Below are 50837 nucleotides of genomic sequence, written 5' to 3' on the forward strand. Positions count from 1 at the left end.
ACGGCATGCGCGGTCCCCGCCCCGTACTCGGTCCACGTCCTGTTCAGCCCGCGGCGTGTTCAGTCCGCGTCGTGCGATCCGGAGACGGCGCGCCCGTTAACCGCCAGTACCCCGGGCACCTCCATCAGCTCGCCCACCAGCTCCGGCACCGAGCCGGAACCCGACACCGCGAGGGTGAGCTTGGTCAGCTCCGGCCGCGGCTCCCCCACCTGCTCGACATTGGTCTCGGTCACCACGAAACCGCGCTCCGTGCACAGCGACAGCGCGTTGCGCAACACACCCCGCCCCTCCTCGTAGGTGAGCCGCAGATGGCCCGGCACCGCCCCCGGCAGCCGGTCGCTGACCTTGGTGAAGCCCCAGACGGTGAGGAAGTGCATGGCCACCGTCGCAACGGCCAGCAGCGGCAGCCCCGCACCGCAGGCCATTCCGACCGCGGCCGAGACCCATACGATCGCCGCCGTCGTCAGCCCGCGCACCACGTCGCGGCGCAGGAAGATGACGCCACCGCCGAGGAACCCGACGCCGGAGACGACCTGCGCCGCGACCCGGGACGGATCGATGGAGATGTCCTCCATGCCCATCAGATCGGCGAAGCCGTACTTGCTGACCAGCATGAAGAGCGCGGCGCCCAGCCCCACCAGCGCGTGGGTGCGCAGACCCGCGCTCTTGTTCTTGGCCCGCCGCTCCAGGCCGATCAGTGAGGTCAGGAGGAAAGCCAGCGCGAGGTTGGCCACCTGCGGCCAGCCCTGGCCGAGGGAAGAGTAGAACGCGTCGTTCATATCCGAGGTCTAACAGCTTCGGGTGTCATCAGTCGGTAGGCAGCAGGGGACCCAGCGGGCCGAGATCCAGGTTCAGCTCCTCGGGCGTCAGCCCGAACCGTTCCCGCAACAGCTCCATCCGGTCCTCCAGCAGCATGAGCGTCATTCCGATCCGCTCCTCCTGGTCCTCGTCAAGGTCCCCCACCTCCACCCGGCGCAGGGCCTGTCGCTCCACCAGTTGCCGCAGCAGCTCGACGATGGTGAGCACCAGTGCGGCCAGATCGCGCTCCACGGTGTCGGGGTCGAAGTCGAGCCGCCGGGTCGCGGAGGCCGGTGTCCCGCGCGCCCCTGTCCCGGGTGTCCCCGTCTCGGATGCTCGGGTCACAGTGGCTGCCCTCCCTCCCAGGGCGAGGGGACGCGTGCGTTGACGGAGCTGATCAGGGCCCGCAGGTCGATCCGCACCAGGTCCACGTCGGCGATCCCCAAGGTGAGCGACCCGGTGAGGACCGCTCCGGTGCCCAGCAGCCGGTCCAGCAGATCGACCAGGGCGACCTGCCGCCGGGCCAGCGGCTGCTCGGAGTCGACAGCCACCGGCCCGCGCGGCGCGGGCGGCTCAGCAGACGGCGCTGTCATGGACACCCTCCCGCTCATCGGGCGCGTCCGACGCGGCGAACGAGTACGGCGCCCACGGGCCGGTCAGCTCGACCCGGACGGCCGGGTCGTGTGCGCCCAACTGCTCCACACGGCCCACGAACTCCTCCGCCCGCTCGCGGGGCACCAGATAGGCCGCGTTGAGCAGGTTCTGCCCGGACACCTGGGACAGCTGCGGATTCTGCGCGGGATACACCCGTACGTCCTCGGCCTGCGCCGTGAGCGCCGCGTGCAGCGCACGGCCCAGCTCCTCGGCCTCCTGCAGCGCGTTCTCCCGCGAGGTGACCTCCTGCCTGCGCCGGCGCAGGAACTCCCGCCCGCTGGTCGGGGCCGGTGCCGCTGCCGGGGCCGGTTCGGGCGCCCGCTGCGCGTAGACCTTCACGCCCCACTCGACGCGGCCCGCCAGCCTGTCGAGGGTGGCCAGGAACTCCTGGCTGCCCTCCGCCAGTGCGCGCCGGACCCCGTCGTCGTCCCGGTAGACGGTCGCCAGGCGCAGCGGAAGCGGGCAGGTGAGCGCGGTGAGCGCGTCGACCACCGCCTGGTGGGCGCGGGCCGTCCGCTCCAGCCAACCGAGGTCCTCCAGCCGGGCGTGCAGCGCCTCCTGCCCGAATTCCTCCTCGGGGACCTTGCTGACCACCGCCTGCAGTCCCGCGTGGTCGACGACGTACGGGACGGAGCCGCTCACGCCCCGTACGTCGTCGGGCAACGGGGCCTCGAGGGGTGCGGTCACCGCGTAGACGTACCGCAGTTCACCGTTCATGGCGCTCTCCCTCCAGGCGTTCCGGATTCCGCTGTTCCAGTTCGGCGACGCGTCGGCGCAGCCGCTCGTTCTCCTCGGACAGTTCGGTCCGGCGGGCGTTGGAGCTGAGCGCGGGATCGGTCTCCCACCAGTCGATGCCCATCTCCTTGGCCTTGTCGACGGAGGCGACGATCAACCGGAGCTTGATGGTGAGCAGCTCGATGTCGAGCAGGTTGATGCGGATGTCACCCGCGATCACCACGCCCTTGTCGAGAACCCGTTCGAGGATGTCGGCGAGGTTGGCGCTGCTGCCGCTGTCGTAGCGCTCGGGCAGCCTGCTGGGCGTCGTCATGAGCCCTCACCCGCCTCGGCGTACTCCGCTTCCCCGGGCTCCTGCGCCGCTTCCCCGGACTCGTCCGCCGCGCCGAGCAGCACGAGGTGGCGGGCGTAGTGCTTGAGGGCGGACCGGACCCTGCGGTCCTGGGCGCGCCACAGGGCCCCGGACTTCCCGGCGAGCCCCTTGGGGTGGTGCTCGATCAGCAGTACGACCCGGGTGAGGTCCTCGGTCACCGCGTGGAAGGTCGCCACGCCCTCGGCGCGGCCCGTGGCCGACTCCGAGGTCCAGGCCAGGCGCCGCTCGCGGCGCCGCGTGGTCGTGGACTCCTCACCTCCGATGGCATCGAGGAACCGGGGCCACTGCTCGTAGGCATCGTGGACCGGGACCGGCACATCGACGTACTCCAGGACGACGGTGGGCCCGCGGCCGCCACCCTTCTTGCGTTTGACCGCCTTGAGACGTCCGGCACCCACCTCGACGGCGGTGCGCACCGGGCCCTTGCCCGCCACGAGCTTCCGGCCGCTGTCCAGCGCCAGCCGCTGGAACCCGGGGCTGCTTCCCTCGGCCACGGCGTTGAGCCGGCCGGTGGTCCGCCCCAGGGTGCGGCCCACTCCCGTGAGCAGCTTCTCCGCCTCGGCCGCGGCCAACTCGCCCGCCGCCGCCTTGAGCCGGTCCACCGCCTCCGGGTCGACCGCGCCGAGCAGCTTGCCGCCGTTCTTGGTACCGATGTCAGCCACTGCTGCGGCCCTCCTTCGAGCCGCCGGCCTTCGCCGTGCGGGACCGCGGCTTCGCGGTGGCCGACGACTTGGAACCGGACGTCGACCTGGCGGCGGACTTGGACTTCGAGCCGGAGGCCGGCTTCGCGGTGGACTTCGGCCGGCTCCGCTTCGAGGCCGGGGAAGCCGAGGAGCGGGAGGACGACGTGGAGGAGGCCGCGGGCTTCTTCGCCGGTGCCCGGCGCGCCGTCTTGCCCACCGCGCTTCGGGCGGTGCCCTCGGCGGAATCGGTGCTGGCGGCGTCCTCGGTGGCCGCGTCCGCGGCGTCGGCGTCCTCGGTGGTGCGTTCCTTGATGGCATCGTCCGCAGTGGCATCGTCCGCCGAGTCGGCAGCCGGGCCCTTCGCGGGGCCGGCCGCTTCGGCGAGCTGGTCGCGGATGTCGAGCGCGCGCTCGTGCAGCCGGTCGGCCAGCGCGTTGACCTGGCGGTTGACCAGGGCGCCCGTCGCCGCCTCACCGGTACCGCGCAGATCGCTGCGCAGCTGCTCACCCATCTCCTTGAGCTGGGGGTTCTCGGCGAACCGCGCGGTCGCGGAGCGGGCCAGGGCCCGCGGGCCCTGGCCGAACCGCTTGCCCAGCGCGAGCGTGCCGACGCCGAGGGCGAGCTTGGCCTTCCTCGTCCGGCCCAGGACGTAGCCTCCCGCGACGGCGACCGCCATCGCCAGTCTGTCGTTCATGTCCATGGGTTCCTGTCCTCCAACCGCGCGAGGAGCTCGTCCTCGCGGCGGTCGAACTCGTCTTCGTCGATCTCGCCGGCGAGCAACTGCCGCTCCGCCTCCGCGAGCTCGCGCTGGACGGTGGCGGGGTCGCGGTACTGGCGCTCCGCCTCGGCCTGCACCTGCCGCAGCACCCAGGCGGTGCCGCGCACCGGGGCAGCGGGCAGCAGCAGCAGTTCGCTGATCAGCCCCATGTCGGCCTCCCGGCTCCACCGGCCCGTCAGCCGGCCGCCGGTGCGGCCCGGACGCCGGCCGTCGCGTCTGCCGACGCGTCGGTCTTCTCGACGAAGCTGTAGGGCGGCAGCGGACCGTTCACCTTCAGGTCCAGCTGCGGTGCGGAATTCCCCAGCTCCTCGACGGCGGAGAGCAGTTCGTCGGCCGCTTCCCGGTCGACGAGGACGGAGAGGTTCGTCAGCCAGCCCGCGCTCTGCGGGCCCTCGCTCACCTCGGCGGCCAGCGGCTCCACCGCGTGGCGCAGCAGCGCCGCGTCGACGGGCTCCCGGGCCTGCACGGCGCGGGCGACCTTCTCACCGAGCGCCAGCTTCTGCTCGTAGCTGCCGCCGCCCGCCGCGCGGTTGGCCTCGCTCTCCGCGCGCAGTTCGGGCTGCTGCGCCATCACGACGTGCAGCACGGCCTCCTGGTCGTGGCTGGCCTTGATGTTGTACTCGACCTTGCCTTCGAGCGTGTCGAGGCGTTCGAGGAAGTGTTCGGCCCGCTCCACGAGCACCTCGCCGACCGTGCCGTCGTCCTCCGAGAGGCTGCCGAAGCGCATGGGCAGTACCACCCGCTCGGCGTTCACCTCCGCGAGGACCTGCTGGTGGGCGAGGAGCTCCCGGCGCTTGGGCCGCAGGTCCTCGGGTGCGTCGCTGACCAGTGCCACCAGGCCGTCCCGCTGGAGGATCCGCACCGGGCGGGGCGGGTCGCCCACGCCGGTCAGTCCTTCGCGCAGGTGCGGGGCCGGGGACCGGGTGATGCCGTAGACGTAGGTGCTCACTCCCGCTCCTCCTTCTTGCGGGTGGTGGTGCGTCGCCGCGTGCCGCCCTCCTGGGACTCGTCACGCGCCTGCTGGAACGCATCCGAGACGGTCTGCGCCGCGCCGCTGAGCGCGCCCTTGGTCTTTCCCTGGGCCCCGGACTCGGTGACCTGCCCCACCACGTCGGGCAGGCCGGGGCTCTTGTTGCGGCCCGATTCCAGGTCGAGGCGGTTGCAGGCCTCGGCGAACTTCAGATACGTGTCCACACTGGCGACCACGACCCGGACGTCGATCTTGAGGATCTCGATACCGACGAGGGACACCCGCACGAACGCGTCGATCACCAGTCCGCGATCGAGGACGAGTTCCAGTACGTCGTAGAGATTGCCGGTTCCGCCGCCTTGCTGTTGTGCTGGAGCGACAGTCATGAGGCAGAGCCTCCTTCGCTTCTCTGGCGCCGTTCTCAGGCTTGGATTTCACGGTCAACTCCCGTGCTCACACGGAGAGTTCGCAGAACGGGGGCGCCTCGTTCCCGCGGTCGTGCCGCGGCGCCGGACGGGTAGCCCTCGGACCGAGGGTCAAACCCCGCGCTCCGCTTCCCGCCGGTCCGGAAAAGCAACTTGTCGGGCATATGCGACAAAAAGGAAGCCGAAAAAGGCGGCAAAAGGAAAAGAACGATCGGCGGGCTACTCGCCCCCGGCACCGTCCAGCAGCCAGCGGGAGGCCGCGGCGCCCAGCTCGCGCAGCTCCCGGCCGCGGAGCCGCTCCCGCAGCGGTGCGAAGACCTCGCCCTCCTGGCTCGCGGCGTGCTCGCGCACCTGGTCGAGCAGCGCGCTCATCCGGCGCTCGGCGGCGGGTGAGCCCGGCTCGGCGGCCCTGAGCTCCCGGACGGTCACCGCCGTCGCCTCCCAGCGCTGCCGGGCAGCGTCGACGATCTGCTCACCGTCGGGCAGCAGCCGGCGGACGACGGGGTGCAGCGTGTGGCCTTCCGCGAGGGCGTGCCGTTCCAGCCCGGCCAGCAGCTGCTCGGCGAGGGCGGCGCGGCGCTCCGGGTCGCGGGTCGCCTCGTAGGCCGCGACGAGACGCTCGGCCTCGGCGTGATCGTCCGCGAGCAGTTCGAGTACGTCCGGGCGGTGTGCCATCGCCCCTCCTTGGTCCGGTTTCGGACATGGTGACCGCTACGCCCCAGTCACCGTTTCGCCCCTGGGAGTGTGGGGACTCGCCTCCGTAGGTGACTACGGAGGTGATCCCACGTGCAGCAGAACAAGACCAGCACCCGTGACGAGAGCGCCAGGGATTCCGGCCGCCCGGCGGCCAACGCCCCGCGGACGGTGCTCCGCCCGGACGGTCCGATGGGCTACGGGCCGCATGCGCCGGCCGGCGACCGGGACCCGGAGTCGCACATCTTCCGCGGCGAGGACTGACCGGCCGGGCGCCGGCCCCCCACCCGTACCCGGCTCCGTCCGGTTCACTCCGCCGCGCAGCGGGCACCCGCCCGGTCCACCGACGCTCCCCCGGCACGGACGGGGAGGGAGGAGGACCGCGCATGAGTGACAAGCAGTCGGACGTGGAGGCCAAGGGTCCCGGCACCGCACAGGTCCTGCGCTCGGCACGCGAGGCCATCGAGGAGCTGACCGGCCTGGAGGCCGAGACGGTCTCCTCGGTCGTCAGAGGTGACGACGGAAGCTGGACGCTGCACGTCGAAGTCGTCGAGCTGCGCAGGATCCCGGACAGCGTCAGCATGCTCGGCTCGTACGAGATGACGCTGGACGCGGACGGCGAGCTGACCGGCTACCGCAGGCTCCGCCGCTATGAACGCGGCAGGGCGGACCCCCGCTGAGCACCGTCGAAGAAGCTCCATCGCCGAAGAGGCACAGTCAGGTCAGGGCACAGTCAGGTCAGGTCACGTACAGCGTGAGGAGCGTGGCATCGTCCTCCGCCTCGTGGCCCAGCAGCGTGGAGACCAGGCACTCGGTGGCCGCCTGGGCCGTGTCGCTGCGCCCCGCGCACTCCCGCACGGCTGCCAGCAGAGCGGCGACCCCCTCGTCGAGGTCCATGCCACGGCGTTCGATGACCCCGTCCGTGTAGCACAGGAGCAGATCACCGGCCTGCAGCTGGGTGCGGTTGATCGGATAGGCCGCCTCCGGGGTGACGCCCAGCATCAGTCCGTGCTCGGCCTCCACCAGTCGCGCCACGCCGTCCCGCACCAGGACCGGCGCCGGGTGCCCCGCGCTGGCCCAGTGGAAGACCCGGGTGTCGGTGTGCAGGTGCCCCACCACGCAGGTCGCGGTGGTCTCCAGGCCGCCGTAGTAGACGACCTCGCCCAGCGCCGTCGTCAGCTCGGCCGCGTTCTCGTCGGTGTAGGCGAGCCCGGCCAGCGCGGAGCGCTGCTGCACCGCCCGGCTGGCCGCGTCCACCCCGTGCCCCGAGGCGTCGCCGACCGCCAGCAGCACCCGTCCGTCGGGCAGCTCGCGGCACTTGTACCAGTCGCCGCCGACGCCCGAGTCGGAAGGGACATAGGCCGCGCTCACGGACAGCCACGAGGGGGTGAGCACGCCCAGCGGCGGGGTGAGCGCCCTGCGGAAGGTCTCGGAGACGCGGCGCTCGGCCGCCGCCTCCTGCCGCAGCCGCTCGGCCTCGGACAGCGCCCGCCCCAGCTGCTCCTCCTGCCCGGTGATGTCCCGCGCGGCGAACAGCAGCGACTCCGGCACCTCGGCGCCCTCCGGCTGTGCCTCGCCGAACCAGCGGATCCGCCGCCGGCGGCCCTCGACATGGACGGTCAGCTCGTGTTCGGGCACATCGCCGCCGGCCAGCAGGGTGCGCAGATCGGCGACGAACGCCGGCACCTCGGCCGGTTCGATCTTCCGCCCCACGGTGAACAGGTCGGCGGCCACGTCCCTGGCCGAGGTCACCGACCGGGCCGTGCGCTCCAGCTCGGAGTACCCCTCCGGGGTCACATGCTCGGGTGGCGGTGCCGTGAGGCCCAGCAGTTCGCGCAGCCCCTGCGACCAGCGCATCCTGCCGCTGACCAGGTCCCACTCCGCCCAGCCGAGCCGGCCGCCCTCCTGGATGCGGCGGGTGAGCCTAGCCTCGCCGACCGGTTCCCAGTTCGTCAGCAGCAGCCCCTCGTCCGGCAGCAGCGTGACGGTGCCGCGCAGCCGGGCGCGCTGGAGGACGCCGTCGATGACGTCGACGTAGTCGATGGTGTCGCTGGAGACGGGCGTGCCACTGTCCAGCGCGGCGCGGTAGACGTCGTACATCCCGCTGGTGCGGATCCCCGGCCGGGTCTCGGACAGCGGCTTGCCGAGGAAATCGTAGGAGCCGCGCTCCACACCGCTCAGCTCGAAGTGGTTGGCCCCGACGACGATGAAGTCCTGGACGGTGCCGTCCACGGCGTACTGCGGGCGCAGCACCGTCGAGCTGCCCCGCAGCACACCCAGCACGGCGGGCAGCCAGGACGGCAGGCCGGGCAGTACCGCCACGTCGCTGGGCGGCGGGGCTTCGGCGCCGTCGTAGGCGAACGGCCCGGACGTCGGCCGGTCGGCCGGGTCCGGCCGGTGCCCGGAGCGCGGGGAGCAGCCGGGGTGGGCGGGGCCCGCCTCGGCGATCCGGACGCGCGCACGGTGCCGGGCGCACGCGATGGTGCGCAGCGCCACCCGGTTGAGCTCTTGCAGCGCGCTCTGGGACGCGCGTGTGGCGGCGCCGTCCGCGGGGTCCACAGGCGAGGCATCCATATGTCGGTATTGTCCGCCCTGTGGGGCTTCTTTGCCGGGTGACGGGACCGCTCGTGGCACCGAGCGGGTCCCCGGCCGGGCCGCGCTCCCCTAGGCTCGGAAGCATGACGGCAGACGAGGGGTCGGTACGGGTCGACAGCTGGATCTGGTCCGTACGGCTGGCGAAGACCCGCTCCCAGGCGGCGACCGCGGCCCGCGGTGGACACGTCAAGGTCAACGGCGAGCGGGTGAAGGCGGCGCACGCCCTCCGGGTGGGGGACGAGGTACGGGTGCGGCAGGCGGGGCGCGAACGCATCGTGATCGTCAAGCGGCTGATCAAGAAGCGGGTGGGCGCTCCGGTCGCCGTCGAGTGTTACCAGGACAACAGCCCGCCGCCGCCGTCCCCGGTGGAGGTCCCCGTCGTCGCCCGCCGTGAGCGGGGGGCCGGACGCCCCACCAAACGGGACCGCCGCGAGCTGGAGCGCCTCCGCGGAGAGCGCTGAACGACCCCCGCCCGGCGGCGCCCGGCCCGCTCAGCCGCCGCTCTCGCGCAGCCGCTCGGCGATGACGGCGGCCTGGACGCGGCGGCCCACGCCGAGCTTGGCGAGGATGGTGGAGATCCGGTTCTTCACGGTCTTCTCCGCCAGGAACAGCCGCTCACCGATCTGCCGGTTGGTCAGCCCCTCCCCGATCAGCGCGAGCACCTCCCGCTCGCGCGGGGTGAGCCGGGCCAGCTCCGGCGGGGCCGTACGGTGCTCCCGGGCCCGGACGCGCGCCATGACGCGTGCGCTCGCCCCGGGGTCGAGCAGCGAGGTGCCGGCCGCCACCGTGCGGATGGCGCTGACCAGATCGGCGCCCTTGATCTGCTTGAGCACATAGCCCGCCGCGCCCGCCATGACCGCGTCCATCAGCGCCTCGTCGTCGTCGAAGGACGTGAGGATCAAACACACCAGTTCGGGCATCATGGCCCGCAGTTCGCGGCAGACCTCGATGCCCGCGTGGTCGCTGTGCTGCTCGGCACCGCCCAGCCGTACATCCAGCACCGCGACATGCGGGCGTACCGCGGGCACGCGGGTGAGCGCCTCCTCCGCGTCGCCCGCCTCCCCGACGACCTCCAGATCGGATTCCGCTTCCAGCAGGTCGCGCAGCCCTCTGCGTACCACCTCGTGATCGTCGAGCAGGAAGACGCGCACAGGCGCGGCGGGGTGGGCGGCCGTGCCGCCCGGGCTGTCGGAACCCGGCACTGGACCTCCTCGGGACGCCCTCAAGCCTGGGGCATGGGCGGCCGGATGAGTAGGGGCCGTTCGTCCCGCCCGAACCCGCGCCGTCTAGGGTTCCGGTATGACCGAGCGGAGCCGACGGCCGCTGGCGGGTGTGCTCGCGGCGATGGCCGTGTCGTTGACCGGCACCCGCATCTCGGCCATCGCGCTCCCCTGGTTCGTCCTGGTCACCACCGGCAGCACTGCCAGGACCGGGCTGGTGGCGCTGTGCGAGATGGCGCCGTACGTACTGGTCAAGGCGTTCACCGGCCCGCTGGTCGACCGGGTCGGTCCGCGTACCGTCTCATGGGTCACCGATGTGCTCAGTGCCCTCGCGGTGACCGCCGTGGGCCTGCTGCACCTCGTGGACGTGCTCTCGTTCTGGCTGCTGCTCCTGCTCGTCGCGGTGATCGGGGCGGCCCGGGGACCCGGCGACCTGTCGAAAGAGATCATGGTCCCGGAAGCCGCGGCGCGCGCCCGGGTGCCGCTGGAGCGGGCCGCCGGGCTGGCGGGGGTGACCGAGCGGCTCGCCTCGACCGTCGGCCCGGCGGCCGGTGGCGCGGTGGTGGCGCTGCTCGGCGCGCAGACCGCGCTGTTCGCCATCGCGTGCTGCTTCGCCTCGGGTTCGGCCGTGATCGTGGTCCTGCTGCCGCGCCGCCGCGGCAGCACCCGGGACGACCCGGACGGCAGCGCCCGTCCGGCGTCCGAGGGCTACTGGCGCCGGCTCGGCGCGGGCTTCCGCTTCCTGCGCGGTGACCCGCTGCTGCTGACGGTGATCGCCATGGTCGCCGTCACCAATCTGCTGGATGCCGCCTTCGCCACCCTGCTGCTGCCCGTCTGGGCACGGGAGTCCGGCAACGGCCCGGGAGCGATCGGGCTGGCGAACAGCGCGCTGGGGATCGCGGCGGTCGCCGGGAGCCTGGTGGCCGCCGCGATCGGGCACCGGATGCGCCGCCGTCCCGTCTTCTTCGCCGGGTTCCTGCTGGCGGGCGCGCCCCGGTTCTTGATCCTGGCCGTGGACGTACCGCTGTGGGCGGTGCTGGGGGTCTTCGCGCTCGGCGGTTTCGGAGCCGGCTTCCTCAACCCGATACTGGGCGCCCTCAACTTCGAGCGCGTGCCCGGCGAGTTGCGGGGCAGGGTCAACGCGCTGGGGGACTCGCTGGCCTGGTCCGGCATCCCTCTCGGCGGGCTCCTCGCCGGTGCGGCGGTCGCCGCGTTCGGGCTGGTGCCGGTGCTGCTGGCCGGCGGTGCCGCGTACTTCCTCACCACGAACCTGACCGGGCTGCGCCCGGAGTGGCGTGAGATGGACCGGGCGAAGGCGACCCGGCACCCGGGCGGGCACACTCCGCCCGGCGGGAACGCCCCGCCGGGCGAGGGGCGTACGGACACCGCACCGGGCGGTACGAGTGGCGAGGTCGAGCCGGAATCGACCGGCGACCTGGCGTCCGTTCGGCCGTAGACTGCCGTTCCGGGTCGCGCGGGGGCCCGGCTGTCGTGCGGCGTACGGAGGTGCGCATGTCGGAGGCTGCCAGAGCGGGGCAGCACCGTCCGGACCGGGAGCGGGGGCGGGGCAACGACCGGGTGGAGCACCGCGAGGAGCTGCCCCACTTCCGGCTGGACGAGCTGCTGGACGAGCTCCAGACACGGCTGGACGCCGCACGGCTCACCCAGGACCGGATGCACAGCCTTCTGGAAGCAGTGCTCAGCGTCGGGCGCGAACTGGAGCTGTCCCAGGTGCTGCGCCGCATCGTGGAGGCGGCGCTGGCGCTGACCAACGCGGAGTACGGCGCGCTGGGTGTCATCGGGGAAGGGCAGCGGCTGTCGACCTTCCTGCCGGTGGGCGTCTCGCCGGAACAGGCCGCACGCATCGGCCCGCTGCCCTCGGGACACGGGGTGCTCGGCGAACTGATCCGCGACCCGCGGCCGTTACGGCTCACGGATCTGAGCGCGCACCCGGCCAGCCACGGCTTCCCCGCGCACCATCCGCCGATGCGCACCTTCCTGGGCGTACCCGTGCGGGTGCGGGACGAGGTCTTCGGCAACCTTTATCTGGCGCAGAAGCGCGGTGGCGCCGACTTCGACGCCGACGACGAGGCGGTCGTCACCACCCTCGCCGTCGCCGCCGGGATCGCCGTCGACAACGCCAGGCTGTACGCGGAGAGCCGGCGCCGCGAGCAGTGGCTGGAGGCGCTGGGCGAGATCAGCCGGCTGCTGCTGAGCGGCGCGACCTCCGACGAGGTGCTGCGGCTGATCGCGCAGCGGGCGCTGGAGGTGGCGCAGTCGGACACCTCGTGCGTGCTGCTGCCGGACACCGAGGGCGTCGCGGACGCCCTGCGGGTCGTGGTGGCGGTCGGCGACCTCGCCGAGGAGCAGACGGGCGTGGTCGTGCCCTACGACGACACCCTGTCCGGGCTGGCGGCCCGCACCGGGGAGTCGGCGGTGACGGCGGACATCGGCAACGATCCGCGTACGCACGCCTTTCCGGACGGGGAGGTCGAGCACGGTCCCGTCGTCGCCGTACCGCTGCTGGCGCAGCAGGACGCACCCGGCGCGCTGCGGCTGAGCCGGCTCAAGGGGCGTCCGCCGTTCGACGAGACGGAGGTGGAGCTGCTCAAGGACTTCGCCGCGCAGGCCGCCCTGGCGCTGGAGATGGCGCAGCACCGCGCCGAGTCGGAGCAGCTCACCCTGCTGCACGAGCGCGACCGCATCGCCCGCGACCTGCACGATCTGGCCATCCAGCGGCTGTTCGCCACCGGGATGACGCTGCAGAGCGCGGGACGGCTCATCGACCGGCCCGAGGCCGCGGAGCGGGTGAACCGCGCGGTGGACGACCTCGACGAGACCATCAAGATCATCCGTTCCACCATCTTCGCGCTGCGCACCTCCGGTGAGGGTGTCGAGCCGGGCACCAGCCTGCGCCGGACGGTGGCCAAGGCCGTCAGCGACGCGGCCGACCGGCTCGGCTTCCTGCCTTCCCTGCGGATGGAGGGGCCCGTCGACACGGATGTGCCGCCGGAGGCGGCCGAGCAGGTGAGCGCGGTGCTGGCGGAGGCGCTGAGCAACATCGTGCGGCACGCGCGGGCGCACCGGGTGGATGTGGATCTGCAGGTCGGCGCGGCCATCGCCCTGACCGTCACCGACGACGGCGTGGGCGTCGGGGACCGCGACGGCCGCGGCGCGGACCGCGCCGGGAGCACACACACCGGAGGGCTCGCCAATATGCGCTCCCGGGCCGAGCAGCTCGGTGGAACGCTGACCGTGACCCAGGGGCCCGGCACCGACCCGGCGTCAGGGGCGGGCCCGGGCACCCGTATCGCCTGGGCGGTTCCGCTCCGCCGCGAGGGCGGCTGAGCCCGGCAGGCGTCCAGCCGGGCGGCAAAGCACCCCGGCAGGCATGCCGACCGGACGGCGAGGGGACCCGGCACGCATGACGAACCTCGGTCTGCCGGACAGCATCCGCGCATGTCTGTTCGATCTCGACGGTGTGCTCACCAAGACGGCCGTCGTGCACGCCGCCGCCTGGAAGGAGATGTTCGACGCCTATCTGCGCGAGCGGGACGGCCCCGGCTTCCGCCCCTTCGACCCGGTGGCGGAGTACGACGCGTATGTGGACGGGCGCCCGCGCGCCGACGGAGTGCGCACCTTCCTCGCCGCACGCGGTATCCAGCTGCCGGAGGGCACCGCCGAGGACCCGCCCGGCCGGGAGACGGTCAACGGGCTGGGCAACCGCAAGAACGAGCTGCTGCTGGAGAAGATCCGCAAGGACGGCGTCGAGGCGTACGACGGCTCGCTGCGGTATCTGCGCGCGGTACGGGCCGCGGGGCTGCGGACGGCCGTGGTCTCCTCCAGCGCCAACTGCCGCGACATCCTCGTCTCGGTCGGCATCGAGGACCTCTTCGACGTCCGGATCGACGGCGTCGTGGCCAAGGAGCGCCGGCTGCCCGGCAAGCCGCACCCCGACACCTTTCTCGCCGCCGCCGGGGATCTGGGCGTGACCGCGGACGAGTCGGCCGTCTTCGAGGACGCACTGGCCGGGATGGAGGCCGGCCGCGCCGGCGACTTCCGCTACGTCGTGGGGGTCGACCGCACCGGACAGGCCGACGCCCTGCGTGCACACGGCGCCGACACCGTCGTGCGGGACCTGCGGGAGCTGCAGGACCCGCACCGGCCGCAGCAGGACCAGGACCCCACCCGCCGGCGCCGACCGGGGAAGGAACGCCCGTGATCAGCAACTCGTCCTACGCCGTCCAGCCCTGGTCGCTGCGGGAGAGCGCGCTCAACCTCGATGTGCTGCCGCAGAGCGAATCCGTCTTCGCCCTCTCCAACGGGCACATCGGCTGGCGCGGCAACCTCGACGAAGGGGAGCCGCACGGGCTGCCCGGCACCTACCTCAACGGGGTGCACGAGCTGCACCCCCTGCCGTACGCGGAGGCGGGCTACGGCTACCCCGAATCCGGCCAGACCGTCATCAACGTCACCAACGGCAAGATCATGCGGTTGCTGGTGGACGACGAGCCGTTCGACGTCCGCTACGGCAAGCTGCGCTCCCACGAACGGGTGCTGGATCTGCGCACCGGGCTGCTGCGCCGGGTCTGCGAGTGGAGTTCCCCGGCCGGCTGCACCGTACGGGTGACCTCCACCCGGCTGGTCTCCTTCAGCCAGCGCGCCATCGCCGCCGTCGCCTACGAGGTGGAGCCGCTCGACTCCGACGTCCGGATCGTCGTGCAGTCGGAGCTGGTCGCCAACGAACAACTGCCGCAGAAGAGCGGCGAGGACCCGCGGGTCGCCGCCGCGCTCCAGGACGTGCTGCTGCCGGAGGAGAACTTCGCCCAGGACATGCGGCTGCGCCTGGTGCACTGCACCGATCGCAGCGGGCTGCGGGTCGGCGCCGCGGCCGACCACACCGTGCACGGTCCGGCCTCGACCAGCACCGCCTGCGAGAGCGGGGAGAACGTCGCCCGGCTGACCGTCACCGCCGAGCTGCGGCCCGGCGAACCGCTGCGGGTGGAGAAGCTGGTCTCCTACGGCTGGTCCGGCGTCCGCTCGCTGCCCGCCGTACGCGACCAGGTCGACGCCGCCCTGGCCGGTGCCCGCAGCAAGGGCTGGCAAGGGCTGGTGGAGCAGCAGCGGGAGTTTCTGGACCACTTCTGGTCACGCGCCGATGTGGAGGTGGACGGCGACGCGGAGATCCAGCAGGCGGTGCGCTTCGCGCTCTTCCACGTCCTGCAGGCGGGCGCGCGGGCCGAGAAGCGCGCCATCCCCTCCAAGGGCCTGACCGGTTCCGGTTACGACGGGCACTCCTTCTGGGACAGCGAGCAGTTCGTGCTGCCGGTGCTGACCTACACCTCACCCGACTCGGTCGCCGAGGCGCTGCGCTGGCGGCAGGAGACGCTGCCCGCCGCCCGCGCCAGGGCGCGCCAGCTCGGGCTGCGGGGGGCGACCTTCCCCTGGCGGACGATCAACGGCTCGGAGTGTTCCGCCTACTGGCCGGCCGGTACCGCCGCCTTCCACGTCAACGCGGACATCGCGGACGCCGTGACCCGGTATGTCGCGGCCACCGGCGACGTGGAGTTCGAACGGGAGACGGCGGTGGAGATCCTGGTCGAGACCGCCCGGCTGTGGCACTCGCTGGGCCACCACGACCACCACGGCACCTTCCACTTCGACGGGGTCACCGGGCCGGACGAGTACAGCGCCGTCGCGGACGACAACCTCTACACCAACCTGATGGCCCAGCAGAACCTGCGGGCCGCCGCCGAGGCCGTGGAGCGGTACCCCCGGGAGGCGACCGCGCTGGGGGTGGACGACGAGGAGGCGGCCGGCTGGCGCGACGCGGCGGACGCGGTGGCCGTACCGTTCAACGAGACGCTGGGGGTCCACGAGCAGTCGGCCGGCTTCACGGGGCATCAGATGTGGGACTTCGCCGCGACCGGGCCCGACCAGTACCCGCTGATGCTGCACTTCCCCTACTTCGACCTGTACCGCAAGCAGGTCATCAAGCAGGCGGACCTGGTGCTGGCCCTGTACAAGCGCGGCGACGCCTTCGACGCCGAGCAGAAGGCGCGCGCCTTCGACTACTACGAGCAGATGACCGTCCGCGACTCCTCCCTGTCCGCCTGCTGCCAGGCCGTGATGGCCGCCGAGGTGGGCCATCTGCGGCTCGCCTACGACTATGTGGGCGAGGCCGCGCTGATGGACCTGGCGGACCTGGAGAGCAACACCCGGGACGGGCTGCACATCGCCTCGCTGGCGGGCGCCTGGATCGCGCTGGTCGCCGGGTTCGGCGGGATGCGACTGCGCCACGGCGAGCTGGACTTCTCGCCCCTGCTGCCCGAACAGCTGAGCCGGCTGGCCTTCACGGTGCAGACCCTGGGGCGGCGGCTGCGGGTGGAGATCGGCAGGACGACGGCCACCTACACGCTGTTGGAGGGCGAGCCGCTGGAACTGTGCCACTGCGGGGCGCCGTTCACGCTCACGGCCGGGGCGCCGCAGAGCCGCCCGGTACGCCGCCCGCCGCCCCGGCCCGAGCCGTCCCCGCCGCCGGGCCGCCGCCCGGCCCGGCGCCACGGGAGTGCGGGGGCCCCGGAGTAGGGCCCCGTCCTGCCCCTGTCCGCCGTCTGCCGACTGCGGGTCGTTTCCGGCCGCTCGCGCAGTTCCCCGCGCCCCTGCCGGGGCGCGTCCCTCCCTCAGGCGTACCGCTTCAACTCGCGGCGGGCCAGGGAGCGCTGGTGCACCTCGTCGGGTCCGTCGGCCAGCCGCAGCGTCCGCGCCGACGCCCACAGGTGGGCGAGGGGGAAGTCCTGCGAGACCCCTCCGGCGCCGTGCAGCTGCACGGCGTCGTCGATGATCCGCACCACCGCGCGCGGGGTCGCGATCTTGATGGCCTGGATCTCGGTGTGCGCGCCCCGGTTGCCGACGGTGTCCATCAGCCACGCCGTCTTGAGCACCAGCAGCCGCAACTGCTCGACCTGGACCCGTGCGTCGGCGATCCACTCGTGCACCACGCCCTGCCGGGCCAGCGGCTTTCCGAAGGCCGTACGGTCCAGCGCCCGGCGGCACATCAGCTCGATGGCCCGCTCGGCCATCCCGATCAGCCGCATGCAGTGGTGGATACGGCCCGGCCCGAGCCGGGCCTGGGCGATGGCGAATCCGCCGCCCTCCTCACCGACCAGGTTGGCGACCGGTACGCGCACCTCGTGGAAGAGGACCTCGGCGTGGCCGCCGTGGTAGTGGTCCTCGTAGCCGTAGACGGACATCGCGCGGCGCACCTCGACGCCGGGGGTGTCGCGCGGGACCAGCACCATGGACTGCTGACGGCGCACGTCCTCGCCGTCCGGGTCGGTCTTGCCCATCACGATGAAGACCGAGCAGTCCGGATGCATGGCGCCGGAGATGTACCACTTGCGGCCGGTGATGACGTAGCAGTCGCCGTCCCGCCGGATGCGGGTACCGATGTTGGTGGCGTCCGAGGAGGCCACCTCCGGCTCGGTCATCGCGAAGGCCGAGCGGATCTCGCCCGCCAGCAGGGGCCGCAGCCACCGCTCGCGCTGTTCGGGCGAGCCGAACTGGGCCAGCAGCTCCATGTTCCCGGTGTCGGGGGCCGCGCAGTTGAGCGCGGTCGGCGCGAGCTGCGGGCTGCGCCCGGTGATCTCGGCCAGCGGCGCGTACTGGAGGTTGCTGAGCCCGGCGCCGTACTCCTCGTCGGGCAAGAACAGATTCCACAGCCCCAGCTTCCGCGCCGTGGCCTTGAGTTCCTCCTGCACCGGCACCGTGGCCCAGGGCGAGTCCTGGGCCGCGCGCTGCTCCTCGGCGATCTGCTCGGCCGGGTAGACATGCTCGTCCATGAACGCGAGCAGCCGCTCGCGCAGTTCCTCGGTGCGCGCGTCGTATGCGAAGTCCATCTGCTGCTCAGCCCTTCCGCAAAATGGTGAGTCCGTTGTCGATGAAGACCGGTACGAGCTCGCCGATCCGGTCGAAGCCCGCGCCGACGGTCTGGCCGAGCGTGAAGCGGTAGTGGATGCCCTCCAGGATCACGGCGAGCTTGAAGTAGGCGAACGCCGTGTACCAGTTGATCCGGGACACGTCGCGGCCCGACAGCGCGGCATAGCGCTCGATCAGTTCGGCCGCCTCGGGGTGGCCGGGCGCCCCGCTGGTGGTGCTGACCGGCGAGTCGGGCACGTCCTGGCGCTCGCTGTACATCGCCAGCAGCCCCAGGTCGGTCAGCGGATCGCCGAGGGTGGACATCTCCCAGTCGAGCACCGCGGCCACCTTGTCGTCGGCGTCCACCAGCACGTTGTCGAGGCGGAAGTCGCCGTGCACGACGGTGGGCCGCGGCGAGTCGGGCAGCGTCCCGCCGAGCGCCGTGCGCAGCTCGTCGATGCCGGGCAGCTCGCGGCTGCGGGAGGCCTCCAGCTGCTTGTTCCAGCGCCGCAACTGGCGCTCCAGGAAGCCCTCGGGGCGCCCGAAACCGGCCAGCCCCACCGCCTCCGGGTCGACGTCGTGCAGCGCCACCAGCGTCTCGGGCAGCGCCAGTACGACCTCTCGGGTGCGCTCGGCGCCGAGCGGTGCCAGCTGGTCGGCGGTGCGGTACGGGGTGCCGTCGACGTGCTCCATCACATAGAACGGCGCCCCGATCACCTCCGGGTCCTCGCACAGCAGCAGGGTCTTCGGCACCGGTACTGCGGTGCTGCGCAGGGCGCTGATGACGCGGTGCTCGCGGGACATGTCGTGCGCGGTGGCCAGTACGTGCCCCAGCGGGGGGCGCCGCACCACCCATCGGCCGGTCCCGTCCGTGACCCGGTACGTCAGGTTCGAGCGGCCGCCCTGGACGACTTCACCGCTCAGCGGCCCTCGTATCAGCCCCGGACACTCCCGCTCCAGATGCGCGGCAAGCCGGGCGAGATCGAGACCGGGCGGGTTCTGTTCGCTCATCGTGGGCGCTCCTTCGGCATCGGTCGCAACCGATCATGCCGACTAGTCGGTATGGAGTCCACCCCCAGTTTCCGCCGCCCCCGGTTTTCGCCGCGCCCACGGCCGCGCTTCCCTTTCGCCGCCTGTTTCGCCCGCCGCCCCCTCGGTCCGGTATTGACCCGTTGGCATCCGGCTCGGTGTGCGATGCACCGCTTTCCGCCCGAAGTCCCATGACAGGCACACGGGTCGCGCCCTAGCCTCGGGGGCATGCCCATGGGTGACAACGAGCCGCTGTTCGTACGCGACGAGCGTTCCAGGAACGGCTACGTCCTCAACCACCGCAACCCCTCCGGCCTCGCCCTGATCGTCGTCCTCGCGGTCGGCGTACTGATCCTGACCGCCGTCGCGCTCGCCTGACCCGGCCGGTGCGGCTCCTGCCCCCTCTCAGCACACCCCCGCGCGCGTCAGCGCGCTGCGCACCGCGGCGCGGGTCTCGTCCGGCGAGCCCGCGACCGAGACGGTGACCCCTCGCTCGCCCCGGCCCAGCGGCTCCAGCGCCTCGAACTGCGAACGCAGCAGGCTCGGCGGCATGAAGTGGCCGCTGCGCCCGGCCAGCCGTTCGGCGATCAGCTCGTAGGAGCCGTCCAGATGGACGAAGAACAGCTGCTCGGACGCCTGCCGGAGCCGGTCGCGGTAGCGGCGCTTGAGCGCCGAGCAGACCAGCACGGCCCCGCTGCCGGTCCGGCTGCCCAGCCAGTCGGCCATCGCCTCCAGCCACGGCGCCCGGTCCGCGTCGTCCAGCGGTGTCCCGGCCGACATCTTCTCGATGTTCCGCTGGGGGTGGAAGTCGTCCGCGTCGGCGAACGGCAGGTCGAGCACCTGGGCCAGCCACTCGCCGACGGTGCTCTTGCCGGACCCGGACACCCCCATCACGACGACGAGCGGCCCCCGCACACCCTCCTGGCTGTTCACAGCAGCATCATCCCTCCCACACCGACGAGAACCAGTACGCAGACCAGCGTTCCCATGGTTTCGGCCGCCCCCATCGTCCCGGGCCGGGACCGGGCCAGCCCGCCGATCCGCCGATGGGCGGTCAGCAGCAGAGCCACCCAGGCCAGCGCACCGAGGCAGGCGGCCACGACGGCGATGCTCGACGGGTCCTCCAGCGCCACCCGCGCCGTCAGCGCCACGGAGACGGCGCAGGTCAGCGTCGTACGGCGCCAGGCCAACCAGGTCCGCTCCGGCTGTGCGCCCGGATCGCGGGGCGGCTCGGCCGCGCTCGGCGCGCCCGGCGTCGGCCCGCCGGTCACCGGCCCGCCAGGCCGAGCACCACGACGGCGATCACCAGCAGCGCCGCGAACGCCGTGCCGCTCGCCAGCACCACCGGGAAGCGCGAGGCGGGCAGATCCTCACCGCGCCGCATGGCGCGTTCGCAGCGCACCCAGTGGTTGACGGCGCGGAAGGCGCACAGCACCGCGCCGGCCAGCAGCACGATGGCTATACCCGTCCGCACGCCCCAGCGCAGGTCGGTGAGGAACTGGTCGACCGCGATCCCGCCCGCGACCAGGGCCAGCGCGGTGCGGATCCAGGCGAGGAAGGTGCGCTCGTTGGCGAGCGAGAAGCGGTAGTCGGGCGTGGTGCCCTCCTCCCTGAGCCGCTGGGGGGCGAACCACAGCCGAACAGTCACCCGGATCCGGTCAAGCATGAGTCAACCGTACGTGGTGACCTGCTGCTCTTCCCCCCGGGGGACGCCGGCACCGGCCGCACCGGCCCCTTACAGCGCCGTGAGACGGCGGTGGCACTCCAGTCCGTCCGGAACGACGTGACCCGCCGCCGCCCAGCCGGCCAGCCGCCGCTCCAACTCGTCCTCGGGCAGGAAGTCCCACCACTCGACCTCTTCGGGCTGCGGCTTGACGGGCAGCGTGCACACCACCTCGTACACCCGGAGGAACCAGGAGAACTCGGGCGTCTCGAAGAGGAACTTCAGCCGCCGCTCGGGCTGCGGCAGCCCGCTGACCCCCAGCTCCTCCTCGGCCTCCCGCAGCGCCGCGGTGTCGTAGTCCTCGCCCGCACCCACGACACCGCCCACCACCACGTCGTACATCCCGGGGAAGATCAGCTTGGTGGGGGTACGGCGGTGCACGAAGATCCGGCCCGCCGCGTCCCGTACCCGGATGGAGGTGCTGCGGTGCCGCAGTCGCTCCGCGTAGACCTCGCCGCGCAGCCGCTGCCCCACGACCCGGTCCTGGTCGTCCACGATGTCCAGCAGCTCGTCGGCCGAGCGTCCCTGCTGCGTCATACGCCCATCCAAGCAGCACGGCCGGGCCGGACCGCTCCAGGGGGTGTCCGTCGGCGGGCCCGAAGGTTACTCTCCGGTCACCAGACCTCGGTGCAGGTGTACGAAAGGGTGGGAGCATGGCGTACGACGCCGATGTGATCGTGGTCGGAGCCGGGCTCGCGGGCCTCGCCGCGACGGCCGAACTCGCCGACGCCGGGCGCCGCGTCATCCTCCTCGACCAGGAGCCCGAACAGTCCCTCGGCGGCCAGGCCCACTGGTCCTTCGGCGGCCTCTTCTTCGTCGACTCCCCCGAGCAGCGCCGGCTGCGCATCAAGGACAGCCGCGAGCTGGCCTGGCAGGACTGGCTCGGCACGGCCGGATTCGACCGGCCGGAGGACCACTGGCCGCGCCGCTGGGCCGAGGCGTACGTGGACTTCGCCGCCGGCGAGAAGCGGGCCTGGCTGCGCTCCATGGGACTGAAGCTCTTCCCGGTCGTCGGCTGGGCCGAGCGCGGCGGCTACGACGCGGGCGGCCACGGCAACTCGGTGCCCCGCTTCCACATCACCTGGGGCACCGGCCCTGGGCTCGTCGAACCGTTCGAGCGCCGGGTGCGCGCCGGGGTGGCGCGGGGCCTGGTCGAACTGCGCTTCCGACACCGTGTCACCGGGCTGTCGCGTACCGCCGGATCACTGGACACCGTGACCGGTGAGGTGCTGGTGCCCAGCGACGCGCAGCGCGGTACGGCCAGCAGCCGGGAGGTGGCCGACAGCTTCGAACTGCGCGCCCAGGCGGTGATCGTCACCTCCGGCGGCATCGGCGGCAACCACGACCTGGTGCGCGCCAACTGGCCCGAGCGGCTGGGCACTCCGCCCGAGAAGCTGCTGTCCGGGGTGCCGGCGCATGTGGACGGGCTGATGCTGGGCATCACGGAGCGGGCGGGCGGCAGCATCGTCAACCGCGACCGGATGTGGCACTACACCGAGGGCATCGAGAACTGGAACCCCATCTGGGACCGGCACGGCATCCGCATCCTGCCCGGCCCCTCCTCCCTGTGGCTCGACGCAACCGGGCAGCGGCTGCCGGTCCCGCTCTTCCCCGGCTTCGACACCCTGGGCACCCTCGACCACATCATGCGCACCGGTCACGGCTACACCTGGTTCGTACTGAGCCAGAAGATCATCGAGAAGGAGTTCACCCTCTCCGGATCCGAGCAGAACCCCGATCTGACCGGGCGCTCCGTCCGCGATGTCCTCGGCCGGGCACGCGCGGGCGCACCGGGCCCGGTGCAGGCCTTCATGGACAACGGCGTCGACTTCGTGATCGAACGCGACCCCGCCGCACTGGCCCGCCGTATGAACGAACTGACCGGGAACAAGCTGATCGAGGCCGACGCGCTGCGACGGGAGATCGCCGCCAGGGACCGAGAGATCCGCAACCCCTTCACCAAGGACCTGCAGATCACCGCGATCCACGGCGCCCGGCGCTATCTGGGCGACCGGCTCATCCGGGTGGCGCCCCCGCACCGCCTGCTCGACCCGTCCGCCGGCCCGCTGGTCGCCGTCCGCCTCAACATCCTCACCCGTAAGACGCTGGGCGGTCTGGAGACCGACCTGTCCTCCCGCGTGCTGGCGAACGGCGGGGAGTCCTCCCCGGGTTCCGGGCCCGGCTCCGGCAGGGGAGAGCCGGTCCCCGGCCTCTACGCGGCGGGCGAGGCAGCCGGCTTCGGGGGCGGCGGTGTGCACGGCTACCGCTCGCTGGAAGGCACCTTCCTCGGCGGCTGCCTCTTCTCGGGGCGCACGGCGGGACGCGCCGCCGCACGGGCGGTCGGCTGACACCTCGGCCGACCACCCGCGCCGGACCCCCGTCAGGCGACCGTCACCACCACGCGCCCCGTGGTCACCCCGTCGAAGACCCGCTGGACGGCGTCCGCGGCCCCCGCGAGGGGCACCCGGTCGCTCACCAGCGGCTTGACGGTGCCCTCGGCGGCGAGCCGGGTCAGCTCCTCGTGGCAGCGGTCCACGGCGGAGGGGTCCCGCCGCGCGTACAGCCCCCAGTGCAGACCGAGGATCGCGTAGTTCTTCACCAGGGCGTGGTTGAGCCCCGGGGTGGGCACCGCGCCGCTGGCGAAGCCCACCACCACGATGCGCCCCTCGAAGGCGACGCACTTGGCGGACGCGGCGTACGCGTCACCGCCCACCGGGTCGTACACCACGTCGGCGCCCTTGCCGCCGGTGGCCTCCTTCACGGCGGCGATGACATCGTCCTTCCGCCGGTCGATGACGACATCGCAGCCCAGCTCGCGGGCGACCTCGGCCTTCGCCTCCCCGCCGACGACGCCCAGCACCCGCGCCCCGGCGGCCTTGCCCAGCTGGACGGCGGCGCTTCCGACGCCGCCCGCCGCGGCGTGCACCAGCAGCGTCTCGTCCTTCTGCAGGCGGGCGCGCCGGTGGAGGCCGAACCATCCGGTCTGGTAGCCGATGTGCAGCGCGGCGGCCTCCGCGTCGTCCAGCGCCTCGGGGGCCGACCGGGCGCTCTCCTCGCTGATGACGGCCGACTCGCCGAACGCGCCGCAGGGCAGGACGGGTTGTCCCAGCACCCGCTCCCCCGCCCGGGGGCCGCCGACGATCTCCCCGCACAGTTCCACACCGGGGGTGAACGGCAGCGGAGGACGGACCTGGTACTCACCCCGGCACAGCAGCGCGTCCGGGTAGTTGACGTTGCCGGCCCGTACCCGCACCAGCAGCTGGCCGGGGCCGGGCTCGGGCTCGGGTATCTCCTCCAGCCGCATCACATCACGCGGTTCGCCGTTGGTGTGGACGCGCCATGCCTGCACGGGGGGTGTCCTTTCTGCCGAACGTCGTGGTCGAGCTTGTCGTTCTTTCCGCCGGACTCTCGCTGTCAGGGCGGCCCCGTCCCGGCAACGGGCGGCCTCACGGCCTGAGTGCTCGCAGCAGCAGGTCGGCCAGATGGTCGGCGACCTGCTGGGGGCTGAGCCGGCCGCCGGGGCGGTACCAGCTGCTGAGGTGGTGCACGGAGCCGAAGTGGTAGTCCACGACGAGATCGGCGGGCGTGGCATCGCTGAACACCCCAGCACGCCGCCCCTCCTCGATCAGGGCGCGGAACCTCTCGTGGTAGCGGCGCCGCTCCGCGCGCACCTGCTTCTGCTTCTCGGGCGAGAGCTGGTGCATGGAGCGGAAGAAGATCATGGCGTCGTCGAGGTTCTCGATGGTGGTGACGACGACGTCGGCGGCGGCCTGCCGCAGCCGCTCCTCGACCGGCGCCTCGCGCTCGGCGAGCAGGTCGAGGCGTTCTTGCTGCAGCCTCAGCAGACGGCCGTAGATCTCGTGCAGCAGATCGTCCTTGGAGCCGAAGTAGTGGTAGAGAGCGCCCTTGGTGACGCCTGCCGCCTCCACGATCTCCTGCACGGAGGTGCGGTCGTAGCCCTGTTCGGCGAACAGTCGGGTGGCCGCCGCCAGCAGCCGCCGCGGTACGGGGGCGGGGCTGTCGTCGCGGCCCTCGGGACCCGCCGCCCCCGCCTCGCCCCCACGCGCCTGACGTCCCGCACCGGCCCTGGTCGCCATGGCCGCCACCTGCCTCTCGCTCATCGTTCACCGACCGGTGCCCCCGGGGCCGGCTCCGGTCCTCGCTCGTCTACCGGGAACGCAGTTCCCGCCGCAGGATCTTCCCACTGGTGGTCTTGGGCAGCTCGCGCAGGATCTCCACCTCACGGGGGTACTTGTAGGCGGCCAGCCGCTCCTTGCAGTAGGCGCTCAGCTCCTCGGGGGCGGCCTCGGCACCGTCGCGGAGGCTGACGTACGCCTTGACGGTCTCGCCCCGGTACTCGTGCGGGACCCCGACCACGGCCGCCTCGCGGACGGCGGGGTGGGCGTAGAGCACGTCCTCCACCTCGCGGGGCCAGACCTTGAACCCGGAGGCGTTGATCATGTCCTTCTTGCGGTCGACGACGTACAGCCAGCCGTCCTCGTCCATGAACCCGATGTCGCCGGTGCGCAGTTCACCGCCGGGCATGCCCGCGGCCGTCTCCGCGGGCCGCCGCCAGTAGCCGGGGACGACCTGCGGGCCGCGTACGGCGATCTCGCCGTGCTGTTTGAAGGGCACCGGTTCCCCCGCCTCGTCCAGGATGCGCACGACCGTCTCGGGACCGGGCACGCCCACCGCGAGGGTGCCGGACTCCGGGTCGACCGGCGCCTGTTTCCCGGGTGGTACCGAGGCGCACGGGGCCGAGCACTCGGTGAGCCCGTAGCCGTTGCCGATGTAGGGGCCGAAAGCGGCGCGGAACTTCTCCACCAGCGCGGGCGGCAGCGGTGCGCCGCCGGAGGAGATGTGCTGGAAGGAGGCGAAGTGCTCGCGGGTGACGTGCGGGTGCGCGGCCAGCGCCATGAACGCGGTGGAGGGGCCGACGGTGTAGGCGGGCCGGTGCTCCACAAAGGCGTCGAGCACGACTCCGGCCTCGAAGCGGTAGGCCAGCGCGAGAGTGCCCTTGTTGACGATGCAGCCGCACAGCTGCACGACCATCCCGGTGATGTGGAAGAGCGGCGCCAGCGCGAAGACGCAGGAGCCTTCCGGAAGGTCGTGGCCGACACGCTGCCGTTCGGCGTTGTAGGCGAGGTTGGCGTGGGTGTTCATGGCGCCCTTGGGGGCGCCGCTGGTACCGGAGGTGTAGCTGATGAGGGCGATGTCGTCACCGGCCGGTTCGCGCCCGGCGGGCGCCGGCGCGCCGCTGCGCGCCACGGCGAGCAGGTCCTGCGCCCCGGCTGTGGGCGCACACCGCTCGAAGTCGAACACGCGGGCGTCGTCGCGGGTCTGCAGATCGAGCTCACAGGCCGTCAGTACGGTGTGCACGCCGCTGTCGTCCGCGGTGGCGCGCAGCCGGTCCCAGGCGCGGTCGGCGCACACCAGCGCGGCGGCTTCCGCGTCCTGGAGCACGTGCGCGACCTCGCGCTCCTTGTACATCGGGTTGACGGGCACGACGGTGGCGCCGGCCTTCCACGCGCCGAGGAGCGCGAGCACGTAGTGCGGGGTGTTCTGCAGCATGAGGGCGAGCCGGTCGCCCTTGCGCAGGCCTCGCTCGGCGAGGTGCGCCGCGACGGCGTCGGAGAGCGCGTCGGTCTCGGCGTAGCTGAGCCTGCCGTCGAAGTAGCCGAGCGCGGTGCGGTCGGGCACCTCGCGGGCGGCGGCGCGGAAGGCGTGCAGCACCGTCTCGGGGGGCGTGACGGGGGCGCGTTGGGCCTCGGTGAGCTGGGTGAGCCAGGGCTTGTCCTCGTACCGGGTGGCAGTCGCCGGGGTCATGCCGGCTCCCCCTCTCGCGCGTCGGCCGGGTCCTGCCGCGTGCCGTGCTGCGCCCCGTCGCCCGCCTGCCCGTCGCCCGCGCGGCGTTCGACCTTCTGCTGGAGGTGGTTCATGGCGCTCAGCCAGTTGTCGGTGCCGGTGGCGCGTGCGGTGTAGTGGCCCTGGGTGGTGGCGTGCGGCAGCACGAGGAAACGCCCGTCGGCGAGCGCGTCGAACAGCGCGTCCGCGACGGCTTCGGGCGCGATGGCGCCCGGCCGCAGGACGACATCGCCTGCCGTGCCGGTGGCCTCCAGCATGTCGGTGCGCACGCCCTCGGGGCAGATGGCGTGGACGTCCACCCCGCGGTGCCGGTAGGTGACCGACAGCCATTCGGCGAAGGCGAGTGCCGCGTGCTTGGTGACGCTGTAGGGCGCCGAGCCGACCATGGTCAGCAACCCGGCCGCCGAAACGGTGGACACGAAGCGGCCCCTGCCGCGCTGCAGCCAGTCGGGCAGCAGTTCACGTGCGGCGCGTACGTGTGCCATGACGTTGAGGTCCCAGGCCGCGTTCCACCGGGCGTCCGGTGTCTCGGGGCCGCCCTCGGTGCCGAGTCCCGCGTTGGCGCAGAACGTGTCGACGGTGCCGCCCAGCGCCTCCCGGGCGGGCGCCACGGCGGTGGCGGCGTCACCGGGGACGGCGATGCCGCCGATCTCCTCCGCGACCGCGCGGGCCCGGTCCGGATCCAGGTCGTTGACGACGACCCGTGCGCCCTCGGCGGCGAATCTGCGGGCGAGGGCCGCCCCTATGCCACCACCGGCTCCGGTGACGACGACGGCACTGTCGCGCAAGGACTCCATCGGCTGCGCCTCCCACTCTCCGGGCTCGTACTCCTGCGGCCCCGTCGGGGTGCGGGCGGTGGCCCGGCGAAGCGGCGGAAGGGCCGCGCCGGGTCCCGCACCCGCCGAGCAGACTAACCAGTCGGTATGTCGTTACGGAAGGGGTGCCCGAGGATCCCGGGGGCGGCCCCGGAGCCTTGGGAACCCCTCCCGGCGCGGGTGCGGGAACGCCGACGGGGCGAGGCTCGTTCTCCTGCTGTGTGCGGCGCGCGGCGTCGCGTATGCGTGACAGGTGGACAGTCCCGGAAGCGGCTGCGCCCGCTGAGGCGGGAAACCGACCCTTACAGGAATAGAGGGCCACATCCGGGGTAATCCGCCACGCCGAAGCAAGTGCGCGCTCTCCGCGCGAAAAAGCATCGCCGGAGACGGATCCGAAGAGCGGGGTCGTACGTCACATCCCCGACGACACGGGTCCTCTCCGCCGGAGGTGGGATGATTGGCCGGTTTCAGAGCGCTCGCCCGACAAGTCCGTGATCCAGACAGAGACCCGTCCCAGCGACGGCAGGCGCTGCGCAAGTGCCTGGAGCGGTTCGCCCCCTACGGCCACCGCGCCACCTGGCAACACCTGTGCGCGAACGCCGGGTTCCATCCCGACGACCGGGAACCGGACCCCGCACTGCTCGTCGCGGCGCTGGAGGAGTTGGAGGAGGCCCGCGCGGTCTGGCTCGCCTACGAGTCCGAAGTCGCGGCCCGCCGCAAGCGGGAGAAGCGCAAGGGCATCAGACAGCCCACCGCGCTCGACGAGTGGCACCGCAGAACGTGGGGCGGCCGATCGCTGATGCGGTGCGATCCCACCCAGCCGCCGACCCCCCGGCTGGCCGAGGTGCTGCGCCGCATGATCGCCATGACGGACGACCTGTTCGACACGCCTCCGCAACGCCGTGGCCTGCGGATCGACCGGGGAGTTCGGACGGAGATCCGTACCGACGGAGCCGGTCGCCGCGAGAGTCGCAGTCCGCACCGCCAGACCACCGGCTCCCGGTTGGGATTCAGCAGTCCGCTGCCCTCCCAGGGCTGACACGGCCGCCCCGGGGCTGACGCCGGGCCGCCAGAACTCCGGCGCGGGACCGGGGGCGGGCGGGACCGGTACGAGAGGCCAGATGCACCGGTACGAGACGCGGGGTGCCGGGTGCGGCTCGGGTGCCGGGTGCGGATGCGGTTCCGGTGCGGGTGCGGCTCGGGGTGGCGCCCTGCCCGGCGCGGCTGGCATGCTGACGTGACAGATGCTGAGCAACCGCTTATTCGGTGCTCGTCTTCCGGTATCTGAGGCATCTGCTCCGTGACACAGCTGCGTGGGAGGTTGTTTCCATGGCGGAACCCCGGGTCTTCACCTCGGCCGACGAACTGCGGGACGCGGTCGGTCAGGAGCTGGGCACCAGCGACTGGCTGGAGGTGGACCAGAAGCGGATCGACCTGTTCGCCGATGCCACGGACGACCACCAGTGGATCCATGTGGACGCGGAGCGCGCCGCCGAGGGGCCCTTCGGCAGCACCATCGCGCACGGCTATCTGACGCTCTCGCTGCTGCCCGCCCTGGTCCCGCAGATCATGCGGGTCGAGGGCGTGAAGATGGGCGTCAACTACGGCACCAACAAGGTGCGCTTCCCCGCTCCCGTGCCCGTCGGCTCCCGACTGCGGGGCCGGGCGACACTGACCGACGTCAGCGAGACCCCCGACGGCGGCGTGCAGGTCGCCGCGCAGGTGACCGTGGAACGCGAGGGCGGCGACAAGCCGGTGTGCGTGGCGGAGAGCCTCAGCCGCTACTACTGGTGACCCCGGCGGCCCGGTGGCCGGCCATCCGCAGGGCGAGATCGGCGTACAGCTCGCCGATCTCGTCCGGCGTCCTGCGGCCCTGCGGGCTGAACCAGCGGGCGACGTCGATGCACAGCGACATCACCGCCAGTGCCGTACCACGGATGTCCGGGATGTCGAACTCGCCCGCCCGCACGCCGTCCTCCAGGACCTGGCGCAGGATCTCCTCGCTGCGGCGGCGCAGCACCACGATCTGCGCGTGGTGCTCCTCCCCCAGCGCGGCGAGCTCGTACTGGACGACGCGCGCGGTCGTGTGGTGCTCCGCGTGCCAGCGTACGAAAGCGCGGACGGCGTGGGCGAGGCGCTCCGCGCTGTCGGCCGCGCCCTCGACGGCCTCCTCCAGCACCGCGACGGAGCGCTCGTGGCCGACCCTGCTGATGTGGAAGAGCAGCTCTTCCTTGGTCTTGTAGTGGATGTAGAGCGCCGCCGGGCTCATCCCCGCACGACCGGCGATGTCGCGGGTGGTGGTGGCGTGGAAACCCCGCTGGGCGAATGCCTGGACGGCGCCCAGGAGAAGGCGGCGGGCGGCGTCCGGGGTGACGCCGCCAAAGGATTCGTCGATCTCACCCGTCGTCATCCGGCCAGCTTACTGTGCGCTGAGCGGCTGCTTAGCCATCCACCCCGCCCCCGTTCGCACCGGGGCGCCGCTCCGCCGCCGAGGGCCTAGAACACCACCAGGGTGCGGCCACCGCGCCCGGCCCGCATGGCGTCGAAGGCGGCGCCGACGCCCTCCAGCCCCACCCGCTCGGTCACCAGCGACCCGAGTTCCAGCCGCCCGTCCCGCACATGCTGGGCCAGCACCGGGACATCCCGGGCGGGGTCGGAGTCCCCGTAGACGCACCCCCGCAGTTCCCGGGCGAAGTGGAAGATCTCCAACGCGGAGAACGAGACCTGCTCGTCCTTGCCGCCGATACCGACGACGGTGGTGCGCCCACCGCGCCGGGTGGAGTCCCAGGCCGCCCGGACGGTCGCCGCGCGGCCCACGCACTCGATGGCCACGTCCACGCCGAAACCGCCCTCCGTCAGCCCCCGTACGGCCTTGGCGGTCTTCTCGCCGGCGACGACGAAGTCCGTCGCCCCGGCGGCCCGCGCCATCTCCTCCTTCTCCGGGGAGACATCCACCGCGATGATCTGTCCGGCACCCGCCAGCCGCGCCGACTGCAGGGTGGCCAGGCCCACCCCGCCCACGCCGTACACCGCGACCGACTCCCCCACCCGCACCCGGGCGCTGTGGTGCACCGCGCCGTATCCGGTGAGCATGGCGCAGCCCAGCAGCGCCGCGTCCTCCAGCGGCACCCCGGGGGGCAGCGGCAGGACCGCGCGTCGGGGGACGACCGTCTCCTCGGCGAAGGCGGCGACGCTCAGCCCGGGGTAGAGGCCGTCACCGCTGCGGGTGCTCGCGTACGGGGTGGTGGTGGCCTCGTTGGCGCGGACGCACAGCCACGGCTCGGACAGCTGGGCGCAGAAGTGGCACTCGCCGCAGCTCGGCGCCCAGTTGAGCACCACGCGGTCGCCCGGCGCGACATCCAGCACATCGTCCCCCACCGCGACGACGGTGCCCGCGCCCTCGTGCCCGAGGACGGCCGGTACGGGCTGGCGCAGGGTGCCGTTGGCGAGGGAGAGGTCGGAGTGGCAGACCCCGGCGGCGGCGAGCCGCACCCGCACCTGTCCGGGACCGGGGTCCGGCAGGGCTATCGAGGTGACCTGAAGCGGTGCCGAGACAGCGGGCAGTACAGCGGCGCGAACCATGGGAGCTCCAAGGGACGGTGCGGGGCGGGGACGGCCTCGGGCGGAAGGGACGTGGGGACCGGGGGGACGGAGTGGGCGGCGGAGCGGTCAGAGCTGGAGGGACTTGGTCTGCAGGTACTCCTCCAGGCCGTGGACCCCCAACTCCCGTCCGATGCCCGACTGCTTGTAGCCGCCGAAGGGCGCCAGGGGGTTGAACCGGCCGCCGTTGATGTCGACCTGCCCGGTCTCCATACGGCGGGCGAAGGCGACGGCCTCCTCCTCGTTCTCGGACCACACGGCGCCCGCGAGGCCGTAGACGGTGTCGTTGGCGATGCGCAGCGCGTCCTCGGTGTCCTCGTACTTGAGGATGCACAGCACGGGCCCGAAGATCTCCTCCTGCGCAATCGTCATCTCCGGGGTGACGTCGGCGAAGACGGTGGGCTGCACATAGTGGCCGTGCTGCTGCCCCTCGGGGGGCTCGGCCCCGCCCACCACGAGCCGGGCGCCCTCCTCCCGGCCGCGCCTGATGTAGCCGGTGACGCGCTCGCGCTGCTTGGCGTTGACGACGGGGCCGACCCGGGCGGCCTCGTCCAGAGGGTTCCCGGCGACGTACTTGGCGGCGGCCTCGGCGGCGAGCCGTACGGCCTCCTCGTAGCGCTCGGCATCCACCAGCATCCGGGTCCAGGCGCTGCACGTCTGGCCGGAGTTGGCCATCACGTTGGCCACGCCGACCTTGACCGCCTTCTTCAGGTCGGCGCCGGGCAGGATGACGTTGGCCGACTTGCCGCCGAGTTCGAGCGCGACGCGCTTGACACCGGAGACCGCGAGCGCGCCGATGCGGCGGCCGACGGCGGTGGAGCCGGTGAAGGAGAGCAGGTCGACACCCTCGTGCTCGGCCAGCGCCTGCCCGGCGACCGGGCCGAGCCCGGTGACGAGGTTGAAGACACCGGCGGGTACACCCGCCTCGTGCACGGCCTCCGCGAACAGCTGGGCCACCAGCGGGGTGTCCTCGGCCGGTTTGAGCACCATGGTGCAGCCGGCGGCCAGGGCCGGTGCGGCCTTGGCGACGATCTGGTGCAGCGGGTAGTTCCACGGCGTGATGGCACCCACGACACCGACCGGCTCCCGCAGCACCAGTGAGTTGCCCGTCTTCTCCTCGAAGGCGTACTCGGCCGCGAGCTCGGCGTAGCTCGCGCAGACCGCGATCGGTACGGCGGCGTGCACCTTCCGCGAGAAGGTGAGCGGCGAGCCGAGCTCGGCGGTGACGGTCTCGGCGATCTCCTCGCGCCGGTCCACCAGGATCTGCTGGAGTGCGCCGAGGCGCGCGGCGCGTTCGGCGGGCGGGGTGGCGGCCCAGCCGGGCAGCGCGGCGCGGGCGGCGCGCACGGCCGCGTCGATGTCCTCGGGCCCGCCCGCGGGGACGGTGGCCAGCAGGGTTCCGTCGGCGGGGTTGGTGACCTCGATCGTCCCGGTACCCGCGGCGGGGCGCCAGGAGCCGTCGATGTACATGCCGTCGTGTGCCTTCATGGGAGCAAACCTACTGTCGAGTCAGCTAGGTGTCAGCACGGCGTCGAAGTGCCCTGGATCACCGCACGGCCGACCGCGGAGCAACGCGTGTGACGCACGGGGCCCCGGATGCGCGGCGCACCCGCCCCGGAGCGTGGTGCGTTGACGGAGCCCCCCGTTATTCCTATGGTCCTACACAGGAATCCATGATGCGGCGGGAGTTGGCGATGGGCCAGGGCACCGACAGCACCACCAGCACGACCAGCACATCCACCGGCCGGACAGCGGAGCAGGCACGCAAGACGGCCGCGGGCCTGACGTACCTGTCCGGATTCGGCAACGAGCACAGCAGCGAGGCCGAACCGGGCGCACTCCCCCTCGGCCGCAACTCGCCCCAGCGTGCCCCGCTGGGGCTGTACGCGGAGCAGCTGAGCGGCAGCGCGTTCACCGAGCCCCGGGCGCACAACCGCCGCTCGTGGCTCTACCGCATCCGCCCCTCGGCAGCCCACCCCCGCTTCACCCGCACCGACAACGGTGCGCTGCGCAGCGCACCGTTCGACGAGACGGTCCCCGACCCGAACCGGCTGCGCTGGGGCCCGCTGCCCGTCCCTCCCCCGAGCTCTTCGAGCAGGGGGCACCCCCAGGGCACCGACTTCCTGGCGGGCCTGTGGACGCTGGGCGGCAATGGAGACGCACGGCAGCGCAGCGGTATGGCGGTGCACCTGTACGCCGCCAACGCCTCGATGACCGAGCGGGTCTTCAGCGACGCCGACGGTGAACTGCTGATCGTCCCCGAGCACGGCGGGCTGCTGCTGCGTACCGAGTTCGGCCTGCTGCGCGCCGAGCCGGGCCATGTGGCACTGATTCCGCGCGGGGTGCGCTTCCGCGTCGAGCTGCTCGATGAGAGCGCGCGCGGCTACGTCTGCGAGAACTACGGCCGCCCCTTCACCCTGCCCGACCTCGGTCCGATCGGTGCCAACGGGCTGGCCAACGCCCGGGACTTCCTGGCGCCCACGGCCGCCTACGAGGACGTGGAGGGCCCGGTCGAGGTGGTCAACAAGTTCTGCGGCAACCTGTGGGCGGCCGTCTACGACCACTCGCCGCTGGATGTCGTCGCCTGGCACGGCAACCATCTGCCGTACGTCTACGACCTGCGGCGCTTCAATGTGCTGGGCAGCATCAGCTACGACCACCCCGACCCCTCGATCTTCACCGTACTGACCTCGCCGTCGGACACCCCCGGACTGGCCGGCGTCGACTTCGTGGTCTTCGCGCCCCGCTGGCTGGTGGGCGAGGACACCTTCCGCCCGCCGTACTTCCACCGGAACGTGATGAGCGAGTACATGGGTCTCGTCGAGGGCGCCTACGACGCCAAGGCGGAGGGCTTCGTTCCCGGCGGCGGCTCGCTGCACAACATGATGTCGGCGCACGGCCCGGACCGGGAGACCTTCGAGCGGGCCTCGGCCGCCGAGCTGAAGCCGCAGAAGATCGACGACGGGCTGGCCTTCATGTTCGAGACCCGCTGGCCCATCGCGCTCACCGCGCAGGCGGCCGGTGCCGACCAACTGCAGCCGGACTACGACGCGGTGTGGCAGGGTCTTGAGCGCCACTTCCCGGCCACCTGACGTCCTGACGTCCCCCGGCGGTCCGGACCCGGACCCGCCCGGCCGGGACCGGCCGCCAAGGGGCCGACCGCACCCGTGGAGGCACCCCTCATGTCGCCGCTGTTCACCCCGGATTCCGTCGAGCTGAACCGGAAGCTGCCGCTCTGGTACCAGGTCTCGCAGTCGCTCCGCGCCTCCATACTGGGCCGCCCGCCACAGGCACCGGACCGGCTGCCGCCCGAGGACCAGCTGGCCGGGCACTACGGGGTCAGCGTGCTGACCATGCGCCAGGCGCTCAAGGAACTGGAGGCGGAAGGGCTGATCAGCCGGCACCGGCGGCGCGGCACCTTCATCGAGCCGGACGTACGCCGCTCCCGGCCGGTGCGGCTGCTGGGCTCGGTGGACACGATCGTGGCACAGCAGTCCGGGGAGCCCACCACACTGCTGGGGCACGGCCCGGAACCGGTGCCCGCCGATCTGGCCGAGCACTTCCCGGGCCAGTCCGAGGCGATGGCCTACCGCAGGTTGCGCTGCGAACGGGAGAGCGGCGAGCCGACCAACTGGGCACTCAACCTCATCCGCCAGGACGTGGCCGAACACATCGACCCGGCGGACCTGCGCCGCGGCTGGCCCATGACGAAGGTGCTGCGCGACGGGGTGGGGGTGCGCATCAGCAGGATCACGGACACGGTGGAGGCCCGGCTGGCCGATCCGGAGACGGCCCGCCTGCTGCAGGTGCCGCTGCTGAGCCCGATCCTGCACTACACGGGGGTGACCTACGACGGGGAGGGGAGGGTGGTGGACGTGGTGCGCATCCACTACCGGGGCGATCGCTTCGCCTTCTCCGTCACGCTGGAGAACGTGACGGACTGAGCCGAACCGGGCCGGGAGCCGGGGCGGCCACAGCGGGGGACGGGACGCGAGGTCCGCGACGGGTGCGGGCCGCGGACGGTGGGGCGGGGACGGTGGAGCGGGGCAGCGGGAGGGAGAACGGCCGCCGGGACCGTCCGCGGAGATCCGCAGATTCCGCGGGGATTCCGCGAAGGAACAGTCCGGCGGCCGCCTTCAGCCGCGCCCGCCGAAGAGCGTCCGGCGCAGCTTGCGCAGCGGGGCGAAGAGCGAGACCCGCGCACCGCGGTTGCTCGCCCGGCTCCGCACCGCGTCGCGCTGCGTGATCTCACGCATCAGCGTCGTCGCGTCCTCCGTCTCGCCCTGTGGGACGGCGGGACCTGCGAGCACGGAGAGGTGCCGGTCGAGGCGCGAACTCGTCGCGCCGGTACCGCATTTGATCGCGGGCACACGTGCCCTGCTGCCGACTGTTATCTGTTCCATGTCACTCCCCACCCGTACGAGGGCACCCGGCCCGGGCAGAGTAACCCTATCTCCCGACTACGACATGCGTGTATCCCGGCCACAGCATTCACCTGCCCCACAAGGCTGTTGAGGAACACGGTACGCCGTCCCGGCACCTGCTGGGCACCCCGGGAAACCCCATAAATACGGACACATCAGTCGGAGTTCGGAAGCCGACCGGCGCACACAGGGGGCGGACGTCACCTTTCGGTGCGCGGGTGGCGCGCCGCTAAACCCGCGTGCGAGTGTGGCCATCATGCCGGAACATGGCGGTCATGTGTACCGACCGCCGACCCGACGACAGGAGTGCGGCCCTGGCTTCCGAGACCTCGACGACGCCCCCGACCACCCCTGCCCCGAGCCCCGCTCCGAGCGAGGCGTCGGCCGCCTCCCCGGCTCCGACCGCACCCGAGCAGGCACTGGTCTCCCGGCTGCAGATCGACGACAGCGACTCCACCAGCGACATCATCGACGCCCTCTTCCTGGGCCGGTTCACCCTGGGGGAACAGCCGTACTCGCGCAGCCACACCGTCGACCGCGTCAAGAAGGGTCGCACCCTGCTGCCGCCGGGCGCGCAGGTGCTGCGCGAGGCCAAGGACGACAACTCCGGCTCGGTCCTGGCCGAGGGAGAAGGCTGGACGGTACGGGTCTCCCGCTGGAACCGCGGCGCCGAGGTGACGGTCACGGCGGTCACCGACGAGCTGGCCGAAGCGCGGCTGAAGCAGGCCGTGGACGGCGCGGAGGACGAACCCGAGCCCCAGGACGACCAGGTGTCCATGGGGTTCTGGTACCACTCCCCCATGCGCGGCCCGCGCCGCACCTCCCGCACCATCAGCGCCGGGTCGTGGGCCGATGTGCGGCAGAACTACACGGCGCGGGTGGCCACCGCCATGGACGACCTGATGAAGGTCACCCCGGACGAGATCTCCGGCCGCCTCCTGCTGCTGCACGGCCCGCCGGGCACCGGCAAGACCTCGGCGCTGCGCACGCTCGCCCGCTCGTGGAGCGACTGGTGCCAGGTCGACTGCGTCCTCGACCCCGAGCACCTGTTCAACAACATCGGCTATCTGATGGACATCGCCATCGGCTCGGACGACTCCGACCCGGAGGCCGGACGCTGGCGGCTGCTGCTCCTGGAGGACTGCGACGAGCTGATCCGCGGCGAGGCCAAGTACGCGGCGGGCCAGGCGCTCTCCCGGTTGCTGAACCTCACCGACGGGCTGCTCGGCCAGGGTCGCAACGTGCTGGTGGGCGTCACCACCAACGAGGATCTGGAACGGCTGCACCCGGCGGTGGTCCGGCCGGGGCGGTGCCTGGCCAGGATCGAGGTGGGTTCGCTCAGCCGCGAGGAGGCGGTCGGCTGGCTCGGCACCGACGAGGGCATCGGCCGGGACGGCGCCACGCTGGCCGAGCTGTACGCCCTCAAGAAGGGCAAGCGCCCGACGGGCGTCCCCCACCAGGAACGAGAGGGCTCGGGCCTGTATCTGTGACGGTCCGGCGGGGCCTGGTCGGTGCCGGTGACCGGCAGGCCCCGTTCCGGACAACCATCGACCGCGCTCAAGGGTCTCTTCCCACAACAGCCCGCCCAGGGGGAGGACCCGCTCATGCGCTCTCGCTCCATCGTCGGCACGGCCACCACCACAGCGGCCGCCACCGCCGCCCTGCTCACCGCCGCGACGGCGACCGCCACCGCGGCCCCGGCTACGCCCCGGGCCACGGCGCCCGGTTTTCTGACCGCCGACGACCTGCCCCCGCACCAGACCTCGCCGTGGTACGCGGGCCCGGTCGGCAAGGGACTCCCGGACCCGGAGCCGTTCTGTGTGGACGGTGCGATCCCCGACAAGGCCGGCACCTACCACCGGCTCTTCGGCACCGAGTACGACACGCACGCCGCCCAGGTCAGCGTCGTCACCAAAGCTCCGAAGGCGGCCGGCAAGCTGGCGGCCGCGCTCGAGAAGCGGGTGGCGAACTGCGCGGCCGACTGGCTGCGGAACAACCCCGGCAGCACGGCGTCCTGGGACGACTACGGCACCGTCGACGCGGGGGACAGCGCCCACATCTACGGAGTCCACACCGCGCCGCCGGAGTCGGAGCACGGGGTGAACATGTTCGCGGTGATCCGCAAGGGAGCCAAGGTCACCGTGGTCCGCTGGGCGGAGATGGGCACACTGGAGCACGCCCCGGTCGCGGCCTTCCGCACCACGACCACCAAGGCGGCGGCCCGCCTCTGAAAGGCGCCCCTCAGATCTTGCGTACCCGGCAAGCACAGCAAGGACCCGCGCCCCGTAAGGGGCGCGGGGAACTGCGCGCGCAAGCACAACACACCCGCAGCCTGCAAACACCAGACGAAGGCAGACGCTGACCAGACCAGGTGAGGGGGACACAAGATCCGCGGGGCAACCCCTCACGTACCGTACGCCGCGCGTAGCGCCTCCCGGGCAGCGGCCAGCGCCGCGTCCTGGTCGGCGCCGAGCCGCCGGGCACGGGCCGCGAAGGTCTGGGCGGCCTCGGCCAGCTCGCGCTCGGTGACACCGCCCGTCGCGGCGACGAAGGTCCCGTTGCGGCCCCGGGTCTCGATGACGCCATCGGCCTCCAGCGCGCGGTACGCCTTGGCGACCGTGTTCGCCGCCAGCCCCAGCTCCTCCGCCAGGCCCCGCACGGTCGGGAGTTTGTAGCCCGTGGGCAGCTCGCCGCCACGGGCCAGCGCGGCGATACGCGCCCGCACCTGCTCGTAGGGCGCCTCCGGCGCGTCGGCGTCGAGGGTGATGCGCAGGGCGTTCGATGGGTTCCGCGGCACGAATCCTCCGAAGAGCGAGGGGTTACGGGCCGATTCTCCCCCACCCCGGGGAAACGGGAGGCGGCACGCCGGGCCACGGCATAGCCTCCGGGGCATGACGCTCACGGTCCGCGCCTTCCGCACCGACGATCCGCGGGACGCCGAGTCCGTCGCCGGGGTCCGCCGCGCGACGATTCCCTACCTCGTCTGCACCGCGGGGACGCTCTGCTGGGAGGTGGCGCACGCGTCCGTCGGCCAACGGCTGCGCCGGCTGGTCGCGGAGCGGCCGGACGGCACGGTCGCGGGCTGCGCGGACACGGGGCTGGTAGCCGGGGGCACCGAGCCGCCGCAGGGCTTTCTGCACACGGCCGTGGTGCCGGGCGCGGTCGGCCGGGGCGTGGGATCGGCGCTGGTGGCCGCGGGTGAGGCGTATCTGGCGGCACTCGGCGTGCGGCGGGTGCACAGCTGGGTGGCCGACGAGGGCCGCGCCGCACGCTTCGCCGCGCGTCACGGCTACACCCGCTCCCGGCGGGCCCGCTTCCTCGGACTCGACCTGCGCCGCGCCGTCCTCCCCGAACTGCCCGATCCGCTGCCCACGGGCGTCACCCTGCACAGGGTCGCCGAGTTCGGCGACGCGCTGCGGCCGCTGCACGAGGCGGACACCGAGTGCGCCGCCGACGAGCCGGGCGACCTGAGGGTGGGCCGCACCCCGTACGAGGTGTGGCTGCGGCACAACTGGCGACGGCCCGACTGGGACGCCGAACTGAGCAGTGTGGCCCTGGTGGACGGGCAGGTCGCGGCGTACAGCGTGGCGCAGACCGACGGGGTGGACCGCTACTGGTCGGGGATGACGGGCACCCGGCGCGCCTTCCGCGGCCGGGGGCTGGCCCGGCTGGCCAAACTGGCCGCCCTGCGCCGGGCCCGCGCCGCGGGGTACGCCCACGCCTTCACCGGCAACGACGCGGCCAACGCGCCCATGCTGGCCGTCAACCAGCGCCTGGGCTACACGGAGGTCGCCACGGAGTGGCGCTGCGTCAAACCGCTGTGAGGGGGCGCAAGCCGTCGGGCGGGCGTCGGCTGCCAGGTCTCACAAGGCCGAGCGGTCCCCGGTGTCGACCGCTGTGGTGGAGTCCGCGGCCTGCCGCGCGGCGTCCCGGACCTGGTCGGCGGTGAGCGCGTAGCCGGTTCCGGCGTCCGTGGTGGAGCGGGCGAAGACGACCCCGTAGACCCGGCCGCCGGGCGTCAGCAGGGGGCCGCCGGAGTTGCCCGGCCGCACCTGGGAACGTATCGCGTAGATGTCGCGGGTGGTCAGCGCGCCTCCGTAGATGTCCTGACCGCGCGCCGGAGTGCGGGCGGCCACGGCTGCGGCCCGCAGGTCGAGGCCGCCGTTCTCCGGGTAACCTGCGACCACGGCCTGGTCGCCCCGGGTGGCATCGCCGGCGAAGCGGAGCGCGGGCGCGTCGAGGCCCGGCACGTTGAGGACGGCGATGTCCTTCTCGGCGTCGAAGAGGACGACCTGCGCCTCGTACGGCCGCCCGACGCCGCCGACGCGGACGGTCGGCGCCTCGACCCCGGCGACGACGTGCGCGTTGGTCATCACATGGCCGCGGGCGTAGACGAAGCCGCTGCCCTCCTGCCCCTGCCGGCCGCCGTCCACGTCGGCGACGCCCTCGACCTTGACGGTGCTGCGCTGGGCAGCGGCCGTCGCCGCCCTGGTGACGGCGTCGCCGGACGGCTGGGGCACCGAGGCGCCGGGTTCCTGCTCGAACGGGTTGAAGACCGGTGGGAAGCCCGCCGTGGTGAGCGCGCCGGTGGCCCGGTTGAACCAGGTCGCCGCGCTGCTGGGCATCCGCTCGTGCACGCCCTCCAACAGGGTGGAGCCCCTTATGGCCTGGTTGAGCGCCGGCGAGGGGGAGGCGGCAAGCGCACTGCCCGCCACCCAGCCGACGACGAGCACGGCGACGACGTTGACGAGGGCGCCGCCCACTCCGTCCACCCAGCGGGCGGGGGTGCGGCTGAGCGCGTGGCGTATCCGCCAGGCGAACTGCGAGGCCAGCGCGTGCCCGGCGAGCGCGGGCGCCAGCACGGTCAGCAGGGCCAGGACGGTGGCGGTGGTCGTCCCCCGCTCGGAGAGGTCGAGGACGAAGGGCAGCAGCCAGACGCCGAGGATCGCGCCCCCGACGAAACCGGCCAGCGAGATGAGCCCCGCGACCAGTCCCCTGCGGAATCCCGAACCGGCGTAGGCGAGCGCTGCGAAGATCAGGAGCAGATCCAGCAGATTCACGGCCACTCCCTCCCTTCGCGCTCATCGCCGCCGCGTCCGTCGCCTTCTCCGCTGCGTGCGGCCACGGCCAGGCGGGGCGTTCAGGGAGAAAAACGCACAACTCCAGCTCGCGGTTCCCCCTGTGCGGAATCGCACCCGCACCGTCGCTACGACCCGCGCTGCCGGAAGGCCCGGCGGGACGGGGTTCCGGCCGCCGTGTCTGTTCGGGTGCTTAGCGGCGCCTTAAGCGAGTCCTAAAGATCACCGGAGAAGGCGGTGACGCGCGTCTTTCGGCCCTCGACGTGGCTAACGTGCTGGGCGCCGGGGCGGGCTCGCCGGTGGGCCGCGGGGAGGCGGTGCCGCCCGCTCCCGTCCCGGACCCCCACCTGCCACGTGCGCGTGGCACCACGTCCCCGTGACAAGGAGCCGATTCATATGACCGTTCGCCGCACGGCCGCAGGACGCCAGGCCGCGGGTTTCGTCGCACTGGGCGTCGTCCCGCTCGCGCTCACCCTGGCGACGGCCGCCCCCGCCGCCGCGCACGGTTCCATGGAGGACCCCGTCAGCCGGGTCTCCACCTGTTTCGCCGAGGGACCCGAGAGCCCGAAGTCGGCGGCGTGCAAGGCCGCGGTCGCCGCCAGTGGGACGCAGGCGTTCTACGACTGGAACGAGGTCAACATTCCCGACGCGGCGGGCAAGCACCGGCAGATCATCCCGGACGGGAAGCTGTGCAGCGCGGGCCGCGACAAGTACAAGGGGCTGGACCTGCCCCGCGCCGACTGGCCGGCCACGGCGATGAAGCCGGGCGAGCACACCTTCAAGTACAAGGCCACGGCACCGCACAAGGGCAGCTTCGAGCTGTACATCACCAAGGACGGCTACGACCCGGCCAAGCCGCTCAAGTGGTCCGACCTGGAGTCCGAGCCGTTCGCCAAGGCGACCGACCCGACGCTGAAGGACGGCAGCTACGTCATCGACGGCACCGTGCCGAAGAAGTCGGGGCGCCATCTGATCTACAGCATCTGGCAGCGCTCGGACAGCCCGGAGGCGTTCTACACCTGCTCGGACGTGACCTTCGGCGGCAAGGGCGGCCCGGCGGCCGCGAGCGAGCCCAAGACCCCCGACGAGAAGCAGATCGAGGCGGGCATGGACAAGTCGACCGTGGACCACGGCGGCCACGGCGGCGACCAGCACGGCGCGGGGAACCACGCGGGCCACGGCACCACGACACACGACGCCGCCAAGGGAGACGACCCGGCCACGAGCTCGGAGCCCAACGCGCCCGAGCCCAACGGCGGGGCCGAGAAGGCGGACCTCGCCGAGACCGGCGGCGACGACAGCACGGCCCCGCTCGCCGTCGGCGGCGCCGCCGTCCTCGCGGCCGGTGCCGGGGTGCTCTTCGCCACCGCCCGCCGCCGGGCCGCCAGGTCCCGCGGCTGACGGGTGCACAGCCGGCGCCGTTCTCCCCGTCGCGACGGGGAGAACGGCGCCGTACGCTCGTTGCCGTCACAGCGACCGAGAGGCGGAGCGTTCATGACGGGACAGTCGGCGACAGAAGCGATGGTGGAGGTCACCAGCGAGGAGGAGCTGCGCGCCCTGGTCGGGGAGCCGGCCTCCCACGCGGTGACCAAGACCCGCACCGCACTGCACCAGCTGGACCGGGACTGGCTGGCGCACTCGCCGTTCTGCCTCGTCGCCACCTCGGCGGCCGACGGAAGCTGCGACGTCTCCCCCAAGGGTGATCCGCCCGGGTTCACCAAGGTGCTGGACGAGCGCACGATCGCCCTCCCCGACCGGCCGGGCAACAAGCGCATCGACGGGCTGCGCAACATCCTGTCCAACCCGCATGTCGGCCTCATCTTCTTCCTGCCGGGCCGCGGCGACACCCTCCGGATCAACGGGCGGGCCCGGATCGTGCGGGAGGCGCCGTTCCTCGACGAGATGGTGGCGCGGCGCAACCGCCCGAAGCTGGCGCTGGTGGTGGAGATCGACGAGGTCTTCCACCACTGCTCCAAGGCGTTCTTGCGCTCGGGCACCTGGCAGCCGGAGACCTGGCAGCCGGACGCGCTGCCGAACCGCGCCCGGCTGGCCAAGGCCCTCGACCGGCCCGGGGACTCCCTGGAGTTCCTGGAGGAGTACTACGGGCCGAAGTACGGCGAGAAGATCTACACCGAGGGCTGAGACCCCGGCGGCCGGCCCTGCCTCAGGACAGGCAGGTGGTGGGGGTGGCGTGGGCCGGGTCGAGCGCGTTCGCCGTCTCGTGCCACGCCATCCGGTCGGCGAGCGCGACGGCCAGATGCTCGGAGATGTTGAGCGGGCACAGGTCCTGGAGCGTCACGTTCTTCACGTTCGGGCCGTCGAGGAACTGCGTCTTGTAGGGCGTGACGACCTGGTCGTACCTGGTGGCGATCACGGTGTACTTGACGCCGGGCACCGTGTCGCCGCCCGCGTTGAGTTTCTTGAGGAAGTCCGAGCCCTCCTTCTGCTGGAGCAGCGCCGGGCCTATCTCGTCGACCACGTCGCCGATGGGCGGGAACTGGTCGGCGAGCCGCGCCAGACCGCTGAGCGTGGTGCCGTGGTTGCTGGGGGCGATACCGATGAGCGCGTTCACCTTGGGGGCGCCGCCGAGGAACTTGAGGTACTGGCGGGGCATCATGCCGCCCTGCGAGTGGCCGACGATGTCGACCTTCTCGGTGCCGGTGGCGGCGAGCACCTTATCGACGTAGGCGGCCAGCTGCTTCGCGGAGTCCTCGATGGGGCCCAGGCCGTGGAAGAAGGGCTTGCCCGGCAGCTGTCCGTAGTCCAGGGAGAAGACGCAGTAGCCGCGTTCGACCAGGTAGGGGGCGAGCCCCAGCCAGTTGTCCACGGAGTTGCCGAAGGTGCCGTGGACCAGGACGACGGGGCGGGGGTGCGCGGTCGAGGGCTTGCAGGAGTAGTCGTTCCAGCCACCGGCCGACCGGCTGGTCACCGCCGTGTCCGGAGAGGCGGCGTCGGCGGGAGCGGTGAGGGTGGCGGCGGGCAGTGCCACCACCGCGACCGCCATGGCCGCGGTGGTGGCCGCTGATCTGCGTAGGCGTCGCGGTGCCAGCGCTGACGGCTTCAGCTTCATGTCCGGCTCCTCGTGGGGTGAGAGATGGGGGGAGCGGAGCTGTTGAATCGCCGTCAACTTACGCGCGAGTAAGGTCGCTGACCAGTGGTCGCGCACAACGAATTCCAGGACTTCCTGGCGGTCGACCCATCACCGGAAACCTTGCGCCAGATACCCCAAGGGGGTATACATGACCTCGGCGCTACCGATACCCCTGGCGGGTATGACACAGTAGTGCGGAGACACTTGTGACCCGGAACTCCACCGGGCACCGCCGAGGAGAGACGATGACCGCGACGCACGAGAGCACCGAGAGCACCACGGACACCGCACGCCCGGCCCCCGGCACCGAGGTCGAGCTGGCGATCGGCGGCATGACCTGCGCCTCCTGCGCCGCCCGCGTCGAGAAGAAGCTCAACCGCATGGCCGGTGTCACAGCCAGCGTCAACTACGCGACGGAGAAGGCCAAGGTCAACATGGACGAGGGCGTCCAGGTCGCCGACCTGATCGCCACCGTCGAGGCCACCGGCTACACGGCCACCCCGCCCGAGCCCCGGCGCACCGGAACGGAGCCGGGAGAAGGCGGGCCGGGCGCCACCGACGACAGCGACAGGGGCGACGAGCTGCGCACCCTGCGTGAGCGGCTGATCGGCTCCGTGGTCCTCGCGGTGCCGGTCATCGCGATGGCGATGATCCCGGCCCTCCAGTTCGAGTACTGGCAGTGGCTGTCCCTCACCCTCGCCGCGCCCGTCGTCGTCTGGGGCGCCTGGCCCTTCCACCGCGCCGCGTGGACGAACGCACGGCACGGCGCGGCCACCATGGACACCCTCATCTCGCTCGGCACCTCGGCCGCGATGCTCTGGTCCCTGTGGGCGCTGTTCTTCGGCACCGCGGGCATGCCCGGGATGACGCACCCCTTCGAGCTGTCGATCGAGCGGAGCGACGGCGCGGGGAACATCTATCTGGAGGCCGCCGCCGGCGTCACCGCCTTCATCCTGGCCGGGCGGTACTTCGAGGCCCGCTCCAAGCGGAAGGCGGGCGCGGCGCTCAGGGCACTGCTGGAGCTGGGTGCCAAGGAGGTGACCGTCCTGCGGGACGGGCGCGAGGTGCTGATCCGCACCGAGGAGCTGGCCGTCGGTGACCGCTTCGTCGTCCGCCCCGGCGAGAAGATCGCGACGGACGGCACCGTGGTCGAGGGCAGCTCCGCCGTGGACGCCTCGATGCTCACCGGCGAGTCCGTACCCGTCGAGGTCGCCGCCGGCGACAGCGTCACCGGCGCCACACTCAACGCGGGCGGCCGGCTGGTGGTCGAGGCGACCCGGGTCGGCTCCGACACCCAACTGGCGCGAATGGCCAAGCTGGTCGAGGACGCGCAGAACGGCAAGGCGGCAGCGCAGCGACTCGCGGACCGCATCTCGGCTGTCTTCGTCCCGGTGGTGATCGTCCTCGCGCTGGCCACCCTCGGCTTCTGGCTCGTCAGCGGCGCCGGGATGACGGCGGCCTTCACCGCCGCCGTCGCCGTCCTGATCATCGCCTGCCCCTGCGCCCTGGGCCTGGCCACCCCGACCGCGCTGATGGTCGGCACCGGACGCGGCGCCCAGCTCGGCATCCTGATCAAAGGCCCGGAGGTGCTGGAGACCACCCGCAGGGCCGACACGGTTGTCCTGGACAAGACCGGCACCGTGACCACCGGCGAGATGACACTGCTGGCCACGCATGTGGCGGAGGGAACCACCCAGGAGGAGGCCCTGCGGCTGGCGGGCGCACTGGAGAACGCCTCCGAGCACCCCATCGCGCAGGCCGTGGCCAAGGGAGCCGAACGGGAGTACGGCACACTGCCCGTCCCCGAGGACTTCGCCAACGTCCCCGGGCTCGGCGTCCAGGGCGTCGTCGAGGGCCACGCGGTACTGGTCGGGCGCGAGAAGCTGCTTCAGGACTGGGCGCTGGAGCTGCCCGAACCGCTGGCAGCCGCCAAGGAGGAGGCCGAGCGGGCCGGACGTACGGCCATCGCGGTCGCCTGGGACGGTGCGGCCCGCGCCGTCGTCGAGGTCGCCGACGCGGTCAAGCCCAGCAGCGCCGAGGCCGTCCGGCGGCTGCGCGGGCTGGGCCTGACGCCGATGCTGCTCACCGGCGACAACCGTGCCGTCGCCGAGTCGGTGGCCGCCGAGGTCGGCATCCCCGCCCAGGACGTGATCGCCGAGGTGCTGCCCGAGGAGAAGGTCGGCGTGGTCAAGCGGCTGCAGGACGAGGGCCGTTCGGTCGCCATGGTCGGTGACGGCGTCAACGACGCGGCCGCGCTCGCCCAGGCCGATCTGGGCCTGGCGATGGGCACCGGCACCGATGCGGCCATCGAGGCCGGCGACCTCACCCTGGTACGGGGGGATCTGCGGTCGGCCGCCGACGCGATCCGGCTCTCCCGCCGGACCCTGGGCACCATCAAGAGCAACCTCTTCTGGGCCTTCGCCTACAACGTCGCCGCGCTGCCGCTCGCCGCGGCGGGCCTGCTGAACCCGATGATCGCGGGTGCGGCCATGGCGTTCTCCTCGGTGTTCGTCGTCGGCAACAGCCTGCGGCTGCGGCGGTTCCGCGCCACGGAGTAATTGCATACCCGGCGCGGGGGCTTCCCAGCGCAGTTCCCCGCGCCCCGTCAGGGGCGCGGGGAACTGCGCGACAAGCCACGACGCGCCCGCAGCCCGTGGACGACGGGCAGGGGCACCCCCTCAGGCGGCCCTCGGCGGGTCCGAGCCGGCCGGGCGGGCCGCGTAAGCACCGAAGCGGCGGCGGGCGCGATCGGCAGCCGCCTCCGCGCGGCGGGCCTTCTCCTCCCTCCCGTCGATCGAGAGCTGCCGCGCGGCCGACTCGGCAGCGGTCAACTCCTCCGCACGCAGGGCGACCCCCCGTACCCGGGCCCGTTGGAGGGCCAGCGCGTCATGCAACGCGTAGGCCGCGGCGGCCAACGCGGGAGTGTGCGCCGTGGGTTCGGCCAGCGCCCGGGTGCGGGTGGTGGCCGAACGGTCGGCGTAGCGGACGGTGAGCGTCAAGGCCCGCGTCACCTGCGCCTCGGCGCGCAGCCGGAACCCCAGCTCGTCGGCGAGGGTGAGCAGTACGCCGCGGCGCCGTGCGGCATCCAGTTCGTCCCGCTCGAAGCGGTGCTCCGCGCTCGCCGAGCGCGGCGGTGCCGTCGGAGTGACGGGGGTGGGGTCGATGCCCCGGGCCCGCTCGTGCAGCCGTCGGCCCGCCGCGGCGCCGAGGATGCGCTGGAGGGTGGCGGGCGGTGCGGCGGCGAGCCGGCCGACGCTGTCGAGTCCGTACGCGCACAGCGTCCGCGCTGTCGCCGGGCCGACCCCGTGCAGCGCGGCCACCGGTCTGCGGTCGAGGAAGTCGGCTGCCTCCTCGGGGCGTACCACGCGTATCTGCCCCGGCTCCCCCGCCTGCGCCGCCATCCGGGCGAGCAGCGGACTGGCGGCGACGCCGACGGTGCAGTCGGCGCCGTACAGGGCGAGCGCGCGCAGCCGCACGAGCCGCGCCAGTTCGGCGGCGTCCCGCCCGAAGTACCGCAGCGCGCCCCGGACATCGGCGAGCGCCGCGTCCGGCGGGAGGGCCTGGACGAGGGGGGTGATGTCGGTGAGCAGGGCGAGGAGGGCGTCGTAGCGTTCGGGCGCGCCGAAGTGCACATAGAGCACATGCGGTTCACCCGGTGCGTGGTGCTCCGGTCCGTCGTTCATCCCGCGCTCCCCATGCTGGAGTGCCACATCTTGCGGAGCGCCTTGGCGGAGCCCGCCGTCTCACCGGCGGGGCGGAGGTCGGCCCACGGGTGCATCTCGTAGCCGGGGGCGACCTCGATGGTGCGGCCGGGCCCGGGATCTCCCCGGCCCTGCGCCGGCTCCTCCCCCAACCGCGCGGTGACCGCCTCCAGACCGCCCTCGCGGCGCAGTTCGACCAGTTCGGCCAGATCCCAGGCGGCGGAGCCGACGACGGTGAGGCTGCGCGGGCCGCGCCGCTGGACGACGCCGCGCACCAGCAGCAGCCAGGAGTGGAAGACGGTGTGGGCGCAGGCCGCGTGCGAGTCCTCGAAGAAGGCGAGGTCGGACAGGCCGGTGCCGTCGTCCAGGGTGGTGAAGACGACCCGCTTGCCCGAGGCGAGCGGCGGGGTCTGGGTGGCGGCCTTGGCACCCGCGATCAGCACCGTCTCACCGTGCCGGGCCGAGCGCAGGGAGCGGGCCGAGTGCGCGCCCAGCTCCCGCAGGAAGGCGACATGGTCGGCCATCAGATGGCGGGAGGTGTCCATGCCGAGGACCTCGAGTTCGGCACTCAGGCGTTCGCCGCTGTCCAGGTCGGGCAGCTGGGCGGGTTCGGCCTGCTGCGGGGCCCCGCCCGGGGAACCGGGGCTCTCCCCCAGCGCCAGCTGCCCCTCGCGCGCCCCGGCCGCGCGCTGGGCACGGTGCAGTTCGGCGATGTGCAGCAGCAGATCACGGCGGTTGCCGCCGGGTGCGAAGGCGTCCAGCGCGCCGACCTGGGCGAGGCGTTCGGCCACGGGCCGGGAGGGGCGGGCCCGGCGCCAGAAGTCGCTGAGCGAGTCGTAGGGCTGCCCGGCCTCGATCCGGGCGGCGTCGGCCTCGCTGATGCCCTGCACCTCGGCGAGCGCGAGGCGCAGCCCCCACACCCCGGAATCGGACTCCAGTTCGATCCGATAAGCGACCGCGGACCGGTTCACATCCAGCGGCAGCACCGGCACCCCGCGCCGCCGCGCGTCCGCCAGCAGCAGCCGCTTGGGATACATACCCGGATCGTGCTCCAGCAGCCCGGCGTAGAAAGCAGCAGGCCGATGCGCCTTCAGCCACGCCGACTGGTAGGTCGGCACGGCGAACGCCACCGCGTGCGCCTTGCAGAACCCGTACGAACCGAAGGACTCCACGATCTCCCAGGCGTGTGCGACCACCTCCGGCGCGAACCCCTGCCGCGCGGCCGCCCGTTCGAACCACAGCTTCGCGCCCGGCCGCTGCTCGTCGTCCTTGAGCACCCGCCGCACCTCGTCGGCCCGGCCCCGGTCGCAGCCGGTCAGCCGGGAGAGGATCCGGATCACCTGCTCATGGAAGATCGCCACCCCGTACGTCTCGGCCAGCGGCTCCTCCAGCGCCGGGTGCGGATGACGGATACGGCGCCGCCCGTGCCGGGCCTCGATGAAGGGGTGGACCATGTCGGCACCGACCGGACCGGGCCGGAAGAGGGAGATGTCGACCACCAGATCGTGGAAGGTCTCCGGCTGGAGCCGCCCGATCAGCTCGCGCTGGCCCGGCGACTCGATCTGGAAACAGCCCAGCGTCTCGGACGCGCGGATCAGCTCATAGGTGGCCCGGTCGCCCTCCGCAACGGCACCCAGCTCGATCCGCTCCCCCGTCGCCCGCTCCACCTCGGCGACCGCGTGCGCCATCGCCGACTGGAGCCGTACGCCCAGCACATCCAGCTTGAGCAGCCCGAGGTCCTCCACGTCGTCCTTGTCGAACTGCGCCATCGCGAAGCCCTCACCGCTGGTGGATACGACGGGCGTACGGGTACGCAGCGACGAGTCCGAGAGCAGCACCCCGCACGGGTGCATGGCCACCCCGCGCGGCAGCCCGTCCAGCGCCTCGACCAGTTCCCAGAACCGCTCCCCGTGCTCCGTCGGCGCCCCCTCCTGCCGCAGCTTCTCCAACTCCGGCAACTCGGCCAGCGCCGCGCGCGCGTCCCGCGCCCTGATGTGCGGGAACGCTTTGGCGAGCCGGTCGGTCTCGGCCGGATCCAGCCCCAGGGCAGCACCCACATCGCGAATGGCGTGCCGTACCCGGTAGGTCTCGGGCATGGCGACGGTGGCCACCCGCTCCTCGCCGAAGCGTTCGAAAATGGCGCGGTAGACCTCCAGCCGGCGGGCCGACTCCACGTCGATGTCGATATCCGGCAGCTCTGCCCGGCGTGGCGAGAGGAACCGCTCCATCAGCAGCCCGTGCTCGACCGGATCGGCATGTGCGATACCCAGCAGATGATTGACGAAGGACCCGGCGCCCGACCCCCGCGCGGTGACCCGGATCCCCCTCTCCCGCACGTCCTCGACGATCCGCGCCACGGTCAGGAAGTACGAGGAGTAACCGAGCCCCTCGATGATGGCCAGCTCATCGTCCAGCCGCCGCCAGCGCCGCGGCTCCTTGTCGTAGCGCTTGGTGACCATCGCGGTGGCGCAGCGCGAGCGCAGGGCGCGCACCGCCGTACGGTCGCCGGTCCCGGCCAGCCGGGGCTCGGGAAAGTGCACCCGCCCCAGCCCCAGATCCTCCTCCGGATCGACCCGGCAGGCCGCCGCGGTCTCCTCGGTGAGAGCGAGCAGCCGGCGCGCAGTGCTGGGCCCGTACCCGGCGGCCTCGGCGATCCGCTCCGCCGCCTCCGCCATCTCCCCCGGCCCCTTCAGCCAGCGCTCACCGCTGTCGAGACCCTTGCGCGGGTCGACGGGGACGAGGCGGCGGGCGGCATCCAGGACATCGGCGACGTTCACCTCGTCGCCGGGTGCGGCCGGATCGGCGTAGCGCACGGCGTTGGTCAGCACCGGCTTGACCCCTTCCCCGGCCGCCAGCCCCAGCGCCCTGGCGGCCTCCCGCAGCGGCCCGGAGGCGGTGACGGCGAGCCGGAGCGCGTCACCGTAGACCTCCCGCCACCCGGCGAGGAGGGCCGCGGCACGGTCGGGGCGCCCCGCGGCGAGGGCCCGGCCGACATCGGAGTCGGCGCCCAGCAACACGGTCACGGCTTCACCGCGCAGCGCCGCCCAGGGAAGGAGGGGCTTGCCATGGGTGCCCTGCACATCGGCGTGCGCCGCGGTGATCATCCGGCACAGCTCGGCCCAGCCGTGGGCGCCGTCCCGGGCGAGGAAGACGGCTCGCTGGGCCGATTCATCGACAAAGCTCCCGCCTCTGACCGGTGTACGACGTCGCCCTCCGGCCCGCGCGCCACCCCGCTCCACCGACTGTTCGACCGCGAGCTCGACCCCGTACACCGGGCGCACTCCGTTGCGGGCACACGCCTTCGTGAAACGGACGGCACCCGCGAGGGTGTCCCGGTCGGTGAGGGAGACCGCCGCCAGGCCTCGCGCGGCGGCGCGCTCGGCGAGGGTTTCGGGGTGGGAGGCGCCGTATCTCATGGAGAAGCCCGAGGCCACGTGCAGGTGTGTGAAGTCTGGCATCGCCCTTACCGCCACCTCACCTTCTGCTTCGGTCCCCCCCTCTCCATGCTGAGCCACCACAATAAACCAGCTCTCGAAACTTTATTCGAATACCACCCCCACCAGAGTGCCCCCTCCCTCGGGGCTCCGCCCCCTGACCCCCTCCGGCTGCCGCCGCCCCCTGTTGTGGGGGCACGCCCCCTTGCGTTTTCGGCTGCCGCCGAGGGGTCGTG

General features: G+C 72.7%; 51 protein-coding genes. 19 read left to right on the top strand and 32 right to left on the bottom strand.

The window, feature by feature from the left end; all coding sequences use genetic code 11:
• Window positions 1–59: 59 nt before the first annotated feature.
• The 11 genes from JW613_RS26085 to JW613_RS26135 form a co-directional block, all read right to left on the bottom strand.
• Window positions 60–779 carry an MgtC/SapB family protein gene (locus tag JW613_RS26085; protein ID WP_209213353.1) on the bottom strand — a complete coding sequence of 240 codons (720 nt, stop codon included), beginning with the start codon at window positions 777–779 and terminating at the stop codon, window positions 60–62.
• 28 nt (window positions 780–807) lie between these two features.
• Window positions 808–1143, bottom strand: a complete 336-nt coding sequence (locus JW613_RS26090; RefSeq protein WP_209213354.1) for a gas vesicle protein K — start codon at window positions 1141–1143, stop codon at window positions 808–810.
• The gene (locus JW613_RS26095; protein ID WP_245226283.1) at window positions 1140–1391 is read right to left on the bottom strand and encodes a gas vesicle protein; all 252 of its coding nucleotides are present in this window, start codon (window positions 1389–1391) and stop codon (window positions 1140–1142) included. The genes JW613_RS26090 and JW613_RS26095 overlap by 4 nt, the downstream gene beginning before the upstream one ends.
• Complete coding sequence (locus tag JW613_RS26100; RefSeq protein WP_209213355.1) at window positions 1372–2169, bottom strand: GvpL/GvpF family gas vesicle protein; 798 nt, start codon at window positions 2167–2169, stop codon at window positions 1372–1374. Before JW613_RS26100 ends, JW613_RS26095 begins: the two co-directional genes overlap by 20 nt.
• Complete coding sequence (locus tag JW613_RS26105) at window positions 2159–2500, bottom strand: gas vesicle protein (RefSeq protein WP_209213356.1); 342 nt, start codon at window positions 2498–2500, stop codon at window positions 2159–2161. The genes JW613_RS26100 and JW613_RS26105 overlap by 11 nt, the downstream gene beginning before the upstream one ends.
• Complete coding sequence (locus JW613_RS26110) at window positions 2497–3222, bottom strand: SRPBCC family protein (protein ID WP_209213357.1); 726 nt, start codon at window positions 3220–3222, stop codon at window positions 2497–2499. Before JW613_RS26110 ends, JW613_RS26105 begins: the two co-directional genes overlap by 4 nt.
• Entirely contained in the window at window positions 3215–3937 is a 723-nt protein-coding gene (locus JW613_RS26115; protein WP_209213358.1) for a DNA primase, read from the bottom strand. The genes JW613_RS26110 and JW613_RS26115 overlap by 8 nt, the downstream gene beginning before the upstream one ends.
• Window positions 3934–4170, bottom strand: a complete 237-nt coding sequence (locus JW613_RS26120) for a gas vesicle protein GvpG (protein ID WP_099879139.1) — start codon at window positions 4168–4170, stop codon at window positions 3934–3936. The genes JW613_RS26115 and JW613_RS26120 overlap by 4 nt, the downstream gene beginning before the upstream one ends.
• Window positions 4171–4196: 26 nt before the next feature.
• Window positions 4197–4970, bottom strand: coding sequence for a GvpL/GvpF family gas vesicle protein (locus tag JW613_RS26125; RefSeq protein WP_209213359.1), 774 nt, complete (start codon window positions 4968–4970; stop codon window positions 4197–4199).
• Window positions 4967–5377, bottom strand: coding sequence for a gas vesicle structural protein GvpA (locus JW613_RS26130; RefSeq protein ID WP_099879143.1), 411 nt, complete (start codon window positions 5375–5377; stop codon window positions 4967–4969). The genes JW613_RS26125 and JW613_RS26130 overlap by 4 nt, the downstream gene beginning before the upstream one ends.
• Before the next feature lie 258 nt (window positions 5378–5635).
• Window positions 5636–6091: a hemerythrin domain-containing protein gene (locus JW613_RS26135; RefSeq protein WP_209213360.1), complete on the bottom strand. Its 456-nt coding sequence runs from the start codon at window positions 6089–6091 to the stop codon at window positions 5636–5638.
• 111 nt (window positions 6092–6202) lie between these two features.
• On the opposite strand from JW613_RS26135, the gene JW613_RS26140 reads away from it, so the two are divergent.
• A complete protein-coding gene (locus tag JW613_RS26140; protein ID WP_209213361.1) occupies window positions 6203–6373 on the top strand; it encodes a hypothetical protein in 171 nt (56 codons plus the stop codon).
• A gap of 122 nt (window positions 6374–6495) precedes the next feature.
• Window positions 6496–6789, top strand: a complete 294-nt coding sequence (gvpO, locus tag JW613_RS26145) for a gas vesicle protein GvpO (RefSeq protein WP_099879148.1) — start codon at window positions 6496–6498, stop codon at window positions 6787–6789.
• A 58-nt stretch (window positions 6790–6847) separates the two neighbouring features.
• Here the strand turns inward: gvpO and JW613_RS26150 are convergent, their stop codons facing one another.
• The gene (locus JW613_RS26150) at window positions 6848–8683 is read right to left on the bottom strand and encodes a PP2C family protein-serine/threonine phosphatase (RefSeq protein ID WP_209213362.1); all 1836 of its coding nucleotides are present in this window, start codon (window positions 8681–8683) and stop codon (window positions 6848–6850) included.
• Window positions 8684–8787: 104 nt separating this feature from the next.
• Here JW613_RS26150 and JW613_RS26155 point away from each other — a divergent pair, with 104 nt between their 5' ends.
• Window positions 8788–9165, top strand: a complete 378-nt coding sequence (locus tag JW613_RS26155; RefSeq protein ID WP_185016430.1) for an RNA-binding S4 domain-containing protein — start codon at window positions 8788–8790, stop codon at window positions 9163–9165.
• A 30-nt stretch (window positions 9166–9195) separates the two neighbouring features.
• Here JW613_RS26155 and JW613_RS26160 read toward each other — a convergent pair whose 3' ends face one another.
• Window positions 9196–9906 (bottom strand): response regulator, encoded by a 711-nt coding sequence (locus JW613_RS26160; RefSeq protein ID WP_099879152.1) that lies wholly within the window; start codon window positions 9904–9906, stop codon window positions 9196–9198.
• Between the two features lie 97 nt (window positions 9907–10003).
• Here JW613_RS26160 and JW613_RS26165 point away from each other — a divergent pair, with 97 nt between their 5' ends.
• The 4 genes from JW613_RS26165 (at window position 10004) to JW613_RS26180 (ending at window position 16512) form a co-directional block, all read left to right on the top strand.
• On the top strand, window positions 10004–11380 hold the full coding sequence (locus JW613_RS26165; RefSeq protein WP_209213363.1) for an MFS transporter: 1377 nt from the start codon (window positions 10004–10006) through the stop codon (window positions 11378–11380).
• A gap of 218 nt (window positions 11381–11598) precedes the next feature.
• Window positions 11599–13272 carry a GAF domain-containing sensor histidine kinase gene (locus JW613_RS26170; RefSeq protein ID WP_372448003.1) on the top strand — a complete coding sequence of 558 codons (1674 nt, stop codon included), beginning with the start codon at window positions 11599–11601 and terminating at the stop codon, window positions 13270–13272.
• A 76-nt stretch (window positions 13273–13348) separates the two neighbouring features.
• Window positions 13349–14146 (top strand): HAD family hydrolase, encoded by a 798-nt coding sequence (locus JW613_RS26175; protein ID WP_209213365.1) that lies wholly within the window; start codon window positions 13349–13351, stop codon window positions 14144–14146.
• Window positions 14143–16512 carry a glycoside hydrolase family 65 protein gene (locus JW613_RS26180; RefSeq protein WP_209213366.1) on the top strand — a complete coding sequence of 790 codons (2370 nt, stop codon included), beginning with the start codon at window positions 14143–14145 and terminating at the stop codon, window positions 16510–16512. The genes JW613_RS26175 and JW613_RS26180 overlap by 4 nt, the downstream gene beginning before the upstream one ends.
• A 95-nt stretch (window positions 16513–16607) precedes the next feature.
• Here JW613_RS26180 and JW613_RS26185 read toward each other — a convergent pair whose 3' ends face one another.
• Window positions 16608–17822 (bottom strand): acyl-CoA dehydrogenase family protein, encoded by a 1215-nt coding sequence (locus JW613_RS26185; RefSeq protein ID WP_209213367.1) that lies wholly within the window; start codon window positions 17820–17822, stop codon window positions 16608–16610.
• A gap of 7 nt (window positions 17823–17829) precedes the next feature.
• The gene (locus JW613_RS26190; protein ID WP_209213368.1) at window positions 17830–18852 is read right to left on the bottom strand and encodes a phosphotransferase family protein; all 1023 of its coding nucleotides are present in this window, start codon (window positions 18850–18852) and stop codon (window positions 17830–17832) included.
• 246 nt (window positions 18853–19098) lie between these two features.
• Between JW613_RS26190 and JW613_RS26195 the strand changes: the two genes are divergently transcribed.
• Window positions 19099–19248 (top strand): hypothetical protein, encoded by a 150-nt coding sequence (locus JW613_RS26195; RefSeq protein WP_180289583.1) that lies wholly within the window; start codon window positions 19099–19101, stop codon window positions 19246–19248.
• Window positions 19249–19275: 27 nt separating this feature from the next.
• On the opposite strand, the gene JW613_RS26200 is transcribed toward JW613_RS26195, so the two are convergent.
• The 4 genes from JW613_RS26200 to JW613_RS26215 form a co-directional block, all read right to left on the bottom strand.
• Complete coding sequence (locus JW613_RS26200; RefSeq protein WP_209213401.1) at window positions 19276–19761, bottom strand: gluconokinase; 486 nt, start codon at window positions 19759–19761, stop codon at window positions 19276–19278.
• Between the two features lie 38 nt (window positions 19762–19799).
• Window positions 19800–20141 (bottom strand): DUF202 domain-containing protein, encoded by a 342-nt coding sequence (locus JW613_RS26205; protein WP_099879163.1) that lies wholly within the window; start codon window positions 20139–20141, stop codon window positions 19800–19802.
• The gene (locus tag JW613_RS26210) at window positions 20138–20536 is read right to left on the bottom strand and encodes a YidH family protein (RefSeq protein ID WP_099879165.1); all 399 of its coding nucleotides are present in this window, start codon (window positions 20534–20536) and stop codon (window positions 20138–20140) included. Before JW613_RS26210 ends, JW613_RS26205 begins: the two co-directional genes overlap by 4 nt.
• Before the next feature lie 69 nt (window positions 20537–20605).
• A complete protein-coding gene (locus JW613_RS26215) occupies window positions 20606–21130 on the bottom strand; it encodes an NUDIX domain-containing protein (RefSeq protein ID WP_209213369.1) in 525 nt (174 codons plus the stop codon).
• 116 nt (window positions 21131–21246) lie between these two features.
• Between JW613_RS26215 and JW613_RS26220 the strand changes: the two genes are divergently transcribed.
• On the top strand, window positions 21247–22941 hold the full coding sequence (locus JW613_RS26220; protein ID WP_209213370.1) for an FAD-binding dehydrogenase: 1695 nt from the start codon (window positions 21247–21249) through the stop codon (window positions 22939–22941).
• 32 nt (window positions 22942–22973) lie between these two features.
• Here the strand turns inward: JW613_RS26220 and JW613_RS26225 are convergent, their stop codons facing one another.
• The 4 genes from JW613_RS26225 to JW613_RS26240 form a co-directional block, all read right to left on the bottom strand.
• Complete coding sequence (locus tag JW613_RS26225; RefSeq protein ID WP_209213371.1) at window positions 22974–23942, bottom strand: NADPH:quinone oxidoreductase family protein; 969 nt, start codon at window positions 23940–23942, stop codon at window positions 22974–22976.
• A 97-nt stretch (window positions 23943–24039) separates the two neighbouring features.
• Entirely contained in the window at window positions 24040–24690 is a 651-nt protein-coding gene (locus JW613_RS26230) for a TetR/AcrR family transcriptional regulator (RefSeq protein WP_245226284.1), read from the bottom strand.
• 70 nt (window positions 24691–24760) lie between these two features.
• Window positions 24761–26419 (bottom strand): AMP-binding protein, encoded by a 1659-nt coding sequence (locus JW613_RS26235; RefSeq protein WP_209213372.1) that lies wholly within the window; start codon window positions 26417–26419, stop codon window positions 24761–24763.
• Window positions 26416–27255: an SDR family oxidoreductase gene (locus JW613_RS26240; RefSeq protein WP_209213373.1), complete on the bottom strand. Its 840-nt coding sequence runs from the start codon at window positions 27253–27255 to the stop codon at window positions 26416–26418. The genes JW613_RS26235 and JW613_RS26240 overlap by 4 nt, the downstream gene beginning before the upstream one ends.
• A 475-nt stretch (window positions 27256–27730) precedes the next feature.
• Here JW613_RS26240 and JW613_RS26245 point away from each other — a divergent pair, with 475 nt between their 5' ends.
• Both JW613_RS26245 and JW613_RS26250 read left to right on the top strand, forming a co-directional pair.
• Window positions 27731–28312, top strand: a complete 582-nt coding sequence (locus tag JW613_RS26245; RefSeq protein WP_209213374.1) for a hypothetical protein — start codon at window positions 27731–27733, stop codon at window positions 28310–28312.
• A gap of 290 nt (window positions 28313–28602) precedes the next feature.
• Window positions 28603–29067 (top strand): MaoC family dehydratase, encoded by a 465-nt coding sequence (locus tag JW613_RS26250; RefSeq protein WP_209213375.1) that lies wholly within the window; start codon window positions 28603–28605, stop codon window positions 29065–29067.
• On the opposite strand, the gene JW613_RS26255 is transcribed toward JW613_RS26250, so the two are convergent.
• The 3 genes from JW613_RS26255 to JW613_RS26265 all read right to left on the bottom strand — a co-directional run bounded on the left by JW613_RS26255 (window position 29048) and on the right by JW613_RS26265 (window position 32361).
• On the bottom strand, window positions 29048–29683 hold the full coding sequence (locus JW613_RS26255; protein ID WP_099879181.1) for a TetR/AcrR family transcriptional regulator: 636 nt from the start codon (window positions 29681–29683) through the stop codon (window positions 29048–29050). The genes JW613_RS26250 and JW613_RS26255 overlap by 20 nt on opposite strands.
• Before the next feature lie 86 nt (window positions 29684–29769).
• A complete protein-coding gene (locus JW613_RS26260; RefSeq protein ID WP_209213376.1) occupies window positions 29770–30855 on the bottom strand; it encodes a zinc-binding dehydrogenase in 1086 nt (361 codons plus the stop codon).
• 87 nt (window positions 30856–30942) lie between these two features.
• On the bottom strand, window positions 30943–32361 hold the full coding sequence (locus JW613_RS26265) for an aldehyde dehydrogenase family protein (RefSeq protein ID WP_209213377.1): 1419 nt from the start codon (window positions 32359–32361) through the stop codon (window positions 30943–30945).
• 206 nt (window positions 32362–32567) lie between these two features.
• On the opposite strand from JW613_RS26265, the gene hmgA reads away from it, so the two are divergent.
• Together hmgA and JW613_RS26275 are read left to right on the top strand one after the other, a co-directional pair.
• Entirely contained in the window at window positions 32568–33965 is a 1398-nt protein-coding gene (hmgA, locus tag JW613_RS26270; RefSeq protein WP_209213402.1) for a homogentisate 1,2-dioxygenase, read from the top strand.
• A 90-nt stretch (window positions 33966–34055) separates the two neighbouring features.
• Window positions 34056–34817: a GntR family transcriptional regulator gene (locus tag JW613_RS26275; RefSeq protein WP_209213403.1), complete on the top strand. Its 762-nt coding sequence runs from the start codon at window positions 34056–34058 to the stop codon at window positions 34815–34817.
• A 192-nt stretch (window positions 34818–35009) separates the two neighbouring features.
• Here the strand turns inward: JW613_RS26275 and JW613_RS26280 are convergent, their stop codons facing one another.
• Entirely contained in the window at window positions 35010–35276 is a 267-nt protein-coding gene (locus JW613_RS26280) for a hypothetical protein (protein ID WP_099879189.1), read from the bottom strand.
• A gap of 296 nt (window positions 35277–35572) precedes the next feature.
• Between JW613_RS26280 and JW613_RS26285 the strand changes: the two genes are divergently transcribed.
• Window positions 35573–36787 carry a DUF5925 domain-containing protein gene (locus JW613_RS26285; protein WP_245226316.1) on the top strand — a complete coding sequence of 405 codons (1215 nt, stop codon included), beginning with the start codon at window positions 35573–35575 and terminating at the stop codon, window positions 36785–36787.
• Between the two features lie 114 nt (window positions 36788–36901).
• Window positions 36902–37528, top strand: a complete 627-nt coding sequence (locus tag JW613_RS26290; protein ID WP_209213378.1) for a hypothetical protein — start codon at window positions 36902–36904, stop codon at window positions 37526–37528.
• Window positions 37529–37701: 173 nt separating this feature from the next.
• Here the strand turns inward: JW613_RS26290 and JW613_RS26295 are convergent, their stop codons facing one another.
• The gene (locus tag JW613_RS26295) at window positions 37702–38094 is read right to left on the bottom strand and encodes a GntR family transcriptional regulator (protein WP_307866039.1); all 393 of its coding nucleotides are present in this window, start codon (window positions 38092–38094) and stop codon (window positions 37702–37704) included.
• Between the two features lie 94 nt (window positions 38095–38188).
• Between JW613_RS26295 and JW613_RS26300 the strand changes: the two genes are divergently transcribed.
• A complete protein-coding gene (locus JW613_RS26300) occupies window positions 38189–39121 on the top strand; it encodes a GNAT family N-acetyltransferase (protein ID WP_209213380.1) in 933 nt (310 codons plus the stop codon).
• 39 nt (window positions 39122–39160) lie between these two features.
• Here JW613_RS26300 and JW613_RS26305 read toward each other — a convergent pair whose 3' ends face one another.
• Window positions 39161–40357: a MarP family serine protease gene (locus JW613_RS26305; protein ID WP_209213381.1), complete on the bottom strand. Its 1197-nt coding sequence runs from the start codon at window positions 40355–40357 to the stop codon at window positions 39161–39163.
• Window positions 40358–40771: 414 nt separating this feature from the next.
• Here JW613_RS26305 and JW613_RS26310 point away from each other — a divergent pair, with 414 nt between their 5' ends.
• Entirely contained in the window at window positions 40772–41776 is a 1005-nt protein-coding gene (locus JW613_RS26310) for a lytic polysaccharide monooxygenase auxiliary activity family 9 protein (protein WP_209213382.1), read from the top strand.
• Window positions 41777–41869: 93 nt separating this feature from the next.
• A complete protein-coding gene (locus JW613_RS26315; RefSeq protein ID WP_209213383.1) occupies window positions 41870–42517 on the top strand; it encodes a pyridoxamine 5'-phosphate oxidase family protein in 648 nt (215 codons plus the stop codon).
• Window positions 42518–42539: 22 nt separating this feature from the next.
• On the opposite strand, the gene JW613_RS26320 is transcribed toward JW613_RS26315, so the two are convergent.
• Window positions 42540–43445 carry an esterase/lipase family protein gene (locus tag JW613_RS26320; protein WP_209213384.1) on the bottom strand — a complete coding sequence of 302 codons (906 nt, stop codon included), beginning with the start codon at window positions 43443–43445 and terminating at the stop codon, window positions 42540–42542.
• A gap of 266 nt (window positions 43446–43711) precedes the next feature.
• On the opposite strand from JW613_RS26320, the gene JW613_RS26325 reads away from it, so the two are divergent.
• Window positions 43712–46024 carry a heavy metal translocating P-type ATPase gene (locus tag JW613_RS26325; RefSeq protein WP_209213385.1) on the top strand — a complete coding sequence of 771 codons (2313 nt, stop codon included), beginning with the start codon at window positions 43712–43714 and terminating at the stop codon, window positions 46022–46024.
• Window positions 46025–46144: 120 nt separating this feature from the next.
• Here JW613_RS26325 and JW613_RS26330 read toward each other — a convergent pair whose 3' ends face one another.
• Together JW613_RS26330 and JW613_RS26335 are read right to left on the bottom strand one after the other, a co-directional pair.
• On the bottom strand, window positions 46145–47149 hold the full coding sequence (locus tag JW613_RS26330; RefSeq protein ID WP_209213386.1) for a DNA polymerase Y family protein: 1005 nt from the start codon (window positions 47147–47149) through the stop codon (window positions 46145–46147).
• Window positions 47146–50625 carry a DNA polymerase III subunit alpha gene (locus JW613_RS26335; protein WP_209213387.1) on the bottom strand — a complete coding sequence of 1160 codons (3480 nt, stop codon included), beginning with the start codon at window positions 50623–50625 and terminating at the stop codon, window positions 47146–47148. The genes JW613_RS26330 and JW613_RS26335 overlap by 4 nt, the downstream gene beginning before the upstream one ends.
• Window positions 50626–50837: the final 212 nt, after the last annotated feature.

The sequence above is a fragment of the Streptomyces smyrnaeus genome (assembly GCF_017676345.1).
GTDB classification, from domain to species: domain Bacteria; phylum Actinomycetota; class Actinomycetes; order Streptomycetales; family Streptomycetaceae; genus Streptomyces; species Streptomyces smyrnaeus.

Bases quoted from the DNA above. Each gene is read 5' to 3' on its own strand.
- JW613_RS26085 (WP_209213353.1), bottom strand. From the start codon at position 779: ATGAACGACGCGTTCTACTCTTCCCTCGGCCAGGGCTGGCCGCAGGTG.
- JW613_RS26095 (WP_245226283.1), bottom strand. From the start codon at position 1,391: ATGACAGCGCCGTCTGCTGAGCCGCCCGCGCCGCGCGGGCCGGTGGCT.
- JW613_RS26100 (WP_209213355.1), bottom strand. From the start codon at position 2,169: ATGAACGGTGAACTGCGGTACGTCTACGCGGTGACCGCACCCCTCGAG.
- JW613_RS26105 (WP_209213356.1), bottom strand. From the start codon at position 2,500: ATGACGACGCCCAGCAGGCTGCCCGAGCGCTACGACAGCGGCAGCAGC.
- JW613_RS26115 (WP_209213358.1), bottom strand. From the start codon at position 3,937: ATGAACGACAGACTGGCGATGGCGGTCGCCGTCGCGGGAGGCTACGTC.
- JW613_RS26120 (WP_099879139.1), bottom strand. From the start codon at position 4,170: ATGGGGCTGATCAGCGAACTGCTGCTGCTGCCCGCTGCCCCGGTGCGC.
- JW613_RS26130 (WP_099879143.1), bottom strand. From the start codon at position 5,377: ATGACTGTCGCTCCAGCACAACAGCAAGGCGGCGGAACCGGCAATCTC.
- JW613_RS26135 (WP_209213360.1), bottom strand. From the start codon at position 6,091: ATGGCACACCGCCCGGACGTACTCGAACTGCTCGCGGACGATCACGCC.
- gvpO (WP_099879148.1), top strand. From the start codon at position 6,496: ATGAGTGACAAGCAGTCGGACGTGGAGGCCAAGGGTCCCGGCACCGCA.
- JW613_RS26150 (WP_209213362.1), bottom strand. From the start codon at position 8,683: ATGGATGCCTCGCCTGTGGACCCCGCGGACGGCGCCGCCACACGCGCG.
- JW613_RS26155 (WP_185016430.1), top strand. From the start codon at position 8,788: ATGACGGCAGACGAGGGGTCGGTACGGGTCGACAGCTGGATCTGGTCC.
- JW613_RS26165 (WP_209213363.1), top strand. From the start codon at position 10,004: ATGACCGAGCGGAGCCGACGGCCGCTGGCGGGTGTGCTCGCGGCGATG.
- JW613_RS26170 (WP_372448003.1), top strand. From the start codon at position 11,599: ATGCACAGCCTTCTGGAAGCAGTGCTCAGCGTCGGGCGCGAACTGGAG.
- JW613_RS26175 (WP_209213365.1), top strand. From the start codon at position 13,349: ATGACGAACCTCGGTCTGCCGGACAGCATCCGCGCATGTCTGTTCGAT.
- JW613_RS26185 (WP_209213367.1), bottom strand. From the start codon at position 17,822: ATGGACTTCGCATACGACGCGCGCACCGAGGAACTGCGCGAGCGGCTG.
- JW613_RS26190 (WP_209213368.1), bottom strand. From the start codon at position 18,852: ATGAGCGAACAGAACCCGCCCGGTCTCGATCTCGCCCGGCTTGCCGCG.
- JW613_RS26195 (WP_180289583.1), top strand. From the start codon at position 19,099: ATGCCCATGGGTGACAACGAGCCGCTGTTCGTACGCGACGAGCGTTCC.
- JW613_RS26200 (WP_209213401.1), bottom strand. From the start codon at position 19,761: ATGGGGGTGTCCGGGTCCGGCAAGAGCACCGTCGGCGAGTGGCTGGCC.
- JW613_RS26210 (WP_099879165.1), bottom strand. From the start codon at position 20,536: ATGCTTGACCGGATCCGGGTGACTGTTCGGCTGTGGTTCGCCCCCCAG.
- JW613_RS26215 (WP_209213369.1), bottom strand. From the start codon at position 21,130: ATGACGCAGCAGGGACGCTCGGCCGACGAGCTGCTGGACATCGTGGAC.
- JW613_RS26220 (WP_209213370.1), top strand. From the start codon at position 21,247: ATGGCGTACGACGCCGATGTGATCGTGGTCGGAGCCGGGCTCGCGGGC.
- JW613_RS26230 (WP_245226284.1), bottom strand. From the start codon at position 24,690: ATGGCGACCAGGGCCGGTGCGGGACGTCAGGCGCGTGGGGGCGAGGCG.
- JW613_RS26235 (WP_209213372.1), bottom strand. From the start codon at position 26,419: ATGACCCCGGCGACTGCCACCCGGTACGAGGACAAGCCCTGGCTCACC.
- JW613_RS26240 (WP_209213373.1), bottom strand. From the start codon at position 27,255: ATGGAGTCCTTGCGCGACAGTGCCGTCGTCGTCACCGGAGCCGGTGGT.
- JW613_RS26250 (WP_209213375.1), top strand. From the start codon at position 28,603: ATGGCGGAACCCCGGGTCTTCACCTCGGCCGACGAACTGCGGGACGCG.
- JW613_RS26255 (WP_099879181.1), bottom strand. From the start codon at position 29,683: ATGACGACGGGTGAGATCGACGAATCCTTTGGCGGCGTCACCCCGGAC.
- JW613_RS26260 (WP_209213376.1), bottom strand. From the start codon at position 30,855: ATGGTTCGCGCCGCTGTACTGCCCGCTGTCTCGGCACCGCTTCAGGTC.
- JW613_RS26265 (WP_209213377.1), bottom strand. From the start codon at position 32,361: ATGAAGGCACACGACGGCATGTACATCGACGGCTCCTGGCGCCCCGCC.
- hmgA (WP_209213402.1), top strand. From the start codon at position 32,568: ATGGGCCAGGGCACCGACAGCACCACCAGCACGACCAGCACATCCACC.
- JW613_RS26275 (WP_209213403.1), top strand. From the start codon at position 34,056: ATGTCGCCGCTGTTCACCCCGGATTCCGTCGAGCTGAACCGGAAGCTG.
- JW613_RS26280 (WP_099879189.1), bottom strand. From the start codon at position 35,276: ATGGAACAGATAACAGTCGGCAGCAGGGCACGTGTGCCCGCGATCAAA.
- JW613_RS26285 (WP_245226316.1), top strand. From the start codon at position 35,573: ATGTGTACCGACCGCCGACCCGACGACAGGAGTGCGGCCCTGGCTTCC.
- JW613_RS26290 (WP_209213378.1), top strand. From the start codon at position 36,902: ATGCGCTCTCGCTCCATCGTCGGCACGGCCACCACCACAGCGGCCGCC.
- JW613_RS26300 (WP_209213380.1), top strand. From the start codon at position 38,189: ATGACGCTCACGGTCCGCGCCTTCCGCACCGACGATCCGCGGGACGCC.
- JW613_RS26310 (WP_209213382.1), top strand. From the start codon at position 40,772: ATGACCGTTCGCCGCACGGCCGCAGGACGCCAGGCCGCGGGTTTCGTC.
- JW613_RS26315 (WP_209213383.1), top strand. From the start codon at position 41,870: ATGACGGGACAGTCGGCGACAGAAGCGATGGTGGAGGTCACCAGCGAG.
- JW613_RS26320 (WP_209213384.1), bottom strand. From the start codon at position 43,445: ATGAAGCTGAAGCCGTCAGCGCTGGCACCGCGACGCCTACGCAGATCA.
- JW613_RS26325 (WP_209213385.1), top strand. From the start codon at position 43,712: ATGACCGCGACGCACGAGAGCACCGAGAGCACCACGGACACCGCACGC.
- JW613_RS26330 (WP_209213386.1), bottom strand. From the start codon at position 47,149: ATGAACGACGGACCGGAGCACCACGCACCGGGTGAACCGCATGTGCTC.
- JW613_RS26335 (WP_209213387.1), bottom strand. From the start codon at position 50,625: ATGCCAGACTTCACACACCTGCACGTGGCCTCGGGCTTCTCCATGAGA.